The 57204-nt window shown below is 59.3% G+C and carries 52 protein-coding genes and 2 pseudogenes (2 of these 54 cut by a window edge); 31 read left to right on the top strand and 23 right to left on the bottom strand.

All coding sequences use genetic code 11. The annotated features are described in order from the left end of the window. Window positions 1-101, bottom strand: partial view of an alpha/beta hydrolase gene (locus ACSQ8R_RS25680; RefSeq protein WP_436256165.1) — the 5' portion only. 805 nt of this gene lie to the left of the window's left edge; the window shows 101 of its 906 coding nt (coding positions 1-101); the start codon lies at window positions 99-101; its stop codon lies off the left edge, out of view. A 218-nt stretch (window positions 102-319) separates the two neighbouring features. On the opposite strand from ACSQ8R_RS25680, the gene ACSQ8R_RS25675 reads away from it, so the two are divergent. Further along, window positions 320-1249 carry a LysR family transcriptional regulator gene (locus ACSQ8R_RS25675; protein WP_436256164.1) on the top strand — a complete coding sequence of 310 codons (930 nt, stop codon included), beginning with the start codon at window positions 320-322 and terminating at the stop codon, window positions 1247-1249. Window positions 1250-2086: 837 nt separating this feature from the next. On the opposite strand, the gene ACSQ8R_RS25670 is transcribed toward ACSQ8R_RS25675, so the two are convergent. Both ACSQ8R_RS25670 and ACSQ8R_RS25665 read right to left on the bottom strand, forming a co-directional pair. Further along, window positions 2087-3370 (bottom strand): MFS transporter, encoded by a 1284-nt coding sequence (locus ACSQ8R_RS25670; RefSeq protein WP_436256163.1) that lies wholly within the window; start codon window positions 3368-3370, stop codon window positions 2087-2089. Window positions 3371-3570: 200 nt separating this feature from the next. Continuing rightward, window positions 3571-4023 carry a MarR family winged helix-turn-helix transcriptional regulator gene (locus ACSQ8R_RS25665; protein WP_436257280.1) on the bottom strand — a complete coding sequence of 151 codons (453 nt, stop codon included), beginning with the start codon at window positions 4021-4023 and terminating at the stop codon, window positions 3571-3573. 210 nt (window positions 4024-4233) lie between these two features. Between ACSQ8R_RS25665 and ACSQ8R_RS25660 the strand changes: the two genes are divergently transcribed. From ACSQ8R_RS25660 to ACSQ8R_RS25625, 8 genes and pseudogenes are all read left to right on the top strand, one after another. Next, window positions 4234-4773 (top strand): flavin reductase family protein, encoded by a 540-nt coding sequence (locus ACSQ8R_RS25660; RefSeq protein ID WP_436256162.1) that lies wholly within the window; start codon window positions 4234-4236, stop codon window positions 4771-4773. A gap of 11 nt (window positions 4774-4784) precedes the next feature. Further along, the gene (locus ACSQ8R_RS25655) at window positions 4785-6017 is read left to right on the top strand and encodes an acyl-CoA dehydrogenase family protein (protein ID WP_436256161.1); all 1233 of its coding nucleotides are present in this window, start codon (window positions 4785-4787) and stop codon (window positions 6015-6017) included. 51 nt (window positions 6018-6068) lie between these two features. Further along, on the top strand, window positions 6069-7049 hold the full coding sequence (gene tsdA, locus ACSQ8R_RS25650) for a gamma-resorcylate decarboxylase (protein ID WP_436256160.1): 981 nt from the start codon (window positions 6069-6071) through the stop codon (window positions 7047-7049). 2 nt (window positions 7050-7051) lie between these two features. Further along, on the top strand, window positions 7052-8110 hold the full coding sequence (locus ACSQ8R_RS25645) for a maleylacetate reductase (protein ID WP_436256159.1): 1059 nt from the start codon (window positions 7052-7054) through the stop codon (window positions 8108-8110). A 20-nt stretch (window positions 8111-8130) separates the two neighbouring features. Continuing rightward, window positions 8131-8982 (top strand): intradiol ring-cleavage dioxygenase, encoded by an 852-nt coding sequence (locus ACSQ8R_RS25640; RefSeq protein WP_436256158.1) that lies wholly within the window; start codon window positions 8131-8133, stop codon window positions 8980-8982. 78 nt (window positions 8983-9060) lie between these two features. Then, complete coding sequence (locus tag ACSQ8R_RS25635) at window positions 9061-9396, top strand: hypothetical protein (RefSeq protein WP_436256157.1); 336 nt, start codon at window positions 9061-9063, stop codon at window positions 9394-9396. Then, window positions 9393-9635 (top strand): 2Fe-2S iron-sulfur cluster-binding protein, encoded by a 243-nt coding sequence (locus tag ACSQ8R_RS25630; protein ID WP_436256156.1) that lies wholly within the window; start codon window positions 9393-9395, stop codon window positions 9633-9635. Before ACSQ8R_RS25635 ends, ACSQ8R_RS25630 begins: the two co-directional genes overlap by 4 nt. A 15-nt stretch (window positions 9636-9650) precedes the next feature. After that, window positions 9651-9835, top strand: a pseudogene (locus ACSQ8R_RS25625) (IS6 family transposase); the annotation flags it as partial. Window positions 9836-9884: 49 nt separating this feature from the next. On the opposite strand, the gene ACSQ8R_RS25620 reads toward ACSQ8R_RS25625, so the two are convergent. Genes ACSQ8R_RS25620 through ACSQ8R_RS25600 form a run of 5 tightly spaced genes read right to left on the bottom strand, consistent with a single transcriptional unit; the run spans window position 9885 to window position 15227 of the window. Next, entirely contained in the window at window positions 9885-11435 is a 1551-nt protein-coding gene (locus tag ACSQ8R_RS25620; protein ID WP_436257279.1) for a sulfatase family protein, read from the bottom strand. A 58-nt stretch (window positions 11436-11493) separates the two neighbouring features. Next, window positions 11494-12450 (bottom strand): aliphatic sulfonate ABC transporter substrate-binding protein, encoded by a 957-nt coding sequence (locus ACSQ8R_RS25615; protein WP_436256155.1) that lies wholly within the window; start codon window positions 12448-12450, stop codon window positions 11494-11496. Between the two features lie 20 nt (window positions 12451-12470). Beyond that, a complete protein-coding gene (locus tag ACSQ8R_RS25610; protein WP_436256154.1) occupies window positions 12471-13253 on the bottom strand; it encodes an ABC transporter ATP-binding protein in 783 nt (260 codons plus the stop codon). Then, window positions 13246-14052 carry an ABC transporter permease gene (locus ACSQ8R_RS25605; protein WP_436256153.1) on the bottom strand — a complete coding sequence of 269 codons (807 nt, stop codon included), beginning with the start codon at window positions 14050-14052 and terminating at the stop codon, window positions 13246-13248. Before ACSQ8R_RS25605 ends, ACSQ8R_RS25610 begins: the two co-directional genes overlap by 8 nt. A 23-nt stretch (window positions 14053-14075) precedes the next feature. Then, the gene (locus ACSQ8R_RS25600; protein ID WP_436256152.1) at window positions 14076-15227 is read right to left on the bottom strand and encodes an ROK family transcriptional regulator; all 1152 of its coding nucleotides are present in this window, start codon (window positions 15225-15227) and stop codon (window positions 14076-14078) included. Window positions 15228-15365: 138 nt separating this feature from the next. Here ACSQ8R_RS25600 and ACSQ8R_RS25595 point away from each other — a divergent pair. Beyond that, a pseudogene (locus ACSQ8R_RS25595) lies at window positions 15366-15503 on the top strand (IS6 family transposase); the annotation flags it as partial. Window positions 15504-15722: 219 nt separating this feature from the next. Here the strand turns inward: ACSQ8R_RS25595 and ACSQ8R_RS25590 are convergent. Continuing rightward, window positions 15723-16550, bottom strand: a complete 828-nt coding sequence (locus tag ACSQ8R_RS25590) for a universal stress protein (RefSeq protein ID WP_436256151.1) — start codon at window positions 16548-16550, stop codon at window positions 15723-15725. A 129-nt stretch (window positions 16551-16679) separates the two neighbouring features. Here ACSQ8R_RS25590 and ACSQ8R_RS25585 point away from each other — a divergent pair, with 129 nt between their 5' ends. Further along, the gene (locus ACSQ8R_RS25585) at window positions 16680-18287 is read left to right on the top strand and encodes an MBL fold metallo-hydrolase (protein WP_436256150.1); all 1608 of its coding nucleotides are present in this window, start codon (window positions 16680-16682) and stop codon (window positions 18285-18287) included. Window positions 18288-18724: 437 nt separating this feature from the next. On the opposite strand, the gene ACSQ8R_RS25580 is transcribed toward ACSQ8R_RS25585, so the two are convergent. The 3 genes from ACSQ8R_RS25580 to ACSQ8R_RS25570 form a co-directional block, all read right to left on the bottom strand. Next, window positions 18725-19972, bottom strand: a complete 1248-nt coding sequence (locus ACSQ8R_RS25580) for an MgtC/SapB family protein (protein WP_436256149.1) — start codon at window positions 19970-19972, stop codon at window positions 18725-18727. A gap of 241 nt (window positions 19973-20213) precedes the next feature. Further along, the gene (locus ACSQ8R_RS25575; protein ID WP_436256148.1) at window positions 20214-21581 is read right to left on the bottom strand and encodes an ATP-binding protein; all 1368 of its coding nucleotides are present in this window, start codon (window positions 21579-21581) and stop codon (window positions 20214-20216) included. After that, window positions 21578-22237 carry a response regulator transcription factor gene (locus ACSQ8R_RS25570; protein ID WP_436256147.1) on the bottom strand — a complete coding sequence of 220 codons (660 nt, stop codon included), beginning with the start codon at window positions 22235-22237 and terminating at the stop codon, window positions 21578-21580. Before ACSQ8R_RS25570 ends, ACSQ8R_RS25575 begins: the two co-directional genes overlap by 4 nt. Window positions 22238-22365: 128 nt before the next feature. On the opposite strand from ACSQ8R_RS25570, the gene ACSQ8R_RS25565 reads away from it, so the two are divergent. From ACSQ8R_RS25565 to ACSQ8R_RS25545, 5 genes are read left to right on the top strand one after another with little or no spacing between them, the layout of a single operon-like run. After that, entirely contained in the window at window positions 22366-22647 is a 282-nt protein-coding gene (locus ACSQ8R_RS25565) for a PepSY domain-containing protein (RefSeq protein ID WP_436256146.1), read from the top strand. A gap of 43 nt (window positions 22648-22690) precedes the next feature. Next, a complete protein-coding gene (locus ACSQ8R_RS25560) occupies window positions 22691-23038 on the top strand; it encodes a hypothetical protein (RefSeq protein ID WP_436256145.1) in 348 nt (115 codons plus the stop codon). 24 nt (window positions 23039-23062) lie between these two features. Continuing rightward, window positions 23063-23539 carry a DUF2271 domain-containing protein gene (locus ACSQ8R_RS25555; RefSeq protein WP_436256144.1) on the top strand — a complete coding sequence of 159 codons (477 nt, stop codon included), beginning with the start codon at window positions 23063-23065 and terminating at the stop codon, window positions 23537-23539. A 14-nt stretch (window positions 23540-23553) separates the two neighbouring features. Continuing rightward, a complete protein-coding gene (locus ACSQ8R_RS25550) occupies window positions 23554-25752 on the top strand; it encodes a PepSY domain-containing protein (RefSeq protein ID WP_436256143.1) in 2199 nt (732 codons plus the stop codon). Next, window positions 25733-26674, top strand: coding sequence for an FAD:protein FMN transferase (locus ACSQ8R_RS25545; protein ID WP_436256142.1), 942 nt, complete (start codon window positions 25733-25735; stop codon window positions 26672-26674). The genes ACSQ8R_RS25550 and ACSQ8R_RS25545 overlap by 20 nt, the downstream gene beginning before the upstream one ends. 387 nt (window positions 26675-27061) lie before the next feature. Here the strand turns inward: ACSQ8R_RS25545 and ACSQ8R_RS25540 are convergent, their stop codons facing one another. After that, entirely contained in the window at window positions 27062-28915 is a 1854-nt protein-coding gene (locus tag ACSQ8R_RS25540) for a heavy metal translocating P-type ATPase (RefSeq protein ID WP_436256141.1), read from the bottom strand. Window positions 28916-29489: 574 nt separating this feature from the next. Beyond that, window positions 29490-30365 (bottom strand): ribokinase, encoded by an 876-nt coding sequence (locus ACSQ8R_RS25535; RefSeq protein WP_436256140.1) that lies wholly within the window; start codon window positions 30363-30365, stop codon window positions 29490-29492. Window positions 30366-30669: 304 nt separating this feature from the next. On the opposite strand from ACSQ8R_RS25535, the gene ACSQ8R_RS25530 reads away from it, so the two are divergent. From ACSQ8R_RS25530 to ACSQ8R_RS25520, 3 genes are all read left to right on the top strand, one after another. Then, a complete protein-coding gene (locus tag ACSQ8R_RS25530; protein ID WP_436256139.1) occupies window positions 30670-31494 on the top strand; it encodes an IclR family transcriptional regulator in 825 nt (274 codons plus the stop codon). 420 nt (window positions 31495-31914) lie between these two features. Further along, the gene (locus ACSQ8R_RS25525) at window positions 31915-33888 is read left to right on the top strand and encodes an FG-GAP repeat domain-containing protein (RefSeq protein WP_436256138.1); all 1974 of its coding nucleotides are present in this window, start codon (window positions 31915-31917) and stop codon (window positions 33886-33888) included. Continuing rightward, window positions 33882-34691, top strand: coding sequence for a shikimate dehydrogenase family protein (locus tag ACSQ8R_RS25520; protein WP_436256137.1), 810 nt, complete (start codon window positions 33882-33884; stop codon window positions 34689-34691). The genes ACSQ8R_RS25525 and ACSQ8R_RS25520 overlap by 7 nt, the downstream gene beginning before the upstream one ends. Before the next feature lie 189 nt (window positions 34692-34880). Here ACSQ8R_RS25520 and ACSQ8R_RS25515 read toward each other — a convergent pair whose 3' ends face one another. Together ACSQ8R_RS25515 and ACSQ8R_RS25510 are read right to left on the bottom strand one after the other, a co-directional pair. Continuing rightward, the gene (locus ACSQ8R_RS25515) at window positions 34881-35813 is read right to left on the bottom strand and encodes an SMP-30/gluconolactonase/LRE family protein (RefSeq protein WP_436256136.1); all 933 of its coding nucleotides are present in this window, start codon (window positions 35811-35813) and stop codon (window positions 34881-34883) included. A gap of 177 nt (window positions 35814-35990) precedes the next feature. After that, window positions 35991-36998 carry a Gfo/Idh/MocA family protein gene (locus ACSQ8R_RS25510; RefSeq protein ID WP_436256135.1) on the bottom strand — a complete coding sequence of 336 codons (1008 nt, stop codon included), beginning with the start codon at window positions 36996-36998 and terminating at the stop codon, window positions 35991-35993. Between the two features lie 185 nt (window positions 36999-37183). Between ACSQ8R_RS25510 and ACSQ8R_RS25505 the strand changes: the two genes are divergently transcribed. From ACSQ8R_RS25505 to ACSQ8R_RS25450, 12 genes are all read left to right on the top strand, one after another. After that, the gene (locus ACSQ8R_RS25505) at window positions 37184-38014 is read left to right on the top strand and encodes an IclR family transcriptional regulator (protein WP_436256134.1); all 831 of its coding nucleotides are present in this window, start codon (window positions 37184-37186) and stop codon (window positions 38012-38014) included. Window positions 38015-38157: 143 nt separating this feature from the next. Further along, window positions 38158-39210, top strand: a complete 1053-nt coding sequence (locus ACSQ8R_RS25500) for an ABC transporter ATP-binding protein (RefSeq protein ID WP_436256133.1) — start codon at window positions 38158-38160, stop codon at window positions 39208-39210. 116 nt (window positions 39211-39326) lie between these two features. Further along, window positions 39327-40202 carry a carbohydrate ABC transporter permease gene (locus ACSQ8R_RS25495; RefSeq protein WP_436256132.1) on the top strand — a complete coding sequence of 292 codons (876 nt, stop codon included), beginning with the start codon at window positions 39327-39329 and terminating at the stop codon, window positions 40200-40202. A gap of 9 nt (window positions 40203-40211) precedes the next feature. Then, window positions 40212-41057 carry a carbohydrate ABC transporter permease gene (locus ACSQ8R_RS25490; protein ID WP_436256131.1) on the top strand — a complete coding sequence of 282 codons (846 nt, stop codon included), beginning with the start codon at window positions 40212-40214 and terminating at the stop codon, window positions 41055-41057. 50 nt (window positions 41058-41107) lie between these two features. Beyond that, complete coding sequence (locus tag ACSQ8R_RS25485) at window positions 41108-42406, top strand: ABC transporter substrate-binding protein (RefSeq protein ID WP_436256130.1); 1299 nt, start codon at window positions 41108-41110, stop codon at window positions 42404-42406. Window positions 42407-42647: 241 nt separating this feature from the next. Further along, window positions 42648-43715 (top strand): aldo/keto reductase, encoded by a 1068-nt coding sequence (locus tag ACSQ8R_RS25480; RefSeq protein WP_436256129.1) that lies wholly within the window; start codon window positions 42648-42650, stop codon window positions 43713-43715. A 75-nt stretch (window positions 43716-43790) separates the two neighbouring features. Beyond that, complete coding sequence (locus ACSQ8R_RS25475; RefSeq protein ID WP_436256128.1) at window positions 43791-44594, top strand: sugar phosphate isomerase/epimerase family protein; 804 nt, start codon at window positions 43791-43793, stop codon at window positions 44592-44594. 4 nt (window positions 44595-44598) lie between these two features. Continuing rightward, window positions 44599-45426, top strand: a complete 828-nt coding sequence (locus ACSQ8R_RS25470; RefSeq protein WP_436256127.1) for a shikimate dehydrogenase family protein — start codon at window positions 44599-44601, stop codon at window positions 45424-45426. Between the two features lie 28 nt (window positions 45427-45454). Continuing rightward, window positions 45455-46387, top strand: a complete 933-nt coding sequence (locus ACSQ8R_RS25465; RefSeq protein WP_436256126.1) for a dihydrodipicolinate synthase family protein — start codon at window positions 45455-45457, stop codon at window positions 46385-46387. A gap of 213 nt (window positions 46388-46600) precedes the next feature. Further along, window positions 46601-47242 carry a 2-keto-4-pentenoate hydratase gene (locus tag ACSQ8R_RS25460; RefSeq protein ID WP_436256125.1) on the top strand — a complete coding sequence of 214 codons (642 nt, stop codon included), beginning with the start codon at window positions 46601-46603 and terminating at the stop codon, window positions 47240-47242. A gap of 181 nt (window positions 47243-47423) precedes the next feature. Beyond that, complete coding sequence (locus tag ACSQ8R_RS25455; protein ID WP_436256124.1) at window positions 47424-48233, top strand: sugar phosphate isomerase/epimerase family protein; 810 nt, start codon at window positions 47424-47426, stop codon at window positions 48231-48233. A gap of 269 nt (window positions 48234-48502) precedes the next feature. After that, window positions 48503-49294 carry an SDR family NAD(P)-dependent oxidoreductase gene (locus tag ACSQ8R_RS25450; RefSeq protein ID WP_436256123.1) on the top strand — a complete coding sequence of 264 codons (792 nt, stop codon included), beginning with the start codon at window positions 48503-48505 and terminating at the stop codon, window positions 49292-49294. Window positions 49295-49540: 246 nt separating this feature from the next. On the opposite strand, the gene ACSQ8R_RS25445 is transcribed toward ACSQ8R_RS25450, so the two are convergent. The 7 genes from ACSQ8R_RS25445 to ACSQ8R_RS25415 form a co-directional block, all read right to left on the bottom strand. Next, window positions 49541-50878: an MmgE/PrpD family protein gene (locus ACSQ8R_RS25445; RefSeq protein ID WP_436256122.1), complete on the bottom strand. Its 1338-nt coding sequence runs from the start codon at window positions 50876-50878 to the stop codon at window positions 49541-49543. Window positions 50879-50907: 29 nt separating this feature from the next. After that, a complete protein-coding gene (locus ACSQ8R_RS25440) occupies window positions 50908-52017 on the bottom strand; it encodes an NAD/NADP octopine/nopaline dehydrogenase family protein (protein WP_436256121.1) in 1110 nt (369 codons plus the stop codon). Between the two features lie 79 nt (window positions 52018-52096). Further along, window positions 52097-53968: an ABC transporter ATP-binding protein gene (locus tag ACSQ8R_RS25435; RefSeq protein ID WP_436256120.1), complete on the bottom strand. Its 1872-nt coding sequence runs from the start codon at window positions 53966-53968 to the stop codon at window positions 52097-52099. Then, window positions 53965-54843, bottom strand: coding sequence for an ABC transporter permease (locus tag ACSQ8R_RS25430; RefSeq protein WP_436256119.1), 879 nt, complete (start codon window positions 54841-54843; stop codon window positions 53965-53967). The genes ACSQ8R_RS25435 and ACSQ8R_RS25430 overlap by 4 nt, the downstream gene beginning before the upstream one ends. Continuing rightward, entirely contained in the window at window positions 54840-55781 is a 942-nt protein-coding gene (locus tag ACSQ8R_RS25425) for an ABC transporter permease (RefSeq protein WP_436256118.1), read from the bottom strand. Before ACSQ8R_RS25425 ends, ACSQ8R_RS25430 begins: the two co-directional genes overlap by 4 nt. Then, on the bottom strand, window positions 55778-56899 hold the full coding sequence (locus ACSQ8R_RS25420; protein WP_436256117.1) for an NAD(P)/FAD-dependent oxidoreductase: 1122 nt from the start codon (window positions 56897-56899) through the stop codon (window positions 55778-55780). The genes ACSQ8R_RS25425 and ACSQ8R_RS25420 overlap by 4 nt, the downstream gene beginning before the upstream one ends. Further along, window positions 56899-57204 carry the 3' end of an FAD-dependent oxidoreductase gene (locus ACSQ8R_RS25415; RefSeq protein WP_436256116.1) on the bottom strand. It continues 1068 nt past the right edge of the window, so only the last 306 of its 1374 coding nucleotides appear in the window; the start codon falls outside the window, past its right edge; its stop codon occupies window positions 56899-56901. The genes ACSQ8R_RS25420 and ACSQ8R_RS25415 overlap by 1 nt, the downstream gene beginning before the upstream one ends.

The following is a 57204-nucleotide window of genomic DNA, read 5'->3' as shown; positions in this document are numbered from 1 at the left end:
AACCCGTGCAGCAGCAACACAGGCTCCCCTTCGCCGGCCGCGACGTAGGAAATTTCAACGCCGTTGACCGCGAGCCGGCCGCATTCGAAGTTTTCAAACATTTGGACCTCATCAGATGTTATGGCCTACAATGCCTCAAGCGCCAATGCGACCCCCTGCCCGCGCCGCGCAGGGCTTTGTTCCCGCCTGCGGGCATTCATTGACGCGATCCGGAAGAACTGAGATCACGACGGCTGGCGGCCAAGATGTGCGGGAGGTTGCCGGAAGATGACCTTTGTTCATAATGGCCTCGGACATCGGCCAATCAAGAGCAGGAAGCATGAATAACCTACAGAGGCTTGATCTTCGTCAGTTGCGGCATTTCATGGCAGTTGTTCACACCGGCAGCTTCAGCATGGCGGCCGAGAACCTGCGGCTCACCCAGCCTGCTCTCAGCAAGAGTATTCGCGGCATGGAACAGGCGCTTGGCGTTCGCTTGCTTGATCGCGGACCGAGCGGAGTCCAGGCGACCCTGTTCGGTCAGCGGCTGATCGGCTACAGCGAACTGCTGCTGTCGCTGGCCAACGAGGCCGTCGATGAAATAGATGCGCTCCGCGGCGCCCGTCGTGGCTCGCTTCGAATTGGAAGCATGGCTGCCGCGCTGCGGCAACTTATTCCCGATGCGTTGAACCATTTCGCGGTCGCCCGCCCGGATGTCAGCGTCATGGTGCATGAGGGCATAAACGAGGTCCTGCTCCCCCAGCTATTCGGCGGAAAGCTCGACATCGTTTTTACCGTGAAACCCAGCGAGATACTGAATGAGGACTTCGAGTGGAAGCTGGTTGCGAGGGAGCCAGTGCGGATTGTTGCCCATCAATCGCATCCGCTGGCAGATCGTGAAAATCTGACAATCTCAGATCTTGCAGACTACAGCTGGGTCCTGCCGCCGCTCCCCGAGACCGACAGGCTGCTGCTCGAATCTCTTTTCCGGGCTGCCGGCCTGCCAAAACCCGTGGTCGCCGTGGAAACGACGTCGATAAATTTTCTCACGTCGATGATCTCGCGCACCCACCATCTGGCTTATCTGACCCGCGCGAACCTTCAGGGAAGCGGACTGGGATTAGTGGCTCTGCAATTGAATGAAATTTCGCTTACGCGCGACATCTATGCTGTCTTTCGCCGCAAGGGCGACGTCCGTCCAACCGTCTCGGTGCTTCTGCGAGAAATCGAACGGTCAGGCGGCCTGGGCCCGTCCCCTCCGCTGGAATAGGCGCCTCCGTAGTCGTCATATTGTCGAGAGGACACCGTGCTGATCAGCTGGCAGCAAGGGTGTGGGCAAGAGCCTCCTTAAGAGCCCGGATCCTCTCCGGGTGTCGCAGACCTCCGCGCTGTTCCGTTGGCGGACGTCGAGAGTGATGGGCCGGATCAGCCGATACTTTCAGGATTTCGGCCCGCGCCAAATGGTTTCTGAGACGGGAACTTTCCACGCGAGTCGCGGTTAGGAGGCCGTTATGAAAACTGAGAGGAAACACTTCATGATCGTAAAACTTCTTGCTGCGGGCGCTCTCGCGCTCGGTCTTGCTACTTCTGCATTCGCACAGGGTGCTGGCGGTGGTTCCGGCACCGGTGGCTCGGGTACGACCGGCTCTTCAGGAGCCGGGGCTGGTGCCACCACGGCGACTGGCACAACCGCCCCCGGAACGTCAGCGACGGGTAACGCCAATACGCAGGGCGCAGGTACGGCCGGCAGCTCCAACTCAAACTGCGGCAAGAGCCCGACGACCGCGGGAGCGGGCGGAAACAACGCCTCCACATCCAGCGCGAACAGCCCCGTAAACCAGGCAAACTCCTGCTGATCAAGCTCCCACCACCAAGCCCCGTTGCCTTCCGGGCTGCGGGGCTTTTCTGCGTTCCCACACTGGAGCGTTCGTCATTTGGAAATGTGCCCAGTGCGAGACACAACGACGTGAGACGCTAAACGCCCTGCGCTAGCCCTAGATGACCGAGCAGGTTTCGATTTGACTTTTCGAACGACGACAGTTGCGATTGCAAGTCCGTAGCGATGTCGGCAGGTCTTATTGTATCCAAGACCTGCCGACATCGGCTTTCAATGTACCTTGCTGGAATAGAACAAGGTGGTGATAGCGAGAACGCAACCCACCGCGCCGACCGCAGCAAAGATGTAGAAGTTCCACTGCGGAGCAAGGCCCGCGCCGAGAACCGCCCCGCCGATGGCCGGGCCGATCATACCGCCTATCCGTCCGACGCCAAGCGAGAAGCCTAGGCCGGTGCCACGAATTTCCACCGGATACAGGTTTCCGACCAGCACGTTGGCAAGGATTTGTGTGCCGATCGTACCGGTGCCAGCCAGTGCGACCAGACCGTAGACCAGGAGGCCCTGATCCACCTGGGTGAGAAGCCAGATCGAGCAGGCGCCGACTAGGAACATGCAGGCGACGACGACCTTCACATTGCCTCGATCCGCCAGCCGTGCACCGATCAGAAGGCCGATCGCCGCACCGACATTCAGCGTCACCGAGAACAGCAGAGCAGAACCGAGATCATAGCCCATCTTGTTCATGATGGTCGGCAGCCAGTTGACCATGCCGAAGGTGAGAAGCAAGGAACAGAAGTGGATGCTCCAGGCATTCAGCGTCGGCAGCAGGCGCCCCTCGGAGAACAGCGACTTGACGCCGATCTGGCGCGATGCAGCCGGCCTCGGGATCGGATTGGGTAGGCCGTATCGGACCGCAATCTTGTTCGCTTCGGCCTGTCGGCCCGTTGTAGCAAGCCATTCTGGCGATTCCGGGATCAGGCGCAGGAACAATGGAAGCAGCAGGATCGGCGCACCGCCAATGATCATCAGCGGCCGCCAACCGTATGTCTGGACTAGCAGGATACCGAGGATCCCGGAGAGGATGCCACCCATCAGGTAGCCGAGAAGCGCGGTCGAATATGCCATCGCCTTCCGTTTCGGCGGCGAGAATTCGATGATCAATGCGGTAACCGTCGGGAATAGTGCCCCCAGACCAAGGCCTGCCAGAAAACGCGTGCCCTCGAAAACGAGGAAGTTCGGTGCAAGACCGCTGCCGATCATCATCACCGAGAAGCTCAGGAGGCTGCCGAGGATGACCTTGCGGCGGCCGATACGGTCGGCAAGGGTTCCGGCAACAAGCGCGCCGAGAAGCATGCCGAACAAGGTGATGGAGGCGGCTCGGCCAACCATGCCGGGCGTTAGCGCCCAGCTGCCTTCGCGCAGCAATGCCGGCGCGACTGCGCCGTATACGATCAGGTCGTAGCCATCAAACAAGATCAACAGCCCGCATAGCGCGATGATTATGTTCGGACTGCGGACCCGCTCCTTGGTGATAGCAAAATCTTGTATGGCCATAATCCCTCCCCATACATCTGAGTACAGGAAGTACGCTCCCGCCAGCGGCGAGGTCCGTATCGATCCGTGTACAAGTCCTCCAGGATCGTTGCGGGCGTGGTTCCTCCCAACGCCGGATCGCCACCGTGAACGGCGACGTCTGAGCAACGATGACCCGCCATTAAATACATGCAGATAAAATATTTGCAACTGCAAACTTATCAGTCTGCAATTTTTCCTTTACCGGACATGGCAGGCAGGTTGCTGTGCATGCGGCGCAGCGCGTTCTTCAGTGCCGTGACCTCTTCCTCGGACATATCCTTGACCGCTGTTTTTTCCATTTCGACAGCGAGTGGCATCAGCTTTTCGGTCAGCGCCTCGCCCTGGGGCGTGAGGCGCACGATGACGATCCGTCCGTTGTCTTCAGGGCGGGTCCTTGAAACCAGCTTGCGTTTTGCCAGCGTGCCGACAAGCCGCGACAGGGTCGAGATTTCGACGGACACGACATCGGCCAGATCGCTGAGCGTGCTCTGCTTACGTTCCTTAAGCATTGCCAGGACCCGGTACATGGCGACGCTGAGATCGTCCTCGGCAATTCTCTGCGCAAATACTTCCGCGATGCGAACACCGGCGCGGTTGAGGAGATAAGGAACTGAATCGGTAAGCTTGTACATATCTCTGTCTGCTGGCGGCGGTGGTGGCGGGTAGCACTTGTTGCTGCGGACATCCGACATGCACCGAAATCGCCGGAATGACAACACGATCCGCCTGTTGCCTTGGGCAAAAGACCGTGTGGGGGGAGATTTTTCGCGTCCATTTTAAATTTGCATTGACAAGAGTTGCAATTGCAATATTTTGGAGCGTGAGGAGACCTGGAGGAAATCATGTCTGCCACAGCCCCAGCCGGCACTATGCCGGCATCCGCACCCATCAGCGATGCGTTTCGTGCGACGATGCGCCGGTTCCCGGCCACTGTCACGGTGATATCGGCCTGCCGCAATGGCGCAGATCACGGAATGACGGCAACCGCCGTGACATCTCTTTCGATGGATCCGCCGTCATTGATCATCTGCCTGAACAATCGCACCTATCTCCACGACATGCTGCTCGAGGTGTCGGAATTCGCAGTCAGCGTTCTGACCGACAACCAGGTATCCGTATCTGAAGGTTTCAGCGGCAAGATCGCCCCGGAGCATCGGTTCGAGGCGACTGACTGGGTCCGTCACGAACGCGGCATGATGGTTCTGGGTTCCGCCCATGCCTCAGTTGTCTGCCGCCGCATGGGCGCCGTTCCTTATGGAACACATACGATCTTCATCGGCCAGGTGATCGACACGCGCGTCTGCGACGACACGGTGCCACTGATGTACGAGAACTCGAAATATTGCGCGCCACAGCACGCGCTTCTTTCACCCAGAAACTAAGGGGTAAACCCATGGATAATACAGCAGCCTCGTTTCCCGCGCTGGCGCGGGCAGAAAACGCATGCCTTTCCGATCGTATCGCTCCGCTACTGGACGAAATTCGCGCTGCGGCCCGCGATACGGAAAGAACGGGCCGAGTTCCGGCCCATAACATCGATCTGCTGCGTGCGGCCGGTTATTTCGACATCGTCAAGCCGGCGCGTTTCGGCGGCGAACAAGGTTCGTTCGCCGAACTCGTCGATGCCAATATCGAGCTCTCGGCCGCCTGTGCATCGACCGGTTGGGTCGCGGGACTTCTGTCGGCGCATCAATGGCTTCTCGCTATGTTCGAAGAGCGGGTTCAGCGGGAAGTCTGGGGCAGCAACCCCGATGCGCTGCTCTGCGGCTCCTATGCGCCGGTGCGGATGGCCGACCGCGTCGAGGGCGGGTTTCGCCTCACCGGCGAGTGGGCATTCGCAAGCGGCTGCGAGAATGCTCAATGGGCACTGTGTGCGGCGATCATTCCGGCCCGCGCCGAAGGTGAGCGGCCGGTACCGGCCTTCCTTCTGGTTCCGGCCAGTGATTACACCACTGCCGAGACCTGGGATGTGGTCGGGCTTGCCGGTACAGGCTCGAAGAGCCTGATCCTCAAGGAGGTTTTCGTTCCCGAATACCGCATGCTGACCTTCTCGGACGCCACCACCGGCCGGACGCCAGGCGGACGCGGTTACAAGGGCATCGGCCTGTTCAATATCCCTCTTCTGATGGGTGTCCCTTTCTGCCTCGGCAGTACGGCGGTCGGTGCAGCCAAGGGCGCTCTTGCCAGTTACCTCGACCACATGGGCACCCGCGTCACCCGCGGTGCGGTGGCCGGCGGCAACAACAAGATTGCCGAGTTTCCGACCATCCAGCTTCGTGTGGCGGAGGCCGCCGCGTCAGTGGATGCCGCGCGGGAAATCATGCTCCGCGACATTACCCGAGCCCAGGAACTGGCACAGGCGCGCGAAGGCGGTCACGGCGAGATTACCGATGATGACCGGCTGCTTGCGCGCCGCACCCAATCGTTTGCCGTCAGCCTTTCGCTGCGGGCGGTGGAAGCCATGAACGCATCGACCGGAGGGCTTGGGCTGCAGATGTCCAATCCCGTCCAGCGGGCATGGCGCGATGCGAATGCAGTAGGGCGTCACATCTCCATGAACTGGGACGCCGTTGGCACCATGGTCGGCCAGCAACTGCTCGGCCTTCCGCCAAAGGGACAATACTGACCCGGCCTTCCCGGTAAAATTTGAAATCTGAAGATAGAAAGTGAGCATATCGTGCAAGGCAAGATCGCGCTTGAAGAACATTTCGCCATTCCGGACACGCTGCAGGATTCGGCAGGTTTCGTGCCGGGCGACTATTGGACCGAGCTTTCCGCCCGCCTGCTTGACGTTCAGGACAAGCGCCTGCGGCTGATGGACGAATACGGCATCGAGAAGATGATCCTTTCGCTCAACGCCCCGGCGGTTCAGGCCATTCCCGACAAGGCCAAGGCGCTGGAGATTTCCCGCCGCGCCAACGATTTCTTGGCAGAGCAGTGCATAAAGAGCCCCAATCGTTTCCTCGGCTTCGCGGCCCTGCCGCTACAGGACCCGGATGCGGCGACGCGGGAACTGCAGCGTTGCGTCACGACGATGGGTTTCGTCGGTGCGCTCGTCAACGGGTTCTCGCAGGAAGGCGACGGCATGACGCCGCTCTACTACGACCTGCCGCAATACCGCCCGTTCTGGGCCGAGGTCGAAAAGCTGAACGTGCCTTTCTACCTGCACCCGCGCAATCCGCTGCCGCAGGACAGCCGCATCTATGCTGGCCATTCCTGGCTGATGGGGCCGACCTGGGCGTTTGCTCAGGAAACCGCGGTCCATGCACTTCGTCTGATGGGTTCTGGCCTGTTCGATGAACACCCCGCGCTGCGGATCATCGTCGGCCACATGGGCGAGGGGCTTCCCTACATGATGTGGCGCATCGACAACCGCAATGCCTGGGTCAAGGTCGAGAAGAGCTATCCGGCAAAACGCCGCATTGCCGGCTATTTCAACGAGAACTTCTACATCACCACATCAGGCAATTTCCGCACCCAATCGCTGATCGACGCGATGCTGGAAATCAGCTCTGACCGGATCCTGTTTTCCGCCGACTGGCCGTTCGAAAACATTGATCATGCGGCCGACTGGTTCGACAACGCCACGATCGCAGAAGCTGACCGCCTGAAGATCGGTCGCGCCAACGCAATGTCGTTGTTCAAGCTCGATCGCTGATCATGGTCTCGCCCTTCCTCTACACGGTAGACCCGGCCCGGATCATCTTCGGGTCGGGGTCGGTCGAACGGCTTGCGGAGGCGATCGGGACGCAGGGTTGCAAGCGGGCGCTGGTCCTGTCGACCCGACCGCAGCAAGCGATGGCGCAGGAGATTGCGGCCGGACTTGGCCCGCTTGCGGCGGGACTGTTTGCCGACGCGACCATGCATACGCCGGTCGAGGTGACCGAGCGGGCGATGGCGGCATTCGCCGATGCCGCCGCCGATTGCGTCGTCGCCATCGGCGGTGGTTCAACGATCGGGCTCGGCAAGGCAATCGCCCATCGCAACGATACGCCACAGATCGTGGTTGCGACGACCTATGCCGGCTCGGAAGTAACGCCCATCCTCGGCCAGACAGAAAACGGACTGAAGACCACCGTCCGGCATTCCGGCATTTTGCCGGAAGTCGTCATCTACGATCCGGATCTGACGCTCGGGCTGCCCGTGGCGATGAGTGTCAACAGCGGCCTCAACGCCATGGCCCACGCGATCGAGGGCCTTTATGCGCGGGACCGCAACCCGATCTCGTCGATGATGGCGATAGAGGGCATTCGTGCGCTCAAGGATGCCCTGCCTCAAATCATCAAGGATCCACACGACACCGGTTCACGCAGCGATGCGCTTTATGGTTCCTGGCTGTGCGGCACCGTGCTGGGTGCTGTCGGCATGGCCCTGCATCACAAGCTCTGTCACACGCTGGGCGGCAGTTTCGACCTGCCGCATGCGGAGACCCATGCGATCATGCTGCCGCACTCGGCCGCCTATAATGCCGTGGAGGCTGCCGACGCCCTGAAACCTGCCGCCGACCTGTTCTGCGGCTCGCTGGGAGCCGGCCTGCATGATTTTGCCGCATCCCTCGGTGCGCCGATGGCCTTGCGGGACCTCGGCCTGAAGGAGGCCGAACTCGATCGAGCTGCCGATCTTGCCGTCCGGATGCCCTACTGGAATCCCCGCCCGGTCGAGCGCCATGCAATCCGCGCCCTGTTGCAGGGTGCGTGGGAAGGGGCAAGACCACAATGACCTGTTCGGAGGAGATTTCCATGCACGGATATTTCAGTGAAGAGAAATCCGTCGATACCGTCAATGCGCGGATGGGGAGGAACATCGAGCCCCGCATCGCGGAGGTGATGGCGTCGCTTGTAAAGCACCTGCATGCCTTCGCCAGGGACGTCAGCCTGACCCAGGCGGAGTGGGAACTGGCGATCGACTTTCTCACCCGCACCGGTCAACTGTGTCACGACGAAAGACAGGAATTCATCCTGCTCAGCGACACGCTGGGCTTTTCGATGCTTGTCGATGCGATCAACAACCGCCGCCCGGCGGGCGCCACGGAAAACACCGTTTTTGGACCGTTCCACGTGGCTGGCGCACCGATCCGGCAGATGGGGGACACTATATCGCTCGATGGCAAGGGCGAGAGCTGCTTGTTCGTGGGCCGGGTGGTCGATCTCGACGGTCGTCCGGTCGAGGGCGCGCGCATCGACGTCTGGTCGGACAATGCCGATGGTTATTACGATGTCCAGCAGCCGGATATCCAGCCGAAGTGGAACAATCGCGGCATTTTCATCACCGGACCTGACGGATCCTACCGCTTTATCGGCATCAAGCCGGTGTCCTACCCGATCCCCGACGATGGACCGGTCGGCCAGATGCTGGCATCGCTCGGACGCCATCCCTATCGCCCGGCCCATACGCACTATCTGGTCACCGCCGAAGGTTACCAGAAACTCGTCACTCACACATTTGTGGGTGATGATGCCTATCTCGGCTCCGATACGGTGTTCGGGGTGAAATCGAGCCTTGTCGCGCCGTTTGAAAAAGCTGGAGATGGCGAAACCATCTGGCGTTCGCATTTCGATTTCGTGCTGGCACGATTGGATCAAACCCGATGATTGTTGCAAGACGCGTTCGAACTCAAAAAAGACTTTGTCAGCAAGCTCGGGGAAGAAGTCGCGCAACCGGTATGGCTCATGCATGGCTGCCGCAACGGTCGCGAACATCCGTTCGCTGGCCATGTCGCGGAACTGGCATCGCGTATCCCGGCGCTTCGCCGGGTAACCGCCTATTCCGCCCCCACCGAGGAGGATCAGCGGAAAGCGGAGTTCCAGCAGACCGGCCGTCTTGATCTGTCCCCTCTCAAAGAGCTCGCTTCGAAACGGCCCCTCGCCTACATTTGCGGCTCGCCGGGCTTCAACAGCACGATGACTGCCCGGCTGGTCGAAATGGGCATCCCCCGCTTCGACATTTTTGCCGAGTCCTTCTCGGCGGTCACATCCGTACCGCCAAACTGGAACCGCAGACCGTGACCATCGACGGCAGCGCCCGGAATTTCCGCTGGGATCCCTCGCAAGGCTCTCTGCTCGATGCCGCCTTGGCGGCTGGTGTGGCGCTCCCGAGCGGCTGCCGCGTCGGGCAGTGCGAAAGCTGTATCGTGCGTATCGTCAAAGGTCAGGTCGCACATCTGGTCGAAACCGAACTTGAGAATGATGAATGCCTGACCTGTCAAGCCGTCCCCCTCTCCGCCCTTACGATCACGGCATCGTAAACTTAGGTGAAGATTTCCCATCAACCGACATGGCGGCGAGAGCGGATCATGAAGGGCTTCAAGTCAGCCCGACATCCCCGGCGTTACGTTCCTTTCATAACCCCGTCGCCAACCTCTTCAATGTTCCACGCCACGATATTCCCTCCAACCATCGCCGCGAACTCAGAAGCGCAGCCATGCTGACGTGGAATGAGATCGCATGCCGGCCGAGAGCTTTCGCGAACGCATTTGGACGCGCGGCACGACGTCTCAACTCACTTTCAGCAGACTTGCCAGAATGGCCTGGCTGTCGTGTTCGGGCACGTCACCGATATCGGCCTGCTTGACGTCGAGCTTGACGAGCATATCGGCGAAAACCCTTGCATAGGCAGGGTCGTTCGCGACGTTCGTGAGCTCCATTGGGTCCTTTTCGCAGTCGAAAAGCTCCCACTCCGGTGGCGCGCCGTTTGGACGCGCTCCCGGTTGCGCAAGATCCTTGTTGTACCAGTAGATGAGCTTGTAGCGCGGATCGCGCACGCCATAGTGTGCCCAGGCTTCGTGGATCTCGTCGTTGTGCATCCAGTAGCGGTGATAGGCGACCTGTTCCCAATCCTCCGGTGTCTGGCCGCGCAATATCTGCCGCATTGAGACACCCTGCATGTAGCTTGGCATCTTGACGCCGGCCCAATCGAGGAAGGTCGGGGCGAAATCGACGTTGCAGGCAATGTCCTTCGATACGCCGCCGGCTGGAATTTCGGCCGGATAGCGACACAGAAACGGCATCTGGTAGCTTTCTTCATACATGAAGCGCTTGTCGAACCAACCGTGTTCCCCGAGGAAGAAGCCCTGATCGGACGTATAGATAACCACGGTATTCTCGGTGAGGCCCAGTTCGTCGAGCTTGTCGAGCATCCGTCCGACCCCATCGTCAATGGCCTGCACGGTACGCAGGTATCGCGACATATAGCGCTGGTACTTGAACTCGGCAAAAGCCTTCGGATCGTCGAAGGTGAAATGTGCGCCGGTCTCGGCGCAGGTGACTTTAATCGTCTCCCCTACCCGCAGATCAGGGATCTTGCGCATTGACCAATTGTCCACGAGCAGCTCGCCTGCGAGCTCCTTGCCACCTTCCGGCTGGACGAGGCCCAGGTCCTCGTAAAGCATATCGGACCTTACCCGCATTTTCGCGGCGGCAGCGGCGGCGGCACGGTTGGAATAATCATCATCAAAGGTTGGCGGCACCGGAATCGTGCCCGGTGCATGGATCCCACTGTAACGCGGGTGGTATTGCCAGTTCCGGTGCGGCGCCTTGTGATGACACATCAGGAAAAAGGCTTGATCCTTATGGCGCTCGATGAAGTCGATCGACATATCGGTGATGACATCGGTCGCATATCCCGATACCCGCCGGTATCCGTCAGGAAAATAAAACGCCGGATCCCAGTAGTCGCCCTGCCCCGGCACAACGGCCCATTCGTCGAAGCCCGTCGGTTCATGCGCCTTGCCTTCGCCGAGATGCCACTTTCCGAAAATCCCTGTCGAATATCCGCTGGCCTTCAGCGACTTCGCCACATTGGGCAGGCGGTTGTCGATATGGGTTTCGAGCGTTGTGACGCAGTTGACGTGGTTGTGGGTGCCGCACAAGATCGCCGCCCGGGACGGCGTGCAGATCGAATTGGTCACATATGTCGCATCATGCCGCATCCCTTCCTTTGCCAGTCGGTCGAGATTCGGGGTGTGGTTGATACCCGCGCCATAAGCTGAAATCGCCCGCGACGCATGGTCATCGGACATGATGAAGATAATGTTAGGGCGCGTCATCTTTGCTCCTGTTGCCTGAAGATCCGGGGCCGCCCGTGTGGGCAGCCCCGCAGGGTTCTCACTCGGCGTAGAGTTTGCCCAGATAGAAATCCGATGCTGGCCGCGGGTCCTTGATCTTGCCGAAATCGGCATAGAGCTCCGCCAGCGTGTCAAACCAGTTTGCCACCTTCCCGTCGCGGGTCAGCTTCTCCAGTTCAGCGCTGGACGGCAAACGGGCAAGCTTGGATTCGGCCAGGAGAGGCCCCTCCGGTACGTTGAGAAACGCGGCGGTGATTGCGACGGCCTTTTCGGGGTTGTCACGTCGGAAATCGATCGCATCCTTGATCACCGCATCGACCTTCTTGATCACCTCCACGTCCTGGGCCTTGGCATCGCTTACGATAAAGCTTGAAGGAAACGCAATATCCGGGAAGAAATCCTCGTTGGAGCTCAGTTCCTTGAGGTTCGGAATTCGCTTCTTGATGACGTCCACAAACGGATACCAGATGCCGGCAGCATCGATCTGCCCGGAAGCGAAAGCCGTGACGACGGTCGAGGGATCCATCGGGATCACCTTGATATCATCGAGCTTCATGCCGGCCTTCTTGAGCGACAGACGCAGCAGCATATCGCCAGACGTGCCTTCGGGGACGCCGACCTTCTTGCCCTTCAGATCGGCGATGCTGTTGATGCCCGGCTGCGCGATGACGCGATCGGTATAGCCTAGTGCGTTGACGGCGATCACCTTGGCCTGGCCGCTGGCCGGCAGCCAGAGTGCACCGGGGCCAATATAGGCGAAGTCAAGCGACCCAGCCCTCAGCGCCTGAACCTGGATCGGGCCGTTTGTGAAGACTTTCAGTTCGGCTTCGAGACCGTGTTTGGCCCATAACCCCTCCTTGGTGGCGATCGCCGCCACACTGGTTCCGAAATAGTCCGCGATATAACCCATCCGGATATTGTCGACGTCGGCCGCGCGGGCGGCGCCCGACACTGCCGCCACGGCCGCCGCCGCCAGAATCACTAGTTTTTTAAACATGATCTTTCTCCTCCTAGGTTTCATGCGGCCCTGGACGCCCGGTCGTAGACCGCGCGCCAGACCCTGTTGCGAATTTCGGCGAATTCCGGGGATAGCCGCACGTCCTCGTTGCGCGGGAACGGCAGCTTGACCTCGATGATTTCCTGCAGACGCCCTGGTCGCGCTGCCAGAACAATAACCCTATGTGCGATATAGACCGCCTCATCGACGTCATGCGTAATAAACATTACTGTCCGCTTGTCCTTTGACCAGGTGTCGAGAAGCTGATCCTGCAGCTTGACCCTCGTCAGCGCGTCAAGCGCGCCGAATGGCTCATCCATCAGCAATACGCTTGGATTCACGGCATAGGCTCGCGCAATCGCGCAGCGCTGCTTCATGCCGCCGGATAGCGTCTTCGGATAGGCGTCGGCGAAGTCCTTCAGCCCCACGAGATCCAGGTAATGCAGCGCACGTTCTCGGCGCTCCTCGCGCCGCACGCCTTGAAGCTTTAGGCCGAACTCCACATTCTTGAGAACCGTAAGCCAGGGGAAGAGCGCATATTGCTGAAAGATCACGCCACGGTCAGGCCCGGGGCCGTTGACCGGCTTGCCATCGACCAGGCACTCGCCCGACGACACGTCCACCAAGCCCGCCACGATGTTCATCGCAGTGGATTTGCCGCATCCCGAGGGGCCGACGACGGTGACGATCTCACCGTCAGCAATGTCGAGTGTCAGGTCGCGAAGCGCGGTGAACGCCTTGGGCCCGTCCCCGAATGTCTTCGACACATTGCGAAATGCAATCTTGGGCTTACGATCAGTCATGGTGGATTCTTTCCTGCCAATGGGTCAGGCGTTCTTCGGCGCGAACGACAATCCGGTCCATGATGAGGCCCAGAATACCGATGGCGATGAGACTGACAAAAATGGTGGGCAGGTCGTAGTAGAGCTGCGCCTGCTGCATTCGGAACCCGAGACCGGATTGCGCGGCAATCAACTCAGCGGCGACGACGGTCGCCCAGGCTGCCCCGAGGCCAATGCGAAAACCAACCAGAATGAAGGGCGTGGACGCGGGAATGATAATCTTCGCAAAGATGACCCCGTCGCCAGCGCCAAGCACCCGCGCGGCGTTGATATAGGTGCGATCCACGCTGATGACACCTTGATAGGTCGATACGACGGAAGACAGAAAGGCGGCCAGGAAGATCACGAATATTTTGGGCTTTTCATCGATGCCCAGCGTGACGATGGCCAGCGGAATAATCGCAAGCGGCGGAATAACTCTGAAGAACTGGATCCAGGGGTCGATAACGGCCCGGGCGATCCGGTACCAGCCCATGAGGAACCCCACGGGCACGGCAATCAATGAGCCCAGCAGGAAGCCGAGGAGCACGCGACGCAGAGAGGCGAACATGTCTGTCCAAAGCTGGCCGGACACGGCCAGATCGATCATGCGCAAAATCACAGTCCAAGGGGTCGGCAGTACCGAAAGCCCTGAAGAAGTGGCGAGCCACCATAACCCTATCCCACAAGCAAAGGACAAAATGCCCCAGAGCAACTTTGGCGATTGGAATAGATAACCTTTGTTCGCTTCGGCAATATCGAGGTCGTTTGCGACGCTCATTGATTCCTCCCTCATCATCGAAGCTAGGCGCGCGCGACTTGGCGGACGAAATTCCGCGCTGCGGTAGACGACGGCCCGTTCGAATAAAGAAATTGTTCCAGCGCCACACAGGCCGCGCCGTGGACGCCGACCGGCTCGGCAAGACTGGTGCGCTCGACGCGCAATCTTATCCGCTGCTGGGGCATCACCCTTGGTGGCAGATCGCTCCGCAACTCTTGCAGGAACCGCTCGGGAGCGTCATTGAAATCGCCACCAAGCACGATCCGTTCGGGAGCAAGGAGCGTGACAGTCGTTGACAACGCCTGCAACAGATATTCATAGAGTTTCGGCCATTCCGGGCTGTCCATCGCGGCCGCGACAAGTGCGGAGCGAGGAAGGTCGGGATTGCCGATGAGTTCGCGAAGCGGCTCTTCCGAGAAGAACCGCTCGAGGCAGCCGCGGCCACCGCACCGACAGCGACGACCGCCCGGCTCGACGACAATGTGCCCAATCTCGACCGCGCTGCGCCGCTCAATCCCGTCCGTCTGTACGAAGCCCGCTCCGATGCCCTTGCCGAGAAGCAGATAAAGAATGCTCTCGGCGGCACGACCGGCTCCGTAACATGCCTCGGCCATAGCCATTGCGGTCGCGTTATGTTCAAGTACAACGGGAAGGCCCAAGCTCTGCTCAAAGGCCTCTGCGAAGGCGATGCCACGCCAACCCGTTAACACAGAATGCGCATTCACACGCCGGGCCGGATCGACACTACCGGGGACGCCGACGCCCACACCAAGAATGCGCCCGCGGGGCAGGTCGCAATGACGGAGAACGCTGTGCGCCAGATCCGACACTCGCGCGATCAGCCCCCCGACCGGCTCGGAAAGATCATAAGTCATGCTGCGGGTGTGCTGCAGGTTTAAGGCGATGTCCGAAAGGGCGACATGCACTTGACCCGCACCCAGATGAATGCCGAGCACGCTCCGCGCAGCAGAGCGTAGCTCGACCGTCACTGGCGGTCTCCCGACGCTCGTTGAGCCGGACGCGTCGTGCTCCCAGATCAGGCCATCGCGGATCATCTGCGCTGTTATCTTGGTCACACCCGCCGAGGAAATGCCGGTCAGCCTGGACAATTCAGCGCGAGACATCGCGCCCTGGTCCCGCAACCTGGTCAATATCTCACCGCTCCCACTTCGCACTGTGCCCCCCCCTATTATTTTCCTTACTTAGTAAATTTAAAATCAATCGCCGTCAAGCGGTGCCGCTTCGCGCTGTGAAGAGCCCGGTATTGAGTGCCACCGAAGGCTGCGTCAAGTTAACGGAAGCTGGACATTGGTATGCGACTGCGGGCCCTGACAGACCCGCTTTACCGCCGGCATCGCTTTCCTACGGAGATTTTGGCTCACGCGGTTTGGCTCTACTTGCGCTTCCCTCTCAGCCTGCGAATGGTCGAGGATATTCTGGCCGCACGCGGGTGAAATCGTTTAGCATCAGACAGTTTGATGTGACCGAGAAGTTTGGACGAGCCTTCGTCAACGACATCCGCAGCCGAAAGGCCGGCCGACCACTCCAAAGCTAATGTGTCAGTCGGCGCACAATGTTGCCCCTTATCGGCATGCAATATTCCACGCCGAAACACAGCTTTGCCGCGGAAAGAACCGCGGCAAGCCTTCCATCTGTCTCTCGCAGGCTGGTTATCGCGCCAGGAAAATCGGCCGTTTGGGATTGTCGAGCATGGATCGGGTCACGCCTCCAAATATAAGCTCTCTTATGCGAGAATGACCGTAGGCGCCCATAATGATCAGATCCGCGCCAACATCATGAGCGCAATCATCCAGAGCCTGATGAATCGTGCGGCCGTCGCTCCTCAACTCGTCAGTCCTGGAATCGATATGAGACCGCAAAAGATATGCATTCAATTCTTCCGCTGATTGTTGATCATCCGCGTCGGGATCGACGATGGCGATCGTGACTTCATGTGCGGATTTCAGCAACAAACGACCTCGTTTGACGGCCTGGATAGCCTCAAGCGAACCGTTCCACGCGATAAGGACGTTTTGGGGCTCAACCGTTGCAATCGTCTCGTCCGGAACAAGTAAAACAGGCAGGTTCGCGTGAAACAGGGCACCGTCGATAACCGCATGCCTCAGAGCAGGGTCTTGCAGGGTTCCTGTCCCCAATACCATCAAGTCGGCATAGCGAGCATCTCGACCGACGATGTTATCGACGTGAAACAGTTCTGTATAGCACTCGGTGACGCTATGTGGCGTCAGCGCGTCGGCAAGTAGCTTTCCGACCTCATCGGCACGTGCATGAAGTTTCGCTTTGTCCACTTCGCGCTGCCTCAACCAGGCCACGGAGACGCTCTCTATATGGGCGCCAACCGGCGGTGGCGCAGCAATTGAGATCAGCAGAACGGAAAGATGCGCGACTGCAGATCGCGCTAATCTTGCCGCTGCGAGGATTTCCTCATCACCAGCGTCGCTTCTCACTGCGGTTAGGATTGTTGAAAAGCTCATCATCGTTCCTCCAATCAGTGGTCGAAGACTAGGTGATCCGTCCACCGCACACCTTGATTCTCGTCAACCCTGATTGGCTCGATCCCGGCTATAAAGGCGCTCTGGTCGTTCTTCATCAGAACAGGATCCCGAATGTCACACGCAGCTCTAAACCCGAGGATTTCCTTCCATGGAGCATCAGGCACCGTTACCGGCTCATGTTTCCTCCTCGAGATTGGCGCCAACCGCATCCTTATCGATTGCGGGATGTTCCAGGGCTCGAAGACCGAGAAGGAGCTGAACTACCGGCCGTTTCCATTCCGGCCGCCCTCGGTGGATGCCGTCATCCTTACTCATGCCCATATCGACCACAGCGGCCTCCTCCCAAAGCTTGTCAAGGACGGCTTCGCGGGCTCTATCCACTGCACTCCGGCAACGATGGATCTCTGCGCTGTCATGCTGCCCGACTCAGCACATATCCAGGAGTCGGAAGTCGAGCAGCTCAACCGGAGAAACGAGCGTCGCGGCCGAAAGTCCGTCGAACCGATTTACACCGCTGCCGACGCCACGGCCACTCTGGTGCAGATGAGAGCGCATCCCTTCGAACAATGGGTCGCAATTTCGCCGCTAGTCCGTTTCCGGTTCTGGAACGCCGGGCACCTTCTCGGCTCTGCCTCCGTGGAACTCGAATTCGGTGCGGACGAAGACCGTCAGCGACTTCTGTTTTCTGGCGACATCGGCCCCCATCATAAGCTGTTTCAGTTCGATCCGAAGGCGCCGTCCGGATGGGATTACGTCATATGCGAAAGTACCTACGGCGATACTGATCGTGACGACCCTTCAGAAGAAAACCGGCGAAACATGTTGCGTGACGAAGTCTGCCTTGCGGCTCGTCATCCCGACGGTGCATTGCTTATCCCCTCATTCGCCGTCGAACGAACACAGGAACTGCTGGCGGACCTTGTCGAATTGATGGACCAGAAAAAGATCATCCAGTGTCCCATCATCATCGACTCTCCCCTCGCCTCACGGGCGACGGAGGTGTTCAAGAAGTATTCGCGGGAGCTCGAAAACGGTGACCTCCTGCGGCACGCAATCGACGCGAAGAATGTCCGATTTACGGAGAGTGCCGAACAGTCGAAAGCAATCGACAACATCAGGGGATTCCACATCGTGATCGCGGCGAGCGGCATGTGCGAAGCCGGTCGAATTCGCCATCGGTTGAAGAACTGGCTGTGGCGGCAGGAGGGCACCGTTCTCCTGGTTGGCTATCAAGCAAATGGAACGCTCGGTCGTTTTTTGGGAGACGGAGCGGCGGCTGTCCGGATCCAGGGTGACGAGATCGCCGTTCGGGCGAGCATCCGCAAGCTCGATGTCTATAGCGGCCATGCCGATGGACCCGAGCTCGCGGCATGGATTGAGGCTCGCAAGCCGATACGGCGCGGCATCTTTCTGGTGCACGGGGAACTGCCGGCAATTGCGGCATTGAAAACGCGCATTTCGGCAAGCCTGCCTGGGGTAGCAGTAATACAACCCGCCATCGACGCCACATACGAGCTCGGCAGTCGAAAGGCCGTCATTGCTTCGTTCAACGAGGCACTGCCCCGGCTTTCCGCTTCACAAGTCGGGCGTGCGGACTGGAATAACGAATTTCAGGCGCTGGTTCTCGATCTACAGGGTTCTCTCGCCAAAGCAGCCGACGAGAAGGCCCGAAATGTCATTTTAAGGAGGATGAGGCGGGCACTCAGCGAAGATAACTGAGACGTTTCCACGAGGCTATAGAGGTGATCTTATCGGCCGGGATCCAGTTCATCAGCTTGATAGGTGGACGTCGAGCCATGCCAACGCTGCCTTGACAGGTTTTGAGCACTATCACTTTTTTGCAACGGCGAGAGAACTCATTCTGCGTTGGCCACAGAGCAGTTGGAGAGGTGACGGGATGAGACATGGATGAACGGCTGAGTTCTTTGCGTCCAATATCCAAGCAAGTGGTGACGTGAAACCGAGTGGCCACCGAAAAGCCGCGGCAAAGGCAAATTCGGGAGATTGCCGGCATAGAAGACACCAAGCTGCTTGTGGCGGTTCGTCCGTTTCAGATTTTCGGTTTTTATTCGCGACCGTGTGAGATCGTCACTGCTCGACAATTTGCATCGGCTACAAATCGCAACCCTCTTTTCCAGTACTCCGGGACCTGCAGATCATTGGGTCACATAGAACGTCAAACCGGCGGCAGCAACGGCGGCACCCGTAATTGCGGCGAGCCGGGCGCTAAAACCGATCGGCCCGACAGTCGCGGCAAGTGCGACCCGTCCGAACGCGTTTGCCGCCATCGCGGCGAGTATGGCTTGGCTGACCGCCTTGGAGGGCGTCGCTTCCGAGGCGCCTCGCAACGCTGTCAAGACTGCGACATCGACATCGACAATTCCAGATAGCGTCACCGTGGCGAGAAGTCCGGAATCGCCGAAATGAACCACGAGCACGGCACTCACGGTAACCGTCGCGGCAAATAACCCCGCGAAAAACAGAAGAGGAGCGATTTCGAAGGGATTCTCGGCGCCGATCTCCACGCCGGATCCGCCTTGCGGCCACAGCACCAACGTCGCCCCGAGACCGGCAAAGGCAACGGCAGCGACGGCCGCTGCTGGACCAACGTCCAGGATCATGCGTGGCGCGACAAACGAGACCAGCCCCACGACACGGAGTATGGACACCATTCCGGCCAGCGCCGCAGCGCCCGCTAACCAACGTGATCCAGTATTAACTTTGGCAGATTGTGCAAGAACCAGCGTAACCGCGGTTGATGACACAATTGCGCCAGCAAGCGCGCTCAGAAGCATGCCTTTTCGCGACCCGAAGGTTCGCACCGCGATATAGCCAACAAAGGATAGGCTCGCGGTCAAAACGGTGAAGAACCAGACTTCCCATGGATTGAGCCCACCCCAGGGGTCGATGGTGTGATTCGGTAAAATAGGCAGCACCACCGCGGTCATAACCGCCAGCATCAACGCAGAACGAAGCTCGACCCATGTCAACTGCTTCAGAAAGCCGTGCAGAATCTCCCTGCTTGCGAGCGTCGCGGCCAGGGCTGCGCCTCCCGCTGCTGCTGCGACGGGGTCTCCGGCCACCGCCAGCCCACCCAGAGCAAAGACAACCAATGCCGCTACGACAGCGGTGACGCTGTAGTCATCATCCTGTTCCGCCTCCCGTAGCTTGAACACGATAAACGTCAGCGCGAACACCAGAAACCCGACCGGAAACACAAATGAACCTTGCAAAACGGACGAGAGAGCACCCATTACCCCGCCAAGAAGACCGGATATTCCAAAGGTTCGAATTCCGGCAGTCCTGCTCCCGGCAGGTGCATCGCGCTCTCGCCAGCCGCGCTCCAGCCCGACCAACAAACCGATCGCAAGAGCAAGCCCCAGGCTGGCGATAACTTGATTCATATTTGGCCTTCAACACAACAGTGAATGCAACTGCAGGACCTGCCTTGATAGCCGGTACTGCGAACAGTTATGTCCTTGACGCAATTCGAAATGCCGTCATAGCAAAAGCCTAGCAGTTTAAGTTGCACTCCGATTGACATCCCTCAATCAAACGATGGCGTTCCAGCTTCCCTGACGGGTCTGGGCAAGAGAGACAATCACCACCACTTCTTGCAGTCCAAACCGTTTTCAGCGTGAGAAATCAGCCGAGCGGCACCTTCACCTGAACCTGAACGCCTTCATATTTCAAAAGTCTGGGCGAGATGACTTTCACGGTCATGCCGGTGCGGTCGGTTATGGCCTTAATGATGGCGAGCCCGAGACCGCTACCGTCGATCTTTGCGCTCCCTCGCTCGAACCGGTGAATTAGCCTTTCCATGGCATCGGCAGGCAGGACCGCGCCGTCATTGGCAACGCAAAGCAATCCATCCGCCTGCAGCTCCACTTCGATCATGCTATCCTGTGCCCCATGCTTCAAGGCATTCTCAACCAGATTGCGAAAGAGAATGCCAACGGCATCGGGATCCAGTCTGGAAAGCACCGGGGCCTGCGGAAGGGTTAGCACGATCCGCCCCTCTCCGGCCCTCGCGAAATCCTCGACGATCATCGTCAAGACAGTTCTGAGATCGGAAGGTTGGTCGCTTTGCAGCCGTCCGCCTTCGGCGCGGGCAAGCTGCATCAGCTTTTCCGACATGCGCATCAACCGCTTCAGCGTTGTCTCGATTTCCGTCGCCCGCTGGCTCGTCAGTTCTTCCTTGGTCTCGGAGCGAATGCGTTGCGCCTGCGCGATCGCACCGGCCACCGGCGTACGAAGCTCGTGCGCCGCATTGGCCGCAAAGGCGCGTTCGGCGTTGAAAGCCGCCGTCAGGCGGTCTAGGAGCTGGTTGACGCCCGCCGAGATCGGAAGAAGCTCGCTCGGCAAGCCGCTGTCGGGGAGAGGCGACAGATCCTTCACGCCGCGATTGGCCAATTCCTGCCTCAGCGCGCGCACCGGCCGCAAGGAGCGGCGTACTGCCAGAAGTATCGCGAGCAGGCTGAAAGGGATCACCACGATCAGTGGCAGCACGAGACCCAACAGCATCCTGCGTGACAATTCGTTGCGACGGTCGAGCGGTTCGGCGACCGCAATCGTCAAGTTCCGATCAAAGCTTGTATCGTAATAGAGCTGGTGCGTTTCGGTTCGGATAAAGCCGCGCTTCGTGAAAGGAGGAAAAATCGACTCGTCCGCCCCCTTCGAACCCAGCAGGATCTGCCCGTTCTGGTCACGAACGATAAAAGTCACGTCCTCGCCGTAGCGCGCCTCGCGGTTCGTGCCCGGCTCATCGTCGTCGCCATCGTTGTCATCCTCGTCGTGCCGGATTGGAGTGCGGCGCTGATGGCTCTCGCGCAGGTCATGTTGGGCAATCGGCAGAATACGCTGCGCAGTGGCCTTCAACCCGTCATCAAACACCTCCTGCATTTCCCCGTTTAGGCTCCGCGCCGTTACCGCCGCCGCTGCGAGCCACAGCAGCGTTACCGAAAGCCCGACAGCAAGGGCCAGGCGAGTCTGGAGCGAACTACCGAATTTCATGGCCGCCCCAGACGATAGCCAAGTCCGCGCTCGGTCTCGATCACCTGCGTGCCGAGCTTCTTGCGCAACCTGCTCACATGGACTTCGATGGCGTTGCTGTCGATTTCCTGGTCGAAAGAATAGAGCCGTTCCTCCAGCTGTGCCTTGGAAAGAAGCTGGCCAGGACGTTGCAGGAAGGCCTCGAACAGGACCCATTCTCGTGCCGTAAGACCCACAGCCTTGCCTTTCAGGGTGACGCTTCTGGCGGCGAGATCGATGGTGAGGCCCCCAAGCGTGATGTTTGGATTGGGATTGCCGGCATAACGGCGCGCCACAGAACCGATACGGGCTGAAAGCTCTGCAAGATCGAAGGGCTTCACCATATAATCGTCGGCGCCGGCGTTCAGTCCGGCAATCCGGTCAGAGACCTGATCGAGCGCAGTCAGGATCATGACCGGCGTCACGCCACCCCGCCCGCGCAACGCCTTCAGGAAAGGGATGCCGAGCCCGTCCGGCAGCATCAGATCCAGCAGCACGAGATCATAGACGGCGGCAGCGAGTGCGTCGCCGGCCTGGTCGAGCCGGAGGACCCAATCGACGGAATGGCCATCCGCGACGATCTGATCGCGAATGGCCGCGCCGAGCACCGTATCATCTTCGATCAGCAGAACCCGCATCGCGACCTCCTTTCTCTCGTCTCCTACTCCACCTGCCAGCTTACGGGAAGCTGAAGCAATGTCCCGCCGGTTGTCAGGTGCCGGTCAGTCTGGGGCGCGATTGATCAGCCCAGCACAGAGAGGAAACGATGATGAAGACCGGCATGTTGCCCATCCTGGCCCTCGCCGTCCTGGCCGCCACCTCTGCCCAGGCAAGGGACGATTGCGACGTTCCCGTCGGGTCATGGAAATCGCGCGACGCCGTGCGCGCGATGGCGGAGGAGCGGGGTTGGACGCTGAAACGCATCAAGATGGATGACGGTTGTTACGAGATCTATGGCACCGACAGGAACGGCCGTCGATTTGAGGCGACAATCAATCCCACGACGCTCGAAATCATCCAGATCGAGGAACGGCGCAATCGCCGCTGACTTCGTCTCCCAATCCTTACAAAGACCAACTGGAGATATCCCTATGAACTATCGGAAACGTCTTCTCACCGCCTGCGCCGGGATCGGCTTTCTCGCGATCCTTGGCAGCCTGGCGATGCCATTCGCCGCACCGAACACCGACACAGCGACGGCTGGAGCCGTACCGGCCGGCTACCATGACCTTGACAAGGAGGGTGAAAATGAGGGGCATCGCCGCCATGGCGACGCCCATGATCGCCGAGCTTCCAAGAACTACCTCGGCGATGACGATGACGATGACGATGACGGTGCCTGCGGCGGTCGGAGCGGCGCCATGCAACATCAAAAAACTGCCACGCCCGCCAACGGCCTGTTCACCTCTGGCTCCACGCCTCGGGCCCAGACGAACTGAACAGCCCAGCTAAGGAAAATAGCGATGAGAACGAAATCCCTACTTGCCATGCTCGCCGTCACCACGGCGCTCACCATTCCAACCTTCGCGATGGCGCGCGAAGTGACCTTCACCACCAATATGCGCAACTATGGCGGGGATGGCGCCTACCTTGCCTACTACGTCACGGATGCCCGGGGCAAATATGTCGGCAGTCTCTGGATGGCCGGCGGCAAGGCCAGGTATTACGAACATCTCAGCGGCTGGTACCGCGCCACGGGCGGCAATAACGGCGAGATCAACGGTATCACCGGTGCCAGCGTTGGAGCGGGCCGCTCTCTGAAGGTGACGGTCGATCTTGCCGATACGCTGTTCGATGCCGGGTATCAGCTTCACATCGACTCCGCCGTGGAAGACATGCGCGACAGCCCGAACGAGATAGTCGTGCCGCTGACGTCGGAGAGCTCGGGTCAGAAGGTCAAGGGCACCCGCTACATCGCGGAATTCAGCTACGCGCGTTAAGAAGGATAATAATCATGACCCGCTCGCTCCACCGTTGGTTCGGGCTGACTGCCGCGATGCTTCTCACCGTCGTCGCGCTAAGCGGCGCCGCGCTGTCGATCTTTCCCCTTTTGGAGGCGCTCACGACGGATACCGCGCAACAGATCAGCGTCGGGGAACTCGCCGCGCGAATCCAGGCGGCAGAACCCACGGTGGAGCAGATCAGACGCGCGCCTTCGGGGCGTATCACCGCCTACTACTACGAAGGCGACCAACCCGCGGCCGCCTTCATCGACCCCGCGACTGGCTCGCCGTCGGGCAGCGCCGACATCTCGGAGTTGGAGCGCTGGTTGACCAATCTCCATCGCTCGCTTTTCCTCGGCGATACGGGACACCTTGTAACCGCGGGCGGTGCTGCGAGCATGCTTGCCCTCGCCATTTCCGGGCTTTCCCTGCTGGCACGTCGCGCCGGGGGCTGGCATCGCCTGCTCAAGCCCATTCGGGGAACCGGCGACGGGCGCTCGCACGCCTTGGTCTCGCGCCTTGTCATGCCGGGTGTCTTTTTCTCCTCGCTTACCGCTCTTTGGATGACAGCTGCTGCCTTCGGCTGGCTGCCGGACGGCGCGGATGCGCTTACCTTTCCGGCGGATGTCAGCGGCAAGACCGGTGTCGCGCTCACTTCCGTCGCTCTGCTCCAGGAGACCCCGGTCGATAACCTCCTTTCGCTCAATTTCCCTGCCAGTGGCGACGCGACGGACGTTTTCACTCTCAAGACAGCTGCAGGCGAAGCATATATCGACCAGGGCAATGGTGCGCTGCTGGCTTGGTCCGATGCCGACTGGATCAATCGGGCCACGCATCTCGTCACCATATTGCACACCGGGCAGGGCATGGCTTGGCTTGGCCTCGCTCTCGGTCTATCCGCGCTCGGTGTGCCTGTCCTCGGCTGGACCGGCGTGATTGTCTGGCTCAGGGGCCGCCTCGACGGGAGGACGGCCTCGGTTGCTGCTGTCGAGGCTGATACGATCTTGCTCGTCGGCAGCGAGAACGGCACAACCCGGGCCTTCGCCAATACGCTGCAAGCCACTCTTTCCACGGAGGGACTGCGTGTCCATATCGGCCCGATGTCCGATTTCGACCCAACCCGCTGGCCGAAGGCGCGGCGTCTCATTCTGCTTGCTGCCACCTATGGCGACGGCACGGCCCCCGCCTCAGCCAATGGCTTCATCGAACGCTTCGAGCGGACCCGCGCAAAACCCGGGCTGCCGCTCGCAGTACTCGGTTTCGGCGACCGCAGCTTCCCGGCCTTCTGCGGTTTCGCGGCCGAGATTGTGCGAATCGCCGAGGAAAAGGGCTGGGCCTCCTTACTTCCCTTCGACACGGTGGACCGCCAATCACCGCAGGATTTTGCTCGCTGGGGACGCAGTCTTGCCGGGACGCTTGGTCTCGGTTTCGAGCTGCACCATCAGCCGACTGCGCCGAAGACCTGGAACTTGCAGCTCGCGTCCCGCCGCGGCTATGGTGCAAGCGTGCAGGCGACCACGGCCATCCTGCGCTTTGACCTGCCGAAGATTTCGCTCTGGCAGCGTTTGACAGGCAAGGCTTTCCCGCGGTTCGAGGCCGGGGATCTGATCGGCATCGTGCCGCAAGGCTCGGATCTGCCGCGCTTCTATTCGCTTGCTTCCGGAACGCAGGATGGCTTCGTTGAAATCTGCGTACGCAAGCAGGCTGGCGGTCTCTGCTCCGGTCAGTTGACCGCGCTGGAGCCAGGTGAAACCATTTCGGCCTTCCTTCGCTCCAATCCAGGGTTCCGCCCTACGCCAGGAAGCAGGCCGGTCATCCTCATCGGCGCCGGAACAGGCATCGGCCCGCTCGCCGGCTTTGCCCGCGCCAACCAGGCGTGCCGACCCATCTACCTCTATTTCGGTACCCGCCATCCAGCCAGCGATGCGCTTTACGCAGAGGAGCTCTCCGATTGGAAGGAGGGACGACAGCTGACATCGGTCTCGACCGCATATTCGCGGACGGCGACGCCGGCCTATGTGCAGGACATTCTGCGCAAGGATGCGAAACGGCTCTCCAAGCTCATCGCGGACGGTGGGCAGATCCTCGTCTGCGGCGGACGGGAGATGGCCGCGGGCGTCGCCGCCGCCGTTGCCGATATTCTCGCGCCACAGGGCGTGAGCCTTGCCACCCTGAAAGCCGAGGGACGTTATGCCGAAGACATTTACTGACATGAAGCGCCATGCGATAAACGGAGCGACCATGGGCACGCGCTGGTCGGCCCTGTTCCATATGCCTGCGGATTTCGACGCCGAGCCGGCAGGCGCCGCAATGGCCGAAGCCGTGGCCGACGTGGACCGGCAAATGTCGGTCTGGAAGCCGGGAAGCGACCTCAACCGCCTGAACGCGGCGGGGCCGGGCGAATGGATCGCGCTGCCGGCGCAGCTGCTCATCGTGCTGGAAGCCGGTCTTGCCATCGGTCGGGCCTCGGACGGAGCCTTCGACATCGGCATGGGTGATGCGACCACCGCTTGGGGGTTCGGCCCGGGAGAGGCGAATGAGGATCTGATCGAAGCCGCTCGCCTTGCGCGCCGTATACCAGCCCATCAGGTCCTGGAACTCGACAAAGCCGCCGGAGCGGCCCGTAAGCACTTAAACATGCACTTCGACCTCAATGGCATTGCCAAGGGGTACGGTGTCGATCGACTGACGGAGGCCGCGCGTGAACACGGTATCGAAGCCGGCATCTTTTCCATCGACGGCGAGCTGCGAGCGCTCGGCACTCAACCTGACGGGCGCGGCTGGAACGTCGCCGTCGAAATGCCCGACCTGGAAGCGCGCGCCGCGCATTCCATCCTCGTACTACACGACGCCGCCGTTGCCACGTCCGGCGACTACCGACATTGGATCAATGTCGGCGGCCACCGGCTGTCGCACACCATGGATCCGCGTTTGGGAATGCCGCTCAGGCGTTCGCCAGGCTCCGCTACGGTAATTGCCGATGAATGCATGGGAGCCGACGCCTGGGCAACGGCGATGATGGTTCTTGGCGAGGTGCGCGGCGTCTCACTCGCCGAAAAGCATGGGCTCTCCGTACTCTTCCTCGAGCACGGCCAGCCAAAAGGGGCCGGATGCGGCCTGTTTGCTGCTTAAATGGCTAGATGCCCATGCGCCCACCCCTTGCGCAGAACCGCGCCAGCTGATGAGGAACGCCTCGATGGGATTTTCGGTTGCCGGTCCTTCGCCGCGCGCCGGACGGCCTAGGCAACTCCCAACCGCCCATTTCGGCCCCTCGCTCCACGCGGCAGGCTCCGTTCTCCCTTGCCGCATCCATGCGGAGGCTGCCATCACTGGACCGTGAGTTGTTTTTGGCCCGCATAGGCTCTTCAAAATGCTTGACCCTGAGCCATCCAGGGCCGCAAGGAATTTAGACTTGCTACTATGCGGTGGCGGAGGCGACAGGACGTTCAGTCAATACTGATCGATCTAAAATGGATGCGGGCCACTGGGTCTAATCAAGGCCTTCCGGATGCGAGTGGATCAATCCGTCGATAAAGCATGGGGCTCGATACGCAGGGCCCGGAGGGCGTTCAGAATGACTGCGACATCGATCAGTTCCTGGAGCAGGGCCCCCTGAACGGGTGTCAGATACCCGAGCGCGGCCGCGATCATTCCGCAGACGGACATTCCAATCCCGGCGATCACGCTTTCCAGTGCAATACGCCGCGAACGCTTGGCAATTTCGATGCCTGGCAGCAAGCGATCCAGGTGATCGACGAGAAGAACGATATCCGCTGCCTCGGCCGACGCGGCGGCCCCCCGAGCCCCCATGGCAACGCCCAGATCAGCGGCAGCAAGCGCCGGCGCATCGTTGACACCATCGCCGACCATCATCACCGGTCCATTTTTTCGCTCGGTCAACACCAGAAGAACCTTCTGGTCCGGGGTCAGGTCCGAGCGGACCGCATCCAGCCCCAGGCCTTTCGTCACCGTTTCGGCGACCGCCCGTCGGTCGCCCGTCGCCAGCAAAATACGATGGATGCCCAACCGCCGCAAACTGGCAACAAGCTCAGCAGTGCCGGATCGGAGTGCGTCCGCCATGGTAAGATAGCCAGCGATCCGGTTGTCGACTGCAAGAGCAACGACCACGGTTCCCGAGTTCATGACCGGGCTCGCCGCCTCCCTCGCGCCGACGGTTGCGCCGACGAATGCGACGCCTCCCACGACGACCGCCCGACCGGAGATCGTTCCGGCAATGCCCTCGCCCGGCCGCTCGGCGACGTGTTCCGGGACAGGCAGGACCAGACCCTGTCGGCGCGCCGCCGTGACAATCGCTTGGGCCATCGGGTGTTTCGACGCCTGTTCCAGAGCGGCCGCGAAGTATAAAACCTCGCTGTCCGACATTCCGTTTTGTGTTTCGATCGAAACGATCTGCGGGCGTCCATCCGTCAGTGTACCGGTCTTGTCGAGGACCAAGGTGCTGATCCGCGCCAAAACCTCCAACGGCTTTGCTCCTTTAATAAGAATGCCAAAGTGTGCGGCCCTAGAGAGACCCGCCACCAGGGCCACCGGAACGGCGAGGATCAGCGGGCAAGGTGTTGCAACAACCAAAACAGCCACCGCACGAATAGGGTCGCCGGTAAGCCACCATGCCGCTGTTGACAGCGCGATGGTGACGGCCAGAAACAGCAGGGAATACCGATCGGCCAACCGGCTCATCGGCGCCTTGGATGCCTGGGCGGCCTCAACCAGCCGGACGATGCCGGCATAGGTGCTGTCGGCTGCGCGATGCCGGACCCGCAGATCAAACGCATCTCCGGCATTGGTCGATCCGCTCATCGCTTCCTGACCGCGATCCAGCCGCACGGGCATGGATTCTCCCGTGAGAGCGGATTTGTCGAGGATCGCCCGCGGGCTTTCAATGTCGCCGTCTGCCGGCACGACCGCCCCCTGGTGTATCAAAAGCAGATCGCCTGGTTCAATGTCCTCGAGGGTGACGTCCTCAAGACCCCCGTTGGCATAACGCGTTGCGAACCTCGGAACCCGAGACAGTAGCGCGCTCATCTCCCGCCTGGCCCGTCCTTCTGCGAAACTTTCCAGAAATGTGCCCCCGGAATACATCACGGCGACCACCGATGCGGCGAGTGTCTCGCCAGACAGCAGTGCCGCTGACATCGAAAGCGCAGCCACGATGTCCAGTCCAACTTCGCCTCGCCAGAGGCTGCGTAGAATTTCGAAGACCAAAACGGCAAGAACGGGGACGACGCCCATTTGCCAGACGCGCCCAGCCGCATCCGGCTTGTCGACGAGATAGAAAACAAGTCCGAGTGCGAGACCTAGCACGGCGAGCACGAGCAGGGCGGTTTTGAAACGGTCCGAGTTTATATAGGCCATGGTTTTGTGTCTTCGCCGTTTGAGGCTGGCCCCCGCGCTGCAAGTCGGGGATCCGGCATTCACAAGGTCCGAATTCTGCAAAAGAGGACTGATGTCGGAACATCGCTACCATGTCTCGCGGGCGTCGGCTTGACGCGCATCAAGCAAATGGAGAGATGTCGAGAAGCAGCAGAACGAGTCTCGACCCTATACTCAAACCCAAGCTTTGCTGATGGCGAAGACTATCAGGAAGGAACTCCGGTGCCGCGCCGATCTTCCCGTCGAAGTGAAAGCGCGCGCGGTATAGTTGGACAACCTGGGTGGCAAGCAGAAGAGGGAAGGCAAATCTCAACATCGGATGGCTTCTTTCATGGGGAGTTTGGGGACTCGGCCATGTCCAGATGGTCCTCCAGGACCCGTCCCTTTCCCTCAGCCCAAGATAGAAGAATCATGGAGACGCTTGGCGAACGCCTGCGCTTCACCGCAAGGGAGGAAGGTCGCCGGAAGCCTGACGAGATCACCGCAGCCTGTCGCGGTGGTGATTTCAGCCAATCTTAAAGGGTTACATCCGGTGCTTTGCCCCTCTCGGCTTCTCTCACGTCCAGCTATCCGTGTCGGCTTTGTGAGGGATGCTCGACTGGCTTCCAGGATGGGAGCAGGCAATCGCAGCCGCCGTTGCGGCTCGTCGCATCGCTGAGTCGAGAGGAAGGCCTCGATCGAGAGCTGCAGCGAGCACGCCCACAAAACAATCTCCAGCCGCGGTCGTATCCACGGCGTCTATCCGCAGCGCCGGTACCCTCACCTCCTTGCCATCGACGAAAGCTTCGGCTCCCTCGCCGCCCATGGTGCGCAAGACTCCGGTATTGAGGGCGTCTGACAGCGATCTAGCACGCGGCTCGCATCCGAGCCAACCTGCAAGAGCTTCGGCCTCGTCTTCATTGACGATTATGATGTCGACCAAGGACAATAGGTCGCGATCCAGCCTGTAAGCCGGAGCGAGATTGAGGATCGATTTCGCAGGATGATTGGAAACCCGACGGATTAGATTTTCGATCTGAGTAGCGTGGTTCTCCATCTGCATCAGGACGTAAGTCGCGTTTCGAAGCAACTCATCTTCAACACCATCCGATTGCGCGACGAGGTTGGCACCCGCTGCAACCGCAATCATGTTGCGGCCGTTGGCATCGATCATTATTGCGGCAGAGCCCGTGGCTTCCTTCGATCGGACCACGCGGCTGATATCGACCTCGCTCTGCAAATTCCGGAGGGCAATGGGGGCCATGGCGTCGTCACCGACCGCCCCCACCATGACGACCGTTGCGCCATCTCGCGCAGCCGCCAGAGCCTGGTTTGCCCCCTTCCCGCCAGCCTCGGTTCGCGATCCCCGCGCCAAGACGGTCTGACCCGCTAGAGGTATTTCCTCAACCAGATAGACGAGGTCAACATTGATTGAACCAAACGTGACGATCATAACTTCCAATCCTAAAGCTGGCTTTGCGACGGCGGCACGGAACGTACAGTTTCCCCAAGCCCACCCAATCTGTCGTTGCCAGCCATCGGAGTGAGCTTCATCGGAGCGATGCCAGGAGGCCTATTTCTCATCCACCGCCTCAATATTAGAATTGTTTTTTCTTTTAGAATCAATTTCTATTTCAATCAAGAATAAAGAGGCGGTCGGGACCGTCCGGCACATGGTTTCCCAGGGGATCGTTTGTGGAAGGCTATTCCGCATTGGAAACGGACCGTATAGGCTGTCTTAAAAGGAGATTTAAGGTTTGACCGTCGCAGCCGTATCACGATGCCTGGCGCTTTTGGAAGTGCTGGCTGGGGAAGCAGGATCAATCGAGTTATCCGACCTTGCTGGACGCCTCGACATGCCGGCTAGCGCGGTCCATCGTCTTTTAACGACGCTGATTAGTCATGGCTGGGTGACTCAAGATGCCGCAAGTCAAAACTACGCCCTATCTCTGCGATTAAGCGCCTTGGCGTTCCGGAATCTTGATGCGCGGAACGTGCCTGACGTGGTCCAGTCCGTTTTGAACCGGCTGGCTGCCGACACGCAGGAATATTGTCGCCTCGCAATCCTGGAAGGTCAGGATTTGGTATGGGTGGCACGTGCACAAGGTGCGACAACCGGCCTCCGATATGATCCGGACATGGGGCAAGAGATTGTTCTTCACGCCACGGCGAATGGGAAGGCATGGCTTTCCACTCTACCCGAAGAGCGGGCGCTGGAAATTGTCTATTCTCGCGGCTTTACGGCCAAACGAAAGCTTGGTCCCAATTCGGCCCGATCGATCGATGAACTACGCGTTCGGCTCAATGAAACCCGAGAACGGGGCTTCGCAACCTCTGTCGAAGAAGGAGAGGCTGGTACAGCAGCAGTCGCAGTTCCGTTTCGGGCAAGTTCTGACATAGAAGCTCCGGTCGCGGGAACAATTTCCGTTGCAGGGCCTCTAATGCGCATCACCGAAGATCGTTGGCCCGACCTTGCCCATTCTCTCAACAAGGCAGCAGCGGAACTGAGCGATATCTGGCCTCTCCGAGTACGTCAGCGAACCATGACGCCATTGATTGTGGCCACCGGTGCAGTGCGGTAGCTGCTATCCAGCTGTTCTGCACTTCACAGCGCCGTATCGGATATCGCGCAACGCCATAGGTATATCTCGTTAAGATCGCGGGCCTGCGCCATCGCAGACATCGTCTTTTGGCTTCGGGGAGAAAGCGCCGCAACCCGCACTCTGCATACCCTAGAAATGCGAAGTCTACAGTAAGCCGACCAGGTCGCCATATCCAGCAGCTTGCTATATCGCCCGGGATGGACGCGCTTCGGGCATGCGGGATCATCCTGTGCTTTAGCTACAAACACTCGGCCTCATCCGCTTTGCCCATTGCTGTACCTTTGGTTCATGCTGTGCACATTCTCCAAAAAGTGCCACAACCAAATTTTCACTGGATTCGAAAGGTGTTTTCGTTTTAGAAATCATTTCCATTAATGTCGAGATTAGGGAGGGCTCGCAATGAGCGTTACTCGATGGGAGGACGATGCCACTGTTTGGCACGGCCCCAACTACGGCTCGGAAGCATTGGAATATCATCCGGACGTGAAGTCGGCGGCGGTTGCAGGGCGCATCATTACCTGCGTCGAGGTGGTGGACTGGAGCGGCACCGGTACAAAGGATATGCTGATTTCGGCGTGGGACGCCTGCTATGATGGTCGGGTCTTTTTGCGCCGTCAGATCGGAACGCATTCCGACGGCACGCCTGTTTTGGGTGAAGAGGAACTGGTCGAAGGCGTGCGCGGCTACGTGACGGCCGTTAGGGATGGCGATATTTTCCACCTTGTCTCGGCATCTCGCCTGCGCAAGCAAATCTACGTCTTCCCCAATATTGGCATGAAGGGTGTGCCGAAATTCGGCGATCCCGTCAGGCTCGATCTGGATGCCGACTGGGTCAAGGGCAATGAGTATTTTCACATGGCCCGCTTCCACGACATCGATGGCGATGGCGTGGCTGAGTTGATCGTCGGCAGTGACTATTGGAACGACTACTGGCCGAACGGTCTGGAATGGAATGACGAAGGATATCGCGGATATGACGATGCCGGCCGCTGGCTGGGCGGCCCGCTACGCGGGTTCCTCTACGCCTTCAAGAACAGTGGCGCACTCGCGGATCCGAAACTGGAAAAGGGATACGCAGTCATCGCCGGCGAAACGCCGCTCGAAGTCTATGGCCAGCTTGCTCCGGCCTTCGGCCGTTTCGGAGCCGAGCGCCAGAGCATCGTTGCCGGCGAATTCTGGAATATCCTGCATATCGCAAAACAGCGCGAAGACGGAACTTTCGAGCCGACCAGCCTGGTCCGCACAATCGACGACAAGGTTCTGGAACTCGAACAATGCATCCACCTGCCCTGCGTGGTGGATTGGGATGGCGACGGCCGCGAGGATATCCTTTACGGCGCAGAGGACGGCTATATCAGCTTCCTCAAGAATGTCGGTGATGGCGAAGACGGTCTTCCTCGCTTCGAACAGCGTGGCCGAATTGAGACCACGAAGCCTCTGATCCATGCCGGCATCCTGCCAAGCCCGGCAGCATACGACTTCAGCGGCGACGGCCACTACGACCTTGTCGTCGGCAACAGTACGGGCGAACTGCTCTTCTATCAGAGCCGGGAAAAAGACGGCACGATCTATCTCGACAGGGAAATCATGCTGAAGGGCGGCGAAACGCCGATCCGACTTGCGGCCGGTCTGACGGGTTCGATCCAGGGACCGTCGGAGAAGATGTTTGGCTATTCCTGCCCGACACTCGCCGACTGGACCGGCAATGGCAGCATGGACATTCTCGTCAGCGACGTGACCGGCAGGCACCGTCTGTTCCGCAATACCGGCGAAAAGACAATTCCGCCGCGCTTTGGCGAAGAGGAGTTCCTCACTTACAAGGGCAAGCCGCTGAAGACGGTCTGGCGGGTTCGACCGGCAGTCGTCGACTGGCTCAAAGACAACGATCTTCACTACGTCGCATTGGATGAGGACGGAATCCTCAGCGACTGGAGGAAGGCGTCCGATACGGAACTCATCGACAAGCGTTTCCTTCAATGGGAAAATGGCGACGCCATGCGCTTCACTGTGGACGTTGGCGGTGGACGCGGTCGCGTCAAGCTTTGCTTTTGCGATTGGGAAGGCGCTGGCCGTACCGATCTGATCTTCGGTACCCATGCCCGCGCCTGCGTGCCGCCGGATCCGAAGACCGGTGCGCCGCGCAATACGACCAAGCAGGCCGGCCTGTTCTACTCGCGCAACATCGGGACACCGGAAAAGCCGCGTTTTGCATTGCCAGTTCCAATCAAACATCGGGACGAGACCATTCAGATGGCGATGCATGTCGCCTCTCCGGAAGTCGTCGATTGGGCTGGCCGCGGCGTGCTCGATATTATCGTCGGCATCGAGGACGGCAGCATTGTATGGCTCAAGCGTGAGGAACTGTCGTGGTAAACGGCGTCACCATTCGCGGCACGACCAAGCTCATCGGCATCATCGGCGACCCCATCGTCCAGGCCAAGTCGCCGGCGGCGGTCAATCCGCTCTTTGCGGCACGTGGAGCGGATATCGTATCTGTCCCGCTCCATGTCCCTGCAAGGGATCTGCCTACGATCTGGGCCGGTCTGAAGGCCATGCCGAACCTCGTGGGTTTCGGCATTACCCTGCCGCACAAGCAGACGGCCGTCGATCTCTGCGATAGTCTTGACCCGGTTGCCGCACGCGTCGGGGCCGTCAATCTCGTGCGCCGCGAGAAAGATGGCAGCTTCCGCGGCTACCAGTTCGATGGCAAGGGCTTTGTACGCGGTCTCCAGTCCAAGGGGATCACGATCGAAGGCCGTGATGCGCTCATCGTCGGTGCAGGAGGCGCTTCGGTCGCTATAGCGTTCGCACTCGTGGAAGCCGGGGCCAAGAGCATCACGGTATCAAATCGGACAGTCGACAAGGCCGAGGCGCTAGCGGGGGCGGTAAATGCCGACTTCGGAAGGACGGTTGCCAAAGCAGGCGGGCCCAAGCCGGAAGCTGGTCAGCTCGTCATTAACGCGACTTCGCTCGGCCTTCACGACACGGACGCGCTTCCGCTGGATCCGGACTTGCTGCAGCCGGGAATGACATTCGCCGAAGTCATTGCCCAGCCAGAGACTACGAGACTTCTCGCACTGGCCGCGGCAAAAGGTGTCGAAACCCATTCCGGCATGCATATGATCACCGGACAAGCCGACCTTACCGTCGACCACATTTGTGAGCTCTGGGCGTAGCCGCGTTTCGCCTTGCGCACCAAGCGTCATGCCTAACCCGTGGGGCATGACGTTTTCGCGAGCCATCCGGCGTCGCGGCATATTGCACGTCGTCAAGGGATATGAACCGAGCGTCATCTGAGCACGCTCGACATGGCGCTCGATCTCCTGAACGTTTCCCTTCGAGGGAAGTTGTGAGTTGGGCCAGGGTTATCCATCTCCCTGATGTTGCAGTCTCAGACCTTTCTCCGGCCACCGAAGTCGGCCAACCCGACCTGTCAGCGACAGCGTCACGACGGCATCCTGCAAGTCTTGCCCTGCAAATCCCAGATTTGTCGGATAGATCTCCGGCATCCACACTTGGTCGAGTAATTCGCCTCTTGGCGAAACGACCGTTATGCATCCTGTCACTAAGGTCGAGACGCAGATGTTGCCTGACGCTGCCACCTTGAGACTATCCAACCGCTGAAAGCCGCCGAGTCCGATGATGAGCTCCCCGCCGGCCTGGCTCGGAAATGGTTTTTTATGGACCACCCCCGGCTTGGCGATGGCGTAGCTCCACAGTCGAGCTGTCTCCATTTCGGCGACGTAAAGGGTCCCAAGATCGGGTGATAAACCAATTCCATTCGGTGCTATAAGAGGAAACACCACCCTCTTTATCGAACTGCCATCGGCCTTTGCGTAAAACACCGAACCGTGGTCGCGCTGGAACTCCCGGACCCTGCCGGTGTCAGTAAAATAAAATCCGCCGTGGTTATCGAAAACGATGTCGTTTGGGCCGCTAAGGGCTCGGCCGTCGCATTGATCATACAAGGTCGTGACCTCGCCGGTAGAGATATCTACCTTTTGGATCATACCACCGCTGTAGTCAGCGGCCAGACCGACGGGACGCAGCCAGCCGCCCTCCTCCGCCCAGGAGAACCCTCCATTGTTGCACACGTAGAGCGCGCCATCCGGCCCCAAAGCCATCCCGTTAGGACCGCCGTTGGTCACCGCCAGCAGGTCGTGTCTTCCGCCTTCCCCGATCCTCACAATCCTGCCGCGACCAATCTCCACGACGGCGATCGAGCCGTCAGGGAGTTCAACAGGTCCTTCCGGGAAGTGAAGTCCCGTCGCTATGATCTCAATATGAGGTTTCGTCATGGATCGGTCAAAAACGCAGGAAGAGGTCGATGTGAAAATTCAGACGAGCAAATAGCTGTGAACGAAACTCGCAATGTCTGCCATCAGGCCGGTGCCGAGGTGAACAAAGTCGCGCTTGGACTTCAAGCACGAGACACATTTATTTGCGCACCGCCAGATGAACGTTCGGCGGCGAAACTAGCTATTGGGTTCGACCTGCTGGGGCACTCCGCCATTTGCCGCCGAACGATAACCCGCTTCAATGACGGCCAACGCGCGCTCCGCTTCGAGCAGGCCTGCAACGGGAGGGCGCCCACTTGCGAGGTCCGCCCAGCTGCGGCGGAGGAAAACCGGGTAATACTCGTCCGTATTGTACTCGATTGTCATCGAGCTAGCCTTCTCGTCTTCACGCGACTTGGCATAGAACTGGTCGGCATAGCCGCGAATATAAGATTGACGATGCGAGAGCGAAAAGGCGAAATCCCGTTGATCCTCGGCCGTGGAGGGATACAAATAGCCTGTCTCGATTACACCGATCTGTCCTGCGCCGTTTCGGCAGGTAAACACGGCCTGTTCATCGACGGTTACGTCAGGTCGATGGATCTGGACCTGGCCCGAGACCTCAGTGATGGGGACTTGCGTCAGGTTTGAGATCAAGTCGACGAAGTGAATGCCAACGTTCAGCATCGAACCACCTCCTGCGAGTGACTTGTCAAGCATCCATGCGCATCCATTCCGCTCATATCGTGCCACTGACCCCACGACAAACCTGAAGGAAAGATGCTGAAACCCATCTGGCGTGAACCCCGCCGCCGGCGAAAGACGATCAGCCAGGTTGCTCACGCGCATGATGAAAGGCACGCTTACGAAGACGCCGCGTTTCTCAGAGAGTTTGCGGATGCGACGAACTTCCTCGAGATTAACCCCGCACGGCTTCTCGATGAGAAAGGGTTTGCCCTTGGCGATCAGGCGTTCAGCGAGATCGGCCATGTCGGAGTGACGGCTAAAGACAAGCGCGAAATCGAAATCCTGGCTCATAAGGTCGTCGTTGGAGCCATAGAGCTTGCAATTGAGCAGATCGGAGAAACGCGTCCCGGCAAATGCCGCGCTGTCGGATATTCCGATTACCTCGATACCCGGGTCCTTCAGTGCAGCGATGTAAAGCGGAAAATGCCAGTGGCTGACGTCGAATACTGCGATCTTCATCACGACTCCGTTCATTGCGGGTTTATCAAGGCGAGCAGCTATGCTTAAACGAGTCAAAGGCCGCGAACCGGATGACCCCGACAGCGCTCTGCCTGATGGTTTATTGCCGTTCAAGCGGCTTCTTGTGAAACGCCCTTCGCAATGCTATTGGAATAGCGTTCCGATAAATCGAATATCGTGGTATCATGCGACTTGTCAAATCCCTTCTAGATCGTTGTTTTGACCTCATCACACTGTTGAGTGAGAACGCCAGTGGACTGTCACTAGGCGAAATCAGTCGGCGGCTGGACGTCCCGAAGAGCGCCGCGCATCGCCTGCTCAACAGTCTGTGTGACTTGGGCTGGGCCGAGCAGGATCCCGAAAACGGGTTCTATCGACTTTCGTTGCGCCTCGCCGTGATGGGCCAGCGCCTGCTAGCCGGGACACGGATTCCCGACATCTGCCAACCGATTCTGGACCGGTTAGCGAGCAATACGAAGGGACTCGGCAGGATTGCGATCCTTGACCCCGATGGTTTGACGTGGATATCCCATTCACAAGGCATGCGGTCCGGCCTGATCTACCAGCCGGAACTGGTAGCAAAGGTCCCGTTGCATACGACCGCCAACGGAAAAGCGTGGCTGGCGACACTGGATCGAGAGGAAGCGCTGACCAGGGCCGTAGCCAGTGGACTAGGACGAACAGACCTTGGTGGTCCGCGCGTTATTACCTCGAGGCAGACGTTTTCTGCGGCTTTGGATGAGACCGAAGAGCGGGGATGGGCCACTGCGATCGAGGAAGCTGAACCCGGTGTCGCCGCTGTCGCCGCTGTCATTCGCGTTGGAGGTCAGGTTGTTGGAACGGTGAGCATCGCCGGACCGATCCACCGCTTTTCGCCGCTCGTACTCCCTCAATTAGCGGAACAGGTGAAGGCTACTGCCGAGGAGCTTTCCGAGCTTTGGCCCTATCGGATCGCCTCGCCCACCCCACAAACCAACGCTTCGAAGAAATCGCAAGTCGTTGGAAATATTATCTAAAAATTTTCATTAGCTACCAGTGCACTTATCGCATCACTGACCTCTGTTGACACTCGCCTTTCTTAATGGAATAACGTTCCAATAGCGATTGTGAAGATCGCCTTGAGGAAGTGGCCGCTTCGGTGGCCGGTAGGAGGAAACAGTTGGCAAGTGTTGAGCTGAAGGCCGTTCGTAAAGCTTACGGCGCCGTACCCGTGCTTCATGGCGTGTCCGTCGATATCCATGAAGGCGAATTCGTAACCTTGGTCGGGCCCTCGGGTTGCGGAAAATCAACTCTGTTGCGGATGATCGCCGGCCTCGAAAATATCTCAGGCGGCGAGATCCAGATCGGCGGGCGCACCGTCAACGACGTACCTCCGAAGGCCCGGGATATCGCTATGGTCTTCCAGAATTATGCGCTTTATCCGCATATGACCGTCGCGGAAAACATGGGCTTCTCGTTGAAGCTCAAAAAGGCTTCGCGCGAGGAGCGAGCAACGCGCGTTCAGCGCGCGGCTGAAATCCTAAGTCTTACGAAACTCCTTGATCGCTACCCTCGCGAACTCTCGGGCGGGCAGCGTCAGCGCGTGGCGATGGGTCGCGCGATTGTTCGCAATCCGCAAGTATTCCTGTTCGACGAGCCGTTGTCGAACCTCGATGCCAAGTTGCGTGTGCAAATGCGCGCTGAGATCAAGGAACTGCATCAGCGGCTTAAAACCACGACCGTTTACGTGACCCACGATCAGGTCGAGGCGATGACCATGGCCGATAAGATCGTTGTCATGCACGACGGTCATGTCGAGCAAGTTGGCGCGCCGCTTGAGCTCTATGATTACCCTGCCAACGTATTTGTCGCTGGATTTATCGGGTCACCATCGATGAACTTCCTTAAGGGTAAAGTGGAGCAAGGCCGGTTCGTTCTGGAGGATGGACACAAGCTGCCTCTGCCTCCAGGCGCGGCCGATATTCCGGAAAAGGTGATCTACGGCGTACGCCCAGAACATCTCACTCTCAGTGACGAGGGGCTACCTCTTACCGTCTCAGTCGTCGAACCGACAGGTTCCGAGACGCAGATCATCGCTCGGCATGGCGCTCAGACCATCGTCTGCATATTCCGAGATCGAGTTCTCCCAAAAGTTGGCGAGACCATCGTCGTAGCCCCTGACCTTTCACGCGTCCACCTCTTCAGCGAGAGCACCGGCCGGCGGCTGTCCTAAGGACGCGACGCCGCCCACTCTGCCTGAAACGCGCACACGGGAATAATAACCGAATGTCGATACCTCCGCTACAAGCCAGCACCAATCAGAGCGCAAGACACTTGGCGAGCGACGTCGTGGACGCTGACAACGTAAACCGCTTTAGCTGGGCTCCATTTCTGTGGTTTACCCCCGCTATCCTGATCCTGTTTCTTGTGACGCTCTATCCGACGATCTTCGTGTTCTGGCTGAGCTTCCAGAAAACGAAATACTACGATCTCGTTGGCTTCAATGGTCTCGCCAATTACATCGAAGTTCTAAGCTCATCCGAGTTCTGGGACACGACGGTAATTTCCCTGACCTATGTCGGGGGATCGCTAGCCGGTGCCATAATCCTTGGAATGACCTCGGCGCTGGTGTTGAACCGGGCGGGCGTTACAGGATCCGCGCTGCGTGTTTTCATCCTTTTTCCCTGGACGCTGTCCATGTCGGTCGTCGGCAGCATCTGGCTCTGGCTCCTCAACCCCTCGTTTGGGCCTATACCCTACGTGATCCAAAAGCTGGGTATCGATCCCGGACTGATGTTGGGGGATCCAGGAATGGCCTTGCCCCTCATCATCATCGTCACAGCTTGGTGGTCCTTCCCATATGTCATGGTGATGGCGACAGCAGCCATGCAGTCCATTCCGAAAGAACTCTACGAAGCGGTAGAGATCGATGGAGGTGGTGCGTTTGTGAAGTTCCGTTACGTCACGCTCACTGAAATTCTCCCCACCTTGGGCAGCACGGCGCTGACGCTCTCAATCATGTACCTGACCTTGATGACATTGATCATTGTCATGACAGGCGGGGGACCACTGGGATCAACGACCACGCTGAGTTTCGAAGCTTTCCGTGGGACCGTTCAGGCGGTCAACATTGGGCCGACTGCTGTCGTATCGATCGTCGTCCTCATTATCAATGTCGCCCTTGGTGCTCTTTACACCCGGCTAACCGGCCGCGTTACCGGATAGGATTCTAATATGAGTAGCGCTCTCTCGAATCGCACAAGCGGACAGATGCCCGCGATCCTGGGATCCCTCGTTATCGGGATCATCGTTCTCGGGCCGGTGCTTTGGGCCTTTGCGACATCTTTTAAGACGGAAGTAGAAGCGGTGGTTGTGCCCCCGACTCTATGGCCAAATTCACCCACTCTGGAGAACTACACCAAGGTCTTCCATGACCCGGCTTTCTTGACCGACCTTTGGAACTCTGTCGCTTACTCCGTCGGTGCCGTAATCATAGCTCTCCTCGTTGGAATTCCCGGAGGTTATGCCGCTGCGCGCTTTTCTTTCAAAGGTAAACGAACTTTGATGCTGGTGATACTTGGGACCTCGATGGTGCCAGGGGTCGCGTTGCTGGTTCCCACATATTACTTGCTGGAAACGGTTGGTTTGCTCAACAGCGGTATCGTGGTGACGATCATCCTCTGCGCGCGGATTATCCCCCAGACCGTCTGGTTTATCGCGAATTTCGTCGAAGCCGTTCCAATTGAGATCGAGGATTCCGCCATGATTGACGGCGCCTCCCGGTTCCAAATTATCTGGGCTCTGATCTTACCACTGATACGTCCAGGTATAGCGGCCGTCGCGACGATCGGCATTGTGACGACCTGGAACGACTACATCACGGTGGCAGTTTTCGCGCCCGAGGTAGCAAAACGGACCCTGCAGGTCGCTCTTGTCAATCAGGTTTTCGACGCTGTCGGCATTTCGTGGTCCTACATGATGGCCTTTGTGATGGTGGCATCATCACCGGTTATCCTCATGTTCGGCTTCGTTCAGAAGTGGTTCATCTCCGGCCTCACGGCAGGCGCCGTCAAAGGCTGATGACGTACACAAAACATCCACACACTTTGTTCAACCTGGGAGGAAGACACATGCAAATCACATCAAAACGCCAACTCATCAAAGCGGTGGCGGCGCTTGGAATTAGTACCGCCGCCGTGACTTTTCTTGCTCCGCAAGCCTTTGCCCAGAGCACGGAAATCATCTACCAGACGTTCCTGGATCCAAACAATTCGAAGGATCCCAGGTCTGCCGCTCAGACGAAGATGATCGAAGCATTTCAGGCAAAAAACCCTAACATCACGGTCAAACTTCTAGTCGATCCGACCGGGGGGGCCGCGGCACGCGCCATCAAGTCGGGCGCCCAGACACCAGACGTGATCCGCGTCGTCGGCTTTGCGGTTTCCGAATTCGCCGCCACGGGAAATCTTCTCCAGCTCGACGATCTGGTGAAGAAGGAAGGCGTTGCGGACGAGGATTGGCTCCTGCCGCTGTCAAGCACAAAGGTTGCCGGAAAGCTTTATGCCCTCCCCCAGGATTTCCGTATTCCAATCCTCTTCTATCGCAAGAGCATGTTGGAGAAGGCCGGGGTCAAGCCGCCGACGACCTGGGATGAAGTGTGCGCGCTAGGCGCCAAGTTCGGCCAATCGGATACGATCACGTTCGCCGTTCCGCTCGGAGCGACAGGCGGGCTCGGCGGTGCCCAGAGCCTTGGAGAATTCTTCCTGAGTACGATGCTGCCTGGAAACGGCGGTGAATATTTCACCCCTGAAGGCAAGATCGCCTTCTCAAAGGAGTCGTTCATCAAGGCGGCGCAAACGATCAAGGACTTCTACACGAAGTGCAAGGTGACCCCGCTGCGCAGCGCGCAGATGGGATTCAACGAGTTGCACGACGCGCTCCGGTCCGGCAGTGCCGCGACGGCAGTGTTTGGCGTTTATCGCTATAAGACGGTGCAGCAGCAAGGCGGTGGTGATGATCTGGCCTGGGCTCCGGCACCAGGATATACGGCAACCGACAAACAGACGGTCTACAGCTACAACATCGCGATCAACAAGAAGACCGGCAATCCAGATGCCGCTTGGACCTTCGTGAAGTTCATGGTGTCTCCGGAGGCGCAGGCTTTCGCAGCCGAGGGCGGCGAAGTTGTCTCGCGTAAGTCAGCTTACACCGCGCCATACTTCCAGAGCGACGCTGGTAAGGACCAGAAGAAGTGGGCTGACCTGGTAGCCCAGCGTGGTCAAACTGTGACCTACACCCCCATCCTCTCCACGTATCACACCATCCTGGGCGAAGCTTTCCAAAGAATGATCCTGAAAGACGGATCGCCGGCAGACGCCTACGATGAGCTGATCGAACGGTATGGTGCGGCGCTCGCGAAAGCGCAGTAAACCGGCCCCCTTATGGCAAGATGCTGGATGGAAGGGTCAGTCTCCGCCATCCAGCTCTTTCCGAGATGACCATCTGCGGACGTCGTCAAAATATCACCGCCAGTATTCGTGGTTTGGCGGACCTAGTTCCCGGTCAAGTACGGCTGGAGGGCCGACGGGTATTGTTGTGCCATACGATCTCAGATCGTGAGCGAACCACGGGCCAACCAGCCACATTCAAACTGATAGGAAGTCATCAGCTATGAGATATCGTTACCTTGGGAGAACTGGAGTTCAGGTCAGCGAATACATGCTGGGAACCATGAGCTACGGGTCGGATGGGAATACTGACGAAGGTGAGTGCATAAACATCGTGCACTGCGCATTGGACCGCGGAATCAACTTTATCGACACTGCTGACACTTATTCGCATGGGGAGGCCGAAGAGATCGTCGGCAAAGCCATTGTAGGCCGTCGGGACAAAGTCGTGCTCGCAACCAAATTCCGCCTGGCCGCCGGTGAGGGACGCAACGAACAAGGCGCGTCGCGCTACTGGATCATGAAACAGGTCGAAAACAGCCTGCGAAGACTGAACACCGATCACATCGATCTCTACCAAATGCATCGGCCCGACCTTCAGACCGATCTCGATGAAACACTCAGCGTTCTCAACGACCTGGTGGCCCAGGGCAAGGTTCGGTACATCGGCTGCTCGACATTGCCGAGTTGGTACCTGGCAGAGACACAATCCGTAAGCCGATTGAACAAGACGGCGCGATTTATCAATGAAAGCTCGCCCTACTCGATTTTTCAACGGGTCGTGGAGAGGGAGACCCTCCCCGCCGTTCAACACTACCGCATGGGTTTCACCGCTTGGAGCCCACTGAATGGCGGCTGGTTAACCGGCAAGTACAAGTCCGATGGCTCAGCGCCATCAGGATCAAGGGCCGAGCGCGTAAAAGGGCAGTGGGGACAGCACTACCCGATCCTGCAAACCCGTTTCGACATGCAGCGCGAGGGTAACAGGCGAAAGCTGGAACTGCTTCCAGAACTTGAGCGCGTGGCGACGGAGGCAGGTTTGTCTCTCATGCACATGGCTCAGGCTTTCCCACTTGCGCACGCTGCCGTGACGTCCGTGATCCTCGGGCCTCGCACCCTTGAGCAGTTCAAGGGCATGGAAGCGGGCTTTGAGGCAGTTCTTCAGCCAGCGACGCTTGACCGGATTGACGAACTTGTTCCGCCGGGAGCACTCGTCGAAGAAGCCGACCGTGGCTACGTTTCTCCGTGGCTCGCGCCCGAAGTTCGTCGTCACGCGGGCAAGGTTGCCTGAGACGCGATCCTGCCACCTTCCCTGCGACCCCGCCACAGTCCGAGAACTATTAATACTCAAAACCAAGAGGAACCGATGACCAACATCGTCATCAACCACGCTACAGTGCGCGAGAGAGCAGATATGTTGACTTTCCTTCGGCTCTGCGTGGAGCGAGGATTGGAGACTGTTTCCATATGGGGAGACGAAATCACCAAGGTTGGCGAAAATGACGCTCTCTCTGTTTTGCGCGATTTCGGACTGACGGTCTCAGGATACAACCGCATTGGGCCGTTGAATGTGGATTCTTATGATTACGCTGAGGCGGAGCTCGAACGGGCTGCCAGATTTGAGGCCGATCATGTCTTCCTGTTTACCGGAGGCTTGCGAGACAATGAAAAGGATCTCGGTTCAGCAAGACGACGAATTGAGGATTCAATCGGCAAAGTCCTCGACAGCGCACGAAAAATTGGAATGAAGCTCGCCATTGAGCCACTTCATCCTATGGTCACCGGCGACCGCAGCGTCATCTCCAGTTTGTCTCATGCAAATTCTCTGTGCGAAGCACTAGGACCGGGGATCGGAGTGGTCGTCGATGTCTATCATTGCTGGTGGGACGAGCGACTGCCAGCCGAGATCCAACGTGCGGGCGACGCAGGCTCGCTTCTTGGTTTTCATGTCAACGACTGGCTCATCCCTACGCGACATCTCCTGACCGATCGAGGCATGATGGGAGATGGAATCATAGATCTGCGCGGCATCTACTCGATGGTGCGACGTGCCGGATACAAGGGAGCGGTTGAGGTGGAAATCTTCTCCACCGACTGGTGGTCTCGCGACCCGGCGGAGGTGATGGACATCGCGATCGATCGCTGCCGTAGCCTATTCAGCGTGGAATGAAATCATGCGTGCGAATATTCCCAACCTCGACGGCAACTCGCGTGTCTACGCTGTGTTTGGCAACCCAATACACCAGGTACAAACGCCGCGGCTTATCAACCCGATCTTTGCGGCCGCTGACGTTAACATCTACGCAGTGCCATTCCTGATAACCGCCGAACATTTCGCGGCAGCGTGGGATATCTTCTCTGCCATTCCCAACCTCTGCGGTATCAGCACCACGATCCCCCACAAAGTCGCGGCGGCCAAGAAGTGCTCGACGCTCACGCCGACAGCAAAGGCGGTAGGCGCCGTCAACTGCGTCCAGCGCGGAGAGGACGGCGGGATGAACGGCGCGCTTTTTGATGGCGTGGGCTTTGTTGAAGGTCTTGGAGAGACGAAATCGCGACTGCGCGGCGCCCGTGTGCTGATTGTCGGAGCGGGTGGAGCTGGCCGCACTATCGCCTTCGCGCTTGCTGAAGAAGGTGTCGGGAAGATCGATCTCATGGATCTGTCGGCTGAATCCGTCGCCTTCACTGCGGCTATAGTGAACACCTTGCGTGGTGAAGAATGCGCAGTCGCGGTCGATGGATCGGCAGGTTGGGACTACGATATCGTCATCAACGCATCGCCGATTGGCGTCAAGGGAGACAGCATATTTCCTATGCCGGCTGCCGCGATACGGCCCGAGATGCTCGTCGCCGATATCGCAAGCTTAAGCGGAGAGACGGCACTATTGCGCGCTGCTAGGGCAGCCGGTGCAACAGTGTCTGACGGGAATGACATGCTGCTTGCCCAGATACGCCTGATGGCAGGTTTTGCCGCGGGTTTGCCGGCAGGAACTCCGCTTTAACAATCCAGAAAGAGCGAAAGATTACATCATGAAGATCCAAGCCCAGGGTATTGTCCCCGTCATGCTTACCCCTTTCACGCCGGACAACCGGATCGATTGGGAAGGCCTCGAGCGACTTGTGGAATGGTATATCGTCAATGGCGCAGATACCCTCTTCGCCGTCTGCCAGTCGAGCGAGATGCAGAAATTGTCACTGGAAGAGCGAATTGAGCTTTCCAAAAAGGTGGTCTCGTTAGCTGCCGGGCGCGTGCCGGTCATCTCATCAGGACATATTAGCGAGAGCCGCGATGACCAGCGGGCCGAACTGGTTGCGATGGCCGAGACAGGGATCGACGCGCTTGTCCTAGTCAGCAACAGGCTCGACATAAGGAATGAAGGAACCGAAGCATTTCGTTCCAGCCTCGACGCGATCTTGAGCTGGCTTCCGGGCGACCTGCCCCTCGGTCTGTACGAATGCCCGGCTCCCTATCGCCGCCTCTTGAGCGATGACGAGTTCAAGCTATGCCGCGACACCGGCCGCTTCGCAACGCTGAAGGATGTCTCCTGCGATCTCGAAACGGTCAAGCGACGCGTCGCGCTCTCCGGCGATTCCGGCTTCGCGATCGTCAACGCCAATGCAGCCATCGCAGCCGCCGCTATGCGCGCTGGTTCGAAAGGCTTCTCCGGCGTGTTCACCAACATCCACCCCGACCTGTACGCTTGGCTCTACAGGCACGCTTCTGAAGACAGCGATCTTCGCCGCGAACTTGAAATCTTCCTGGCGCTAGCAGCGATGGCTGAGCCGATGGGCTATCCGGGCTTTGCCAAGGTCTGGCACAAGCGCCTTGGCACGTTTGAGAGCATCCACTCTCGTGTCACAGATTATGACATCGCCGAACGGCACTGGGCAGTCATGGATCTCATGGACCATATTCAGCAAGGGACGGCGAGGTTTCGCGAGCGGATCAAGCAGGCCTCCTAGTGAGCAGTGACCGTCGGATTTGCTACTGAACAGCAGATCCGCCGGGCGCGCCGCCGCCCCGTCTAGATGACCTTACAAGAGGCAGACATGATTTCTATGCTAGCCACACCTGACGTAATTGCATTGGCTCATCAACTACGCAGCCTCCGTCGTGACGGAAGCCAGGTTCTGACAGGCCAGCTCGCATCAGTGCCCCTAGCGCTTGAGGATGCAATGGAGGTTCAGAGCCAGTTGTCGAAGCTTGAAGGAGCAGACGTCCAGGCTTGGAAGGTCGCCAGATCGCCAGGCGGCGACCCGGTAGCCGCTCCGCTTCATCCATACTTGGACAATCCTTCCGATGCGGTAATTGCCTGGCAAAGGGGTATGAAAATCGAGGTAGAAATTGCCGTGAAGCTCCGCCAGGATCTTCCTGTTCGGGCGGATAGGCCCTATGAGCGGGCCGACATCGAGGCCGCGATTTCCGAAGCTTACCTTGGCGCTGAACTGGTTTGGAGCGGCGTTTCGGAAGGCGGCAGCGTTTCCTTCCTGGCCTTTCTGGCAGACCGCCTTGGAAACGCGGGCTACGTAAGAGGGCCGGCCCTACCTTTAGCAGTCCTTCAGCCTGGTTCGAATTTCCCCCTCAAGATTTGGCTCAACGGCCAAGTCGCCTTCGACGCTGCTGCGCAGCATCCGACGAGAGACCCGCTTACCTGGCTCTGCGATTACGCGAACAATCGATCAAGGCCTGCCGCAGCGCTCAGAGCAGGCTCGATCATCACGACAGGAAGCCTCTGTGGTGCCCTCGAAGTCACCGACCCGGGCGACGTATCCGTCCAACTGGGCGAGGACGCCGTACTGAATTTCGCGCTGTCGTAGGGTCTAGCCAAACTTGTCAAAGAAGGAGTCTGAAGATGCAGCTGATCGCAGGTCCAAACGAACGAACCATTCGAGGCCCTCGATCAACCAAATCTCGACTTGCGGCCGTCGGTCGGCAATGCCGGAGCAATGCGCCGATCAACACAGCTCAGATTTCGCCTAAGGCGACAGGGAGACACGAATGATTATTAACACTTTTTCCTATCTTTGGAAGTCCACCGCGGTGGAGGCGATGTCTGACCTTACCCGACACGGCTTTACTGTATTTGAAGTTCCCGTGAGTTCCCCGCACTGCTGGCCGGACGAGATGTCGACAAGATCGCGGTCGGATGCGAGGAAGCAGCTGCAGGACCATGGGGCGAGCGTCAGGTCGCTGAATGCTGGCGGATACGATATCAACCTCGCCAGCCCCGGCGCCAATATGAGGCGCAAAAGCTCGGATCATATCAAAGATGTTATCCAGCTCGCGGTCGATTGGGGAGTTACAGACGTTGTAATCTCTCCAGGAACGCGGCGCCCGATGATTTCCCCCACCATCCCGCAAACCCTTGGCTGGTTATCTGAAAGTCTTGACGTGCTTCTGCCGGTTGCGAAGCAAGCCGGCGTGCGGTTACTCATGGAGAATACCCCATATTGTTTCAGGCCGACGATCGGTGAACTGGTCGATGTCGTCGAGGAGATCAAAAGCGAAAATCTAAGCATCGTCTATGACGTCGCAAACGCGGCCTATATCGGCGAGGATCCGATAGCCAGTCTTCGATCGCATCACTCGCACATAGGTCTCGTGCATATCTCGGATACGGGTACGGACGTGTGGGGCCACGATCCTATCGGCACAGGGATCATAGATTTTGAGGGTCTGGGACGCGCCGTCGATTCAGTCTTCAGTATCGACAGCGTCGTTCTCGAGATCATTCGCGAAGAAGAACCACTGTTGGAGATTAACAAAGGACTGGAGGCGCTCAAAAAAAGAGGCTGGAGAATTGATTGATGAACCCCGTATCGCAATCACCCTCCGTGGCGCGAATTTGTACGCGACGTCTGTGATTGAGTAAACTTTGCCTGCGTATCACCTTGGTGGCGAGAACCTTAGAGCGCATCCCCGTGCAAAAGCGCATGGGACCCACACATAGCTACAGCGACATTGCGCTCAGGTGTTGACGCTATCAACAGATCTCAGGACGCGATATATTTTAGAATTACATTGCGGTTTGGAATCAAATTCCATATTATCCCCTGACGTCCAAAAGGAGAAGTATTATGAGAGTTTTGGTCAGTGGCGGAAGTCGAGGAATAGGCGCGGCGGTTTGTATCCGGATCGCCGAAGCCGCGGCCTCAAGAGGCGAGCGTGCACAGATCGCCGTGTGCGGTCTTGGTTCATCCGAACCGCAGGAGGAAGTTGCACATTCGGTGCGCGCGCTGGGAGGCGATGCTATTGCGCTGTCCGGCGACTTGAGCGACGTCGATGTGGCCCCGCGCCTCGTAGAGGCGGCGGCATCGGAATTCGGTGGTCTAGACGCTTTGGTTGCCAATGCCGGCGTAGCAAGCCCGGGAAAAATTTGTGATCTGTCGGTTGCCGAATGGGACAGGATGTTCGAGATCAACCTCCGCGGGGCATGGCTTCTGGCCAAACATTGCTACCCGCATCTGAAGCAGAGCCGAGGTGCGGCATGCTTCACATCTTCAATGTCGGGACAAGTGCCCCATGCGGGATCAGGTGCCTATAGTCCAACCAAAGCGGCGCTAACCATGCTTGCTCAAACCCTCGCCTTGGAATGGGCGCCAGATGGCATTCGCTCAAATATTGTCTCTCCGGGAATGACCCATACCCCAATGTCTGCAAAGATGTACGCCGATCCGGCGATCAAGCGGGCAAGAGAGGATCTGATCCCACTCTCGAGAATCGGCGATCCAAGAGACATTGCCAATGCAATCGAGTTCCTGATAAGCCCACTTGCAAGTTACATAACCGGACAAGACCTCTGCGTCGACGGCGGCTTCTCAAAGTCAATTCTAAGCCATATCCCTGGGCGCCCAAGCTCAAAGCCATAGTCGGCGCGATCGATCCAGCCGGGGCCTGGCTGTGATTTCTGCTCCAGGCTCGACGGCGGCCTGTCGGCGACCGGATTGCAGAAGGAGCTTGCCGGTCCCACGGGCAATCGCAGCTTGGACTCTATCGTCAGATTACTGCGGCTCTTGCCGCCAGCAAACAGCTCGTTTTCGGTACAGATTCTAGGAAATTCTGGCTGGGTGTGGTGAAGAACGGCATCTAAGAAATGCCACTCGCAATAAACAGCTTCAACTGGATACAAGGCTGGTCATCAGAGCCGACATATCGCCGGCCCGAGCCGTCCTTATCCTTTTCAGGACGTCCTCCTGTCGGGCGGCGCTCAAAACCATCCGGGTCGCAGCACGGAATTTGGCTTCGAGTTCGTCCCATGACAATGGGTTGCTTGCCTCCCCTTTGGGCGTGGTGACCTCGGACACGAAACGTCGGCCGTCCGCAATGATCGAGACGCGCGCCGGGGTTTCGGCCGGAAACCTTGCGTCGAAATCCATGTTGAGCGACGGGTTCACCTTCTCCGCCAGCTTAACCACGCCCTCCTGCCCCAGAGCATCCGGCATCAGCGGCAACAGGACCTGCGGCCCGGAAAGGGCCGCGAGCGCCAGGCAGTACGGAATACTGTATTGCACGTCTATGATATTTACTGGTCTCGTCCGGTTTGAGATGCGCAATGCTCCGTTCGTGGTCTCCACCTCCATGAGGTCGATGGTGCTTACATCGATTGCGTTCTGCTCAATCACCTGAAGCATCGCATCGAGTGGCGCATGAATATGGCGGCAGCAGGCGTAGAGCTTGAAATAGGCCTTGCAGATATGCGGGTCCGCGCCGAGACGAAAATCCTCGGCAAACCGGTAGTGACGGACACTGTCCAGAATGTTGCGTGGCCCGGTATGTCCCGCTTCAGCAAGGTTCAATGCGATCAAACCCGTGACGACCGACCACGGTATTCCCTCCTTGACATCGCTGCCCTCGGGAGCCGGCAGCCGCGGTGTCGGCGCACTGGCGAACAACTGGTTGGGTGCGCTTTCTCCGGCAATCGCCAGGGCATGCGCCAATATGTCGGAAGGGGTACGGCGCAGGGCGGCCGCCGTCGCGGCGACCGCATAGGCGGACCAGGTTCCGGTATTGCCGTAGGATGTACGTGCGGCCCCGATCGCAACGCCGACTTCATAACCGATGACGATCGCGTTGATGATCTCGTCGAGCGACGCCCCGGTGTTGGCGGCCACGGCAAAGGCCGCTGGTATGACGGCAGCACCCGGATGACCGCGCGCCAGCCGGTGGCCGTCATCGAGGTCCAAGGCAGAGGCCGCGGCACTGTTTGCCCAGGCAGCGCCGATGGTCGTGCTGGAAGCGCCGGAAAACCAGATGGGCACGCCGCCGGCCCCCATGGTTGCCAGAGCCGTGCTCCGGACGGCCCGCACGCCGGGCTGGTTTACGCCAGCTGCCGCGGCGCCCAGGAGATCGATAATGCATCTGAAGACGGCCTCGCGCGCACGGTCGCTGGCCGATATCCGTCGCGCCGCCTCCACATAGGACACGACGCGGCCCAGCATTCCAAGATCATTCAAGTCTTCTTTCCCGTCGGAGTATCGATCGGTCACGTCGCCACCGCCCTGTTCTCAATGTCGCCGGCTGGAGCGTTGACCGGATATCCCTCCGTGACGTGTCTTATCAACCCGTCTTTGTCCAGCGGACCAAGTTCGCGAAGAATGTCGTTGTCGGTCGCGAAATCTCTGCCGTAGCAGGCACCAAGAAGTTCGATGCCGCTCTCGTGCAGTACCGCCTTCACACCGCACATCCGTGCAAGCTGCAGGGTGGGCACGAGGCCGAAGGGCACGTCTTCGAGAACGTAGCGGGTGTTGATATCCTTCGGGCCTACCGGGTCCTTTCCGTTCTCGGCGAGGTTGGCGTAAATCTCTGCCACGGAACTTCCGGATATGCCGTGCGACAGGGCCGCATGATCGAAAATGGTGCGGACCGTCTTGCCGAAGGCAGAGGCGATCGCCAGCCTTTCCTGATCCAGTCGCTCGAGAAGCCTCGCCACCGCCGGCGTGATATTCGAATTCTGCCCCCAGGTTTCCCCGTGCTCCATACGTGTCAGGTTGCACAGCGCGATTGCCATATGGCTCTGCGGGTTGAGGTTGCTCAGCGCAATCGTCAGCAGGTCGTCCTTGATCAGGAACCGGTCGCCGAAAAGCGCGACGCAGGTCTCGTGGACACTTTGCGCGGACCGTGCAGGCAACACCGCCATGTCGACTTTCGAGCGGATCGCACCGATCCTGACATTTAGCGGCGACGGCGCCTTGGCCGTCAAAATCGTTGTATTCCACGCCGCGATCGGGATCTGGAGGCCACGCTCGCTCAGTTTCCTGGCCAGATAAAGGGCCGCAAACGAAAGATGCGCGCTTATGATGACGATATGACGCGCGTCCAGATGAGCTATCAGGCTGTCCAGCACCATCCTATAGCCATAGGCCGGCAAGGCCACGACGATGACGTCGCAAGCCGCAAGCTCCTCCGCGCCGCCGCATGTCGGCGGGTGAAAATCCCCCTCAACCGATCCGGCCACGGTCAGAGCTCTGCCCTCGGCAAGTCCGGTGGTGCCTTTTCCAGAAGGAGACCAAAGCCGCGCATCATGGCCGTTGTTCAACAGAAACGCCGCGTATCCCATGGCAATTGCGCCAGCTCCGGCAATGCCCACCCGCATGATCATTTCACCTTTCAAACTAGTATCGGACTCTGCGCCGCCCTGCAGAAACTCTAGCAAAGCAGCGGCGCCGAAAGCCTCAATCCACCCGGAAGAGATGTCCGGGAGAGGCCTCGTGATATTGACGCGCCGGCGGATTGAAGCCGACCGGACGGATCGGGCTCTTCAACTCGTCGACCACCATGTTGCGTTTGATGTTCCGCCGCGCCGGGTCCGGAACTGGCACGGCCCCCATCAGCTTCCTCGTATATTCGTGCTGCGGATTTTCGAAGACCGCAGCCCGTGGGCCGATCTCGACGATCTCGCCGAGATACATGACCGCGACGCGGTGGCTGACGCGCTCCACCACCGCCATGTCGTGAGAAATGAACAGGAAGGCGAGGTTGAGGCTCTGCTGCAGGTCGAGCAACAGGTTGCAGACCTGCGCCTTGATCGACACATCGAGCGCCGAGACCGCCTCGTCGGCAACAATCACCTTCGGATCGAGCATCAGAGCACGAGCGATCGCAATGCGTTGGCGCTGGCCACCCGAAAACTCGTGCGGAAAGCGCGTCATCATGTCCGCGGAAAGCCCTACTCTTCCGAGCAGCATCGCCGTCTTATCGCGCGCCTGCGCCTTGGTGCCCATCGAATGCTGGATGAAAGGTTCCATGATGGCCGCGCCGATGCTCAGGCGCGGGTTGAGCGATGCATAGGGATCCTGGAAGATCATCTGGATCGAACGACGCATCTTTCGAAGCGCCGGCTGATTCAATCCCATGACATCCTGCCCGTCGACCATGACTTTGCCGCTGGTCGGCGTGATCAGCCGCGTCACCGAGCGGCCGGTGGTAGACTTGCCACAACCCGATTCACCGACGATCGACAGCGTCTCGCCTTCGAACAGCGCAAACGAGACGTTCTCGACAGCATGCACGGCGCCGGTCTTGCGGCCAAACAGGCCGGACCGGATGTCGAAACGAGTCGTCAGATCCTTCACCTCGAGGACCGGTCGCTTCGTGCGAGCAACGGTGTCCGAAACCTCGGCCAGCGGGACTTGCTCTCCGGTCGTCATGTCGACGGTCGGAAAGCGGAGCGGAAGATCACGACCGCCCATAGAGCCCAATCTCGGCACGGCCGACAGCAAGGACCGCGTGTACGGGTGCTTTCCGCGATGGAAAATGTCGCTCGTTTCGCCGGTTTCCACCGCATCGCCACGATACATGACGATCGTTCGGTCGGCGACTTCGGCGACGACGCCCATGTCGTGGGTGATGAAGAGGACCGACATGCCCTCCTCTTCCTGCAGGAGCTTGATGAGATCGAGGATCTGGCCCTGGATCGTCACGTCGAGCGCCGTGGTCGGTTCGTCGGCGATCAGCAGTTTCGGCTTGGAGGCGAGCGCCATGGCGATCATCACGCGCTGGCGCATGCCGCCGGAGAACTGGTGCGGATATTCGTCGAACCGCGACGAGGCATTCGGAATGCGCACCTTTTCGAGCAGGCGGATCACTTCCGCCTTCGCATCGGCCTTGCTGATGTCGGTATGGACCGTCAGCGCCTCGGCGATCTGCTTGCCGATCGGGAAGATCGGATTGAGCGAGGTCATCGGTTCCTGGAAGATCATCGCAATGTCGTTGCCGCGAACGCGACGCATGTCCTCTTCCGGCAACGACAGCAGTTCGCGGCCGTTGAGCATCACCTGGCCTTCGATCCGACTGGACGCCGGTGGCAAAAGCCGCATGATCGACAGGGACGTCACGCTTTTGCCGGAACCCGACTCGCCCACGATAGCGACGGTTTCCCGCGGGGCGACATCGAACGAGATGCCGCGGATCACCGTCCTCCAGCCGTCATTGACCCGAAATGAGGTCGTCAGGTTGCGAACCGCAAGGACCGGCGCAGCGGGACGGGAGATGGGCGCGTTTTCTGATGCGAGATACAATGCCGGTTTGTCTCCGATCAGGTTCATGCCTGGTTCCTCGTCTTGGGGTCGATCGCATCGCGCAGCGCATCACCGAGAATGTTCAGCGCGAGAACGGTCAGCAGGATTGCGAGCGACGGGAAGACGACCAGCCACCAAGCGCTCAGGATATTGTCGAAACCCTCGCGGATCATGCCGCCCCAGGTCGCAGTCGGGGGCAGGACGCCGAGACCGATGAAGGCGAGCGAGGCCTCGGTTCGGATCGCCGATGCCATCCACAACGACGCGACGACAACGATGTCTGAAAGAATATTGGGCAGGATATGCACCCGCATGATTCTGAGCGGGGTGAAGCCCAGGGACCTGCCGGCCTCGACGAAATCGCGGCGCTTCATGGCGATCGTCGGTGCCCGTGCGACGCGCGCGAAAGGTGCCGTTTCCGTGATGGCGATCGCGATGATGAGGTTTTCGAAACTCGCGCCCAGCATGGCGGCGATCATCAGCCCAAGAAGAAGGGTCGGAAACGAAAGCATGACATCGACAATCCCCATCACGACCTGATCGAAGACGCCGCCGATGTAGCCGGCTAGCATTCCGAGGGCCGATCCCACGACCATGGCAATCAGCACCGCCAGGAACCCGATGGAAAGTGAAATTCTCGCACCATAAAGCAGGCGTGAAAGGACATCACGGCCATAGCTGTCGGTTCCGAACCAGAAGTCGGACGAAGGAGGGCTTAGGCGATGGAGAATGTTCTGCTTTATCGGATCGTAAGGTGCAATCATCGGTGCGAAGATCGCCAGTAGAACGATCAGGCCCAATAGCCCGATACCGATCCAGGAGAAACGGTTGCGACGCAGCGCCGCAAGCACCGGGTTCGATTGCCGTTCCGGCATGCTCGAGGAAATAGCGAAAACGGTCATGATGCGTAGCTCACTCTGGGGTCTACGAGGGCGTAAATGACGTCGGTTGCGGTATTCACGAGGATCACGAATGTCGCAAACACCACCATCAGGCCCTGCAACAGGGTATAATCGCGGGATTGCAAAGCGCCGAGGATAAGTTTGCCGAGGCCTGGCCGGGTGAACACGATCTCGGTCAGCACCGAATTGCCGATCAGCGTGCCGAAATACAGGCCCACGACCGTCACGATCGGGATCAGCGCGTTGCCCAGCGCATGACGCAGGATCAGTTTCGTCGGCCGCACGCCTTTAGCGCGAGCGGTGCGGATATAGTCTTCGCCCATCACGTCCAGCATCGAGGATCGGGTGACACGCGCGATATAAGCAGTCATGATCAGCCCGAGATTGAGCGCCGGCAGCGCAAGGTTCCGGAGATGGCTGATCGGATCCGTGGAAGCGCGGCTCATCACCGGCAGCCATTGCAGCCAGACCGCAAAGGCGAGAAGCATCAGGATGCCAGACACGAAACCCGGAAATGACAGGCCGATCAGCGACAGGACGCGGCTGACATAATCCGGCCAGCCGTTGCGTCGGACCGCAGCAACGACACCAAGCGGAATGCCGAGGCAGGTGCCGATGAGCATCGCGGCGGCGGCGAGTTCCAGCGTGTAGGGAAGCACCAGCGCCACCTCTTCCAGAACCGTCCGGCCGCTGGTCATCGAGCGGCCGAAATCGCCGCTGAGCATGTCGGTCAGAAATCGCACGTACTGAACGGCGACGGGCTGGTCGAGACCCAGCTGCGCCCGAAGGGTCTGCAGCGTTTCCGCACTCGCCCGATCCCCCAGCATGGCGACCGCGGCATCGCCCGGGACGAGCCGAACCAGGACGAAGACCATGGTCAGCATCGCAAGTACGGTGGGGATCGCCAGGAGCAGTCTCCGGATCACATAACCGATCATGCAGCAGCCCTTTCCTTGGAGAGGCGCTCAACATCGAACGCACCGAGATCATGATGGGTTTGGCCCTCGCAGGCCAGATCGGCCACCACGCAGCCGACCGAGGGAACGAGCTGGAAGCCGTGGCCTGAGAACCCGAAGGCGTGGATGAGGCCCGGTGCCCGGCGGGAAAACCCGATGACGGGAAGATGATCACGGGTCATCGCTTCCATGCCGGCCCATGTCCGCACGATCCGCAGGCCCTTAGTCTTCGGAAACAGACGGACGGCGGCCCCGACCGATGCGGCGAGCGCCACGAAATCCACGGTCGCGGACTGCCGGTCAGCCGCAAGCCTGCCCTGCGATCCACCGCCGATCACCATAGTTCCCTGGGCGGTCTGCTTGAATGACAATTTCTTTCCAAGCGAACTGACGACGGGCTTGACCCGGGTCTGGGTACGCTCCGTCACGACCATCATGGAGGTGCGAATCGACTGATAAACCGGCTCGCCCGCCAGCGCGGCGACCTGATCGGCCCATGCCCCACCGGCATTGACGATTGTGCTGGCCTCGAAGACGCCTCGCGACGTCTGGGCCTGCCATCGGTCGTTGCGCCGCTGCAGCCCGATGACCAGGCATTCCTCATGGATCTCGACGCCGGCCCGCAACGCGGCGTTGCGAAACGCGCAGATCGTCCGGTGAGGGTCGGCAGAACCATCGCCCGGCACCCAGGCACCGCCGAGACAGTGGGAGGAAAGGTCGGGCACCAGTTCTTGCATCTCGTCCGGGCCGATCATGGTCTCATGCATGAAACCCTTCGACTGGAGCGCCCTCACCCTTGCCTCGATCTTGCCCAACGCCGCCTCGTCCTCGGCGACCTGTAACTGTCCGCAGGCGGTAAACCCGCAATCGTCGCCGATCAGCTCGGCCATCTCGTGCCACATCTTGGCCGCCTCGAGGCTGAGCGGCAGTTCGGCGGGGTCCCGTCCCAGCGTGCGCACCCCGGCCGCCGTCGCACCGGAGGCGTGCCGACCGAGAAAATGCCGTTCGACTAAGATGACCGACGCGCCGCGCCTTGCGGACTGAAGGGCGGCCGAGAGCCCGTGCAAACCGCCGCCGATGACCAGGATATCCGCGTTCATCACGCCTCCTCTAGATCGCCGAGGGCGGCGATTTCCCCAAGCGTCACGGGCTTGAGCGGCGGGCGGATGTTAAAGAAGCTGACATCGGCGAGCGGCAGGCCATGCACCTCGGCAATGAGTGCCTGCACCGTATAACCGCATTGCCTTCCTTGGCATGGCCCCATGCCGCAGCGCGTCGCGGCTTTTACGGCATTGGGATCGGGCGCGCTGACCTTTGCGACCGCACGAATCTGCCCGGCGGTCACCTCTTCGCACCGGCAGACAACCACCTCGTCCGCGACCCGCCCCGCTGGCGGCGGATAAAG

Source organism: Neorhizobium sp. LjRoot104, from assembly GCF_964253725.1.
Classification (GTDB): Bacteria; Pseudomonadota; Alphaproteobacteria; order Rhizobiales; family Rhizobiaceae; genus Neorhizobium.
The sequence above is the reverse complement of the archived record's forward strand: the minus strand, read 5'-3'. Positions and strand labels throughout refer to the sequence as shown.

What these genes read in the sequence shown, in the direction of transcription:
- ACSQ8R_RS25675 (WP_436256164.1), top strand. Translation starts at nt 320, where the DNA reads ATGAATAACCTACAGAGGCTTGATCTTCGTCAGTTGCGGCATTTCATG.
- ACSQ8R_RS25670 (WP_436256163.1), bottom strand. Translation starts at nt 3,370, where the DNA reads ATGGCCATACAAGATTTTGCTATCACCAAGGAGCGGGTCCGCAGTCCG.
- ACSQ8R_RS25665 (WP_436257280.1), bottom strand. Translation starts at nt 4,023, where the DNA reads ATGTACAAGCTTACCGATTCAGTTCCTTATCTCCTCAACCGCGCCGGT.
- ACSQ8R_RS25660 (WP_436256162.1), top strand. Translation starts at nt 4,234, where the DNA reads ATGTCTGCCACAGCCCCAGCCGGCACTATGCCGGCATCCGCACCCATC.
- ACSQ8R_RS25655 (WP_436256161.1), top strand. Translation starts at nt 4,785, where the DNA reads ATGGATAATACAGCAGCCTCGTTTCCCGCGCTGGCGCGGGCAGAAAAC.
- ACSQ8R_RS25645 (WP_436256159.1), top strand. Translation starts at nt 7,052, where the DNA reads ATGGTCTCGCCCTTCCTCTACACGGTAGACCCGGCCCGGATCATCTTC.
- ACSQ8R_RS25640 (WP_436256158.1), top strand. Translation starts at nt 8,131, where the DNA reads ATGCACGGATATTTCAGTGAAGAGAAATCCGTCGATACCGTCAATGCG.
- ACSQ8R_RS25635 (WP_436256157.1), top strand. Translation starts at nt 9,061, where the DNA reads ATGCATGGCTGCCGCAACGGTCGCGAACATCCGTTCGCTGGCCATGTC.
- ACSQ8R_RS25620 (WP_436257279.1), bottom strand. Translation starts at nt 11,435, where the DNA reads ATGACGCGCCCTAACATTATCTTCATCATGTCCGATGACCATGCGTCG.
- ACSQ8R_RS25615 (WP_436256155.1), bottom strand. Translation starts at nt 12,450, where the DNA reads ATGTTTAAAAAACTAGTGATTCTGGCGGCGGCGGCCGTGGCGGCAGTG.
- ACSQ8R_RS25610 (WP_436256154.1), bottom strand. Translation starts at nt 13,253, where the DNA reads ATGACTGATCGTAAGCCCAAGATTGCATTTCGCAATGTGTCGAAGACA.
- ACSQ8R_RS25605 (WP_436256153.1), bottom strand. Translation starts at nt 14,052, where the DNA reads ATGAGCGTCGCAAACGACCTCGATATTGCCGAAGCGAACAAAGGTTAT.
- ACSQ8R_RS25590 (WP_436256151.1), bottom strand. Translation starts at nt 16,550, where the DNA reads ATGATGAGCTTTTCAACAATCCTAACCGCAGTGAGAAGCGACGCTGGT.
- ACSQ8R_RS25585 (WP_436256150.1), top strand. Translation starts at nt 16,680, where the DNA reads ATGTCACACGCAGCTCTAAACCCGAGGATTTCCTTCCATGGAGCATCA.
- ACSQ8R_RS25580 (WP_436256149.1), bottom strand. Translation starts at nt 19,972, where the DNA reads ATGAATCAAGTTATCGCCAGCCTGGGGCTTGCTCTTGCGATCGGTTTG.
- ACSQ8R_RS25575 (WP_436256148.1), bottom strand. Translation starts at nt 21,581, where the DNA reads ATGAAATTCGGTAGTTCGCTCCAGACTCGCCTGGCCCTTGCTGTCGGG.
- ACSQ8R_RS25570 (WP_436256147.1), bottom strand. Translation starts at nt 22,237, where the DNA reads ATGCGGGTTCTGCTGATCGAAGATGATACGGTGCTCGGCGCGGCCATT.
- ACSQ8R_RS25565 (WP_436256146.1), top strand. Translation starts at nt 22,366, where the DNA reads ATGATGAAGACCGGCATGTTGCCCATCCTGGCCCTCGCCGTCCTGGCC.
- ACSQ8R_RS25560 (WP_436256145.1), top strand. Translation starts at nt 22,691, where the DNA reads ATGAACTATCGGAAACGTCTTCTCACCGCCTGCGCCGGGATCGGCTTT.
- ACSQ8R_RS25555 (WP_436256144.1), top strand. Translation starts at nt 23,063, where the DNA reads ATGAGAACGAAATCCCTACTTGCCATGCTCGCCGTCACCACGGCGCTC.
- ACSQ8R_RS25550 (WP_436256143.1), top strand. Translation starts at nt 23,554, where the DNA reads ATGACCCGCTCGCTCCACCGTTGGTTCGGGCTGACTGCCGCGATGCTT.
- ACSQ8R_RS25545 (WP_436256142.1), top strand. Translation starts at nt 25,733, where the DNA reads ATGCCGAAGACATTTACTGACATGAAGCGCCATGCGATAAACGGAGCG.
- ACSQ8R_RS25540 (WP_436256141.1), bottom strand. Translation starts at nt 28,915, where the DNA reads ATGGCCTATATAAACTCGGACCGTTTCAAAACCGCCCTGCTCGTGCTC.
- ACSQ8R_RS25535 (WP_436256140.1), bottom strand. Translation starts at nt 30,365, where the DNA reads ATGATCGTCACGTTTGGTTCAATCAATGTTGACCTCGTCTATCTGGTT.
- ACSQ8R_RS25525 (WP_436256138.1), top strand. Translation starts at nt 31,915, where the DNA reads ATGAGCGTTACTCGATGGGAGGACGATGCCACTGTTTGGCACGGCCCC.
- ACSQ8R_RS25515 (WP_436256136.1), bottom strand. Translation starts at nt 35,813, where the DNA reads ATGACGAAACCTCATATTGAGATCATAGCGACGGGACTTCACTTCCCG.
- ACSQ8R_RS25510 (WP_436256135.1), bottom strand. Translation starts at nt 36,998, where the DNA reads ATGAAGATCGCAGTATTCGACGTCAGCCACTGGCATTTTCCGCTTTAC.
- ACSQ8R_RS25505 (WP_436256134.1), top strand. Translation starts at nt 37,184, where the DNA reads ATGCGACTTGTCAAATCCCTTCTAGATCGTTGTTTTGACCTCATCACA.
- ACSQ8R_RS25490 (WP_436256131.1), top strand. Translation starts at nt 40,212, where the DNA reads ATGAGTAGCGCTCTCTCGAATCGCACAAGCGGACAGATGCCCGCGATC.
- ACSQ8R_RS25485 (WP_436256130.1), top strand. Translation starts at nt 41,108, where the DNA reads ATGCAAATCACATCAAAACGCCAACTCATCAAAGCGGTGGCGGCGCTT.
- ACSQ8R_RS25480 (WP_436256129.1), top strand. Translation starts at nt 42,648, where the DNA reads ATGAGATATCGTTACCTTGGGAGAACTGGAGTTCAGGTCAGCGAATAC.
- ACSQ8R_RS25475 (WP_436256128.1), top strand. Translation starts at nt 43,791, where the DNA reads ATGACCAACATCGTCATCAACCACGCTACAGTGCGCGAGAGAGCAGAT.
- ACSQ8R_RS25470 (WP_436256127.1), top strand. Translation starts at nt 44,599, where the DNA reads ATGCGTGCGAATATTCCCAACCTCGACGGCAACTCGCGTGTCTACGCT.
- ACSQ8R_RS25465 (WP_436256126.1), top strand. Translation starts at nt 45,455, where the DNA reads ATGAAGATCCAAGCCCAGGGTATTGTCCCCGTCATGCTTACCCCTTTC.
- ACSQ8R_RS25460 (WP_436256125.1), top strand. Translation starts at nt 46,601, where the DNA reads ATGGAGGTTCAGAGCCAGTTGTCGAAGCTTGAAGGAGCAGACGTCCAG.
- ACSQ8R_RS25455 (WP_436256124.1), top strand. Translation starts at nt 47,424, where the DNA reads ATGATTATTAACACTTTTTCCTATCTTTGGAAGTCCACCGCGGTGGAG.
- ACSQ8R_RS25450 (WP_436256123.1), top strand. Translation starts at nt 48,503, where the DNA reads ATGAGAGTTTTGGTCAGTGGCGGAAGTCGAGGAATAGGCGCGGCGGTT.
- ACSQ8R_RS25440 (WP_436256121.1), bottom strand. Translation starts at nt 52,017, where the DNA reads ATGCGGGTGGGCATTGCCGGAGCTGGCGCAATTGCCATGGGATACGCG.
- ACSQ8R_RS25435 (WP_436256120.1), bottom strand. Translation starts at nt 53,968, where the DNA reads ATGAACCTGATCGGAGACAAACCGGCATTGTATCTCGCATCAGAAAAC.
- ACSQ8R_RS25430 (WP_436256119.1), bottom strand. Translation starts at nt 54,843, where the DNA reads ATGACCGTTTTCGCTATTTCCTCGAGCATGCCGGAACGGCAATCGAAC.
- ACSQ8R_RS25425 (WP_436256118.1), bottom strand. Translation starts at nt 55,781, where the DNA reads ATGATCGGTTATGTGATCCGGAGACTGCTCCTGGCGATCCCCACCGTA.
- ACSQ8R_RS25420 (WP_436256117.1), bottom strand. Translation starts at nt 56,899, where the DNA reads ATGAACGCGGATATCCTGGTCATCGGCGGCGGTTTGCACGGGCTCTCG.